Genomic DNA, 57,391 nt, shown 5'->3' on the forward strand with positions numbered 1-57,391 from the left:
CTCTGTGTGGGCCATGTCCGTTCTCCTTGCTTTTCAGCAAGATAGGGGATGTGTCGCAACCCAGTTTAGAATGTGCCCCGCGTACAGTATAAAGTCGCATAATGAAGTTTATGTTAATTTCCAGGCCTCGCCATCTTGTACCACCCGCGACTCAGACAACAGCTTCTCCAGATGCGCCGCAACGTTTCGTTCTGCGGCCATTGCGATATGTGGGTCGGTTTTCTGGTAGACGGAAGCGGCGATATTCTGGACCGAATCCGGGGTGTTTGAGAGGTGGGCGAGGATCTCCGCCTCGCGACGCATGCGGTTGGAAAGCAACCGTTTGACGTAAGGTTGCGGATCCCGGAGTATAGGTCCGTGCCCCGGAAAGTAGATCCTATCGTCGCGCTCAATCAGCCGCTGTAGCTGCGCGCAGTAGTCGTGCATGTTTCCGTCAGGGGGGCTGACGATCGAACTGTTCCAACTCATAACGTGGTCGCCCGTGAAGAGCACTCCGTCAGGTCTCGCGAAACAAAGGTGGTCGCTCGCGTGACCAGGTGTGTGCAGGACGGTAAGACCGGCAATGACCTGTCCGTCCTCCAGAAACCGGTCAGGTCGAAATGCATCGTCAGGGAATGCCCGTGAGGCATAAACAGGTGCGTCTGTCCGTGCTCGCAGGGCTGGGACGACTCCAAAATGATCAGAATGGTGGTGTGTGAGCAGAATCCCGGATGGTTTGGCCCCCAAATTTTTGATGATTGCCTCGAAATGTGTACTGTCTTCTGCTGGGCCGGGGTCGATTATGAACCGACCATCAGGCGTATCAATGATGTAGCTATTTGTCCCGTGGTAGGTCATCTTTCCGGGATTGTTCGCGACGATCCTCAGAATTCCAGGGGCCAATTCGACTCCCTTCGCGCGGCAAGGCTCCGGCTCTGAGAAAAACATGCTGCTTCTTTTCATTGTGTGCGACCAGGTATTGATTGCGAACAATTTGGTTCGCACAGTTTTGCGCATTGCTCTCGCATGGCGCCGGAAACCTCAGGCTGGCGTCCGGTGCCTGTCAAATCCGGCATCGGACCATTTCAACTTATATTGGACCAAGACCGTATGAGACTGAAACAGTCTGATACAGTCTTGGGCTGGCAGTCACACAGCGCGGCGATTATGGTAAGCAGTATACAGAACTACAGCAATTGTCGCCTTCGTCAGATCCCCGAGAAGGAACGGGTAAAGACCGGCGTTCAGCAACTTTTCGCCATAGCCGACAAAGCCACCCAACCAGAACAGCCCTGCGCAATACATGAGTATCGAGCCCAAAAAGACCGCGACAGATGCTCTGAATGAAGGCCAAAGTCCTTGCAGTGCTTGAACAACCCAACCGGCAGCCGCCGCTGCAAGTGCGAAGCCTATCAGGTATCCGCCTGTGGGACCCGCAATATACGCCAGTCCGGCCGGAGCCGGAGGCGTGCCTGCGAAGACCGGCAGGCCAAGCAGACCTTCAAAAAGGTATGTCACAACAACAAGACTACTGCGCACCGGCCCCAGGAAAAGGCCCAGACCCAAGACAACCAGGGTCTGTGTAGACATAGGTACGGGGTAGAACGGCACCACGATTTTGGCGGATAGTGCCAAAAGAATTGTGCCGACGAGTATTATCGAGATTTCTCGGGTCAGTCTTGCGACTGATTGGCTTTGAGTGGTTTCCAGATTCATCTTTTTCGTCCTTGTTTCTGAAGATTGTTATTTTTTGGATAGTAAGCTCACATGCGCTTGGCGACTTCTTCCAACATGACTTCGCTCGCCCCGCCGCCGATGGCCTGCACACGGGCATCGCGTGACATGCGTTCCACCGGTGTTTCGCGCATATAACCCATGCCGCCGTGAAACTGGACGCAGTCATAAAGCACGCTGTTCACCAGTTCGCCGCAATAGGCTTTGACCATTGAGACCTCTTTCACGCAGTCACCGCCCGCGGCATCCAGACCGGCGGCGTGATAGACCAGCTGACGTCCTGCCGCGATCCGCGTCTGACAGTCGGCCAGCCGTTGGCGCACGGCCTGCTTGTCCCACAGAACGCCGCCAAAGGCCCTGCGCTGCTTGACGTAATCCACGGTCATGTCCAGCGCGGTTTGCGCTTCGGCACAGGCCATCGCACCCAGGACGATGCGTTCGTTCTGGAAGTTCTTCATCACCGAATAGAAGCCGCGGTTGACCTCGCCCAGAACGTTTTCGGCCGGGATGCGGACATCTTCGAAGATCAGTTCGGCAGTGTCCGAGCACAGCCAGCCGGTCTTGTTCAACGCCCGTCCGACCGAAAAGCCCGGCGTGCCTTTTTCGACCGCAAACATGGTGATCCCGCGCGACCCCTTGGCATCGGGATCGGTCTTGGCGCCGACAAAGTAGAGATCGCCATGCACGCCGTTGGTGATGAACATCTTGGTGCCGTTCAGCACCCAATCCGACCCGTCCCGCACCGCGCGGGTGCGCATGCCGGCCACGTCCGAGCCCGCGCCCGGCTCGGTCACGGCGACGGCGGTGATCATTTCGCCAGAGGTGATCGACGGCATCCACCGCGCCTTCTGTTCGGGCGTGCCGGCGTTTTCCAGATGCGGCGAGGCCATGTCGGTGTGGACCAGAACCGTGGCCGAGAATCCGCCGAAGGTGGATCGCCCGACCTCTTCGGCCAAAACCACGCTGGACATCACGTCCAGCCCCGCGCCGCCATACTGTTCGTCATAGCGCATCCCCAGAACGCCGAGATCACCCATCCGGCGCAGCACGTCGCGGGGCACCATGCCCTCCTCCTCCCAGGGCTCGGCCTTGGCGGTCACCTCGGTTTCGATGAACCGGCGCAGCTGGTCGCGGATCAAGTTGAGGTCTTCGTTGAACGGGCCGGAGGCCGCGGTGATGTTGTCTTGTCTGGTCATGTGTTTTCCTCTGGATCGAGTTTGATAAGTGGGGCGTGCCCGGCAACCGTGTCGCCCGGTGCACAATAGATTTCCGTCACTACGCCCGCGACCGGCGCGGGCAGGCTTTGCAACAGCTTCATGGCCTCAAGCACCACAAGCGTGTCACCGGCTTTAACGCGGTCGCCGCGTGCGACACGCACCTCGGCAACGGCGCCGGGCATGGGTGCGGACAACAGGTCAGCGACGCCAGACCCGCCGGTGGCACGTTGCAGATGCTGGTCTTCCAGCGTGCGCAGGTCTGTCGCGGTCATTCCGGCAGGGGTTTGCAGGTGCACCCGCCAGTGACCCGGCGCGCGCGAGACATAGGCGGTGCGCGAAAACGGAACCCCGTCGATGCGTCCGCTCAGACGGCATCCTGTTAAGGCGGCACTCTCGACCGCGATGGTCTGGCCGTCCAGTTGTACGGCTGTCAACACCGACCCGGAGCCGTTTACGCGGATCGGGTCGTCTTTGGTCGTCTCCCAATAGGATGCTGCACCGGGCCACCCCGCAGGGGCCGTGAGCCGCCATGACCCCAGGCTTTCCCAGGGCGACGCGCCCGCCGGGGCGAGATGCAGATGCAGCGCCATCGCGGCAAGGGCCATGTCCCGGGGATCAGCGGACGGTTCAGTCCAGCCGCCTGGAAACATCTCGGGCAGGCCTGAGGTATGGTGCCGGAACGCCTCAAAATCCGGGTGTGTCAGCAACGCGCGCTGATAGGCCAGGTTCAGACCGACGCCACCGACTGCAAAGGCATCCATTGCGACAACCGCCCGGCGGATCGCACCGGCCCGATCCGGCGCGTGGACGATCAGCTTGGCAATCATCGAATCGTAATGGTGGCTGACGACCGAGCCTGCCTCGACCCCGGTATCGAGCCGCACGCCGGCGGGCGGAGCCCAAAGGCTGATCTCGCCCGTTTCGGGGCGGAAATTCTCGGCCGGGTTTTCGGCGGCGATGCGGATTTCAATGGCGTGCCCGTCAAACTGCACATCGCCTTGCGTCAGCGCCAGCGGCTCGCCCCGCGCGATGCGCAACTGCCATTCGACCAGATCGATGCCGGTGATCGCCTCGGTCACGGGGTGTTCCACCTGCAACCGGGTATTCATTTCCAGAAAGTAGTATTCACCGCGCCCGGGGTCATAGAGGTATTCCACCGTCCCGGCGGAGCGATAGCCGATCGCCTGCGCCAACCGCACCGCTGCCGCACGCATGCGGTCGCGCACAGCCTCGGGAAGATCGGCGGCGGGGGCTTCTTCGATCAGCTTTTGGTGGTTGCGTTGCAGCGAACAATCGCGGTCGCCCAGATGCAGCACGGTGCCGTGAGTGTCGCCCAGAACCTGCACTTCGACGTGGCGGGCACGGGGTGCATAGCGTTCGAGGAACACCGCCGGATCGTCGAAGGCGCTCTGCGCTTCGGCCCGGGCAGATGCAATCGCTTCGGGTGCGTCGCCCGGATCGGAGACCAGCCGCATCCCGCGTCCGCCGCCGCCGGCGCTGGCCTTGACCAGAAAGGGGGTGCCTAGCGCCTCGGCCTCTTGCAGCAGGCGCGCGTCGGACTGATCCTCGCCTCGATAGCCGGGCAGGACGGGCACGCCTGCGGCTTCGGCGGCAGCCTTGGCCTCGATCTTGGAGCCCATCCGCGCGATAGCGTCGGGTTCCGGCCCGATGAACACAAGGCCCGCCGCCTCGACCGCCGCCGCGAAACCGGCATTCTCAGACAGAAAACCATAGCCCGGGTGCACCGCACACGCGCCCGTCGCCCGCGCGGCCTCAAGGATGGCCTCGACGTTCAAATAACTGTCCGACGGGGCGGCCCCACCGATGCAGACGGCATGATCGGCCTCGGCCACGAAGGGCGCGTCGCGGTCCGCGTCCGAAAACACCGCTACGTTTTCCAGCCCCAGTTTGCGGCACCCGCGCTGGATGCGCCGGGCAATCTCGCCCCGGTTGGCGATCAGAACGCGGGTGAAGCTCATTTCACCCGCCATGACGGAACGCCCTTGTTGATGAAACTGTTGATGCCTTCGATACCTTCCTCAGTCTCCCACGCATCGGCCAGCCGGTCGGCGGTGTAGATCATGTTGGTCTCCAGATCGTGGGACGCGACATAGGCGATCAGCGCCTTGGTATCGGCCACGGCACCCGGCGCGGCCTGAAGGTGATCATGCACCACCCGGTTCACCGTGGCGTCCAGGTCGCCCGGCGCGACAACCTCGGTCAACAGACCGATCCGCTCGGCGCGGGCCGTGTCGAACAACGCCCCCGACAGCATGGTTTCACGCGAATGCACCTTGCCGATGCGGGCCACCACATAAGGCGATATATTCGCGGGCAGAAGGCCCAGTTTTACCTCGGTCAGACCGAAGCGCGCGCCTTCGGCGCCGATGGTGTAGTCGCAGACGGAGATCATGCCGACACCGCCACCGTAAGCCGGGCCGTTGATCCTCCCGATCAAGGGTTTGGGCAGCGTGTCAAGACGGCGCAACAGCCGCGCCAGCGTGGCGCTTTGTGCGACCCTTTCACTACGGGTTTTCTCGACATTAGAGGCGAACCAGTTGAAATCGCCGCCCGCGCAGAAGCTCTTGCCCGCGCCGGTCAGGACCACAATACGCACATCGTCATCTGCAGCCAGCTTTTCGGCGGCATCGTATAGCTCTGCGATCAATTCGCCATTCAGCGCATTGTGTTTGTCGGGGCGGTTGAGCGTCAGCGTGGCGACGCCACGCGCATCGGTTTCGATAAGGATCGTGTTGTAGGTATTGGTCAACTTGAAGCCTCACATTCTGAATACAGGCGTATGGCGACCGGCTTCGGGCACCGATGTCACGATGGCCAGACACAGGCCAAGGATATCGCGGGTTTGCGCGGGTTCGATCAGCCCGTCATCCCAAAGCCGCGAGGTGGCATAATAGGGATCGGACTGTTCACCGTACTGGGCCCGAACCTGCTCCTCGATCAGCTTCATGTCGGCCTCCATCTTGCCCGGGTCGCCCCCTTTCTGGCGGCGCAGTTCCAGCATCACATTTGTGGCGATGTCGGCAGACATGGTGGCCAGTTCCGCCGTGGGCCAGGCAAAGAGAAAATTCGGGGCGAAACCACGTCCGCACATGCCGTAGTTGCCTGCCCCGTATGAGCCGCCCAAGAGGACCGACAGGCGCGGCACCTTGGCAACCGACATGGCATAGACCAGCTTGGCGCTGTCTTTGGCAATGCCGCCGCGCTCGGCTTCGGTGCCGACCATGAAGCCCGAGATGTTGTGGAGGAACAAAAGCGGGATGTTGCGTTGATCGCACATCGACACGAATTGCGCGCCCTTGAGCGAACTGTCGGACACAAGCGCCCCATTATTTGCGAGAATGCCCACTCGATAGCCGTGAATCCGCGCGGTGCCGCAGACCAGCGTCTCACCCCATCCGGGCTTGAATTCGCGGAATTCGCCGGCGTCGATCATGCGCAGCAGAACCTCGCGCATGTCATAGGGCTGTTTGCGATCGGCGCTGATGACGCCAAGCAGTTCCTCTGGGTTGCGCGCCGGCGGCGCGCAGGTTGCATCGGGACCCATCGGGCGCGACAGGCCCAGTTCGGATACGATGTCGCGCATCAGAGCAAGCGCATGATACTCGTCCTCGGCCAGATGGTCAGACACACCGGAGACGCGCGAATGCATCTCGGCCCCCCCCAATGTTTCTCCATCAACCTCTTCGTTGATCGCCACCTTGACGATCGAGGGGCCGCCCAGATGGATGCGTGCGTTGCCGCGTACCATGATGACTTCGTCCGACAGGGCCGGGATATAGGCCCCACCGGCCGTGCAGCCTCCAAAGACCGCCGAGATCTGCGGCAGGCCGCTCGCGGACATGTTGGTTTGACGATAAAAGGAATTGCCGAAATGGCGGGCATCGGGGAAAACCCGGTCCTGCTCTGGCAGATAGGCACCGCCGCAATCCACCAGATAGAGGCAGGGCAGCCGGTTCTCGGCTGCGATTTCCTGGGCGCGGATGTGTTTCTGCACGGTTTCGTGATAGAAAGACCCACCCTTCACTGTCGCATCGTTGGCGATCACAACGCAGGGCAGCCCGTGGACGATCCCGATACCGGTCACGATCCCCGCACCGGGCACCTCGCCCCCGTATTGACCGTAGGCGGCAAGCGACGACAGCTCAAGAAACGCAGTGCCCGGATCCACCAGCAGGTCGATCCGTTCGCGGACCAACAGCTTGCCGCGCTTGCGATGCCGCGCGACCATATCGGGGCGGCCGCCAGCCGTTGCTTCGGCGATCCGCGCACGCAGCGTTTCGACGCGCTCGCTTTGTGCGGCGTGGTTGCGGGTGTAGGTCTCTGATGCGGTCAGCACCGCTGTTTCAAGACGTGCCATGAAGTCAGGTATCCTGTCTTTGGAGTATCCCGTTGAGGAACACATCGGCATAGGTGCGTGACAACGCATCGGCGCTACCGCGGTCCGGGTCGAACCAATCGAGCGTGGCGTTCAATGTACCGATCAGCATCAGGCGCAGGCGACGGATATCGACGTCTTGCTTCAGCGTGCCATCTTTCTTAAGCTGGGACAGAAGACTGTCCCACTCTGCCTCATAGGCCCTGCGCGTGGGCAAGTTGGCATCCCGGACGGATTGCGGCACCTGCCCGAAAATACGCACATTCGCCGATGTATAATCGCTCACATCAATAAGCGCGCGCAGATGCGCCCGGATCGCGGCGCGCAGTACCGTTTCGCCGTCGGCATCGGCCCGCAGGTCGGTGACGGCGTCTCTCATGCTCTCGTGAACGACTCGAATCCCTGCATCAAGAACGGCCGCGACGATCTCGTCCTTGGAACCGAAATGATAATATATGCTACCCGCCTTGATCCCGGCGGCCTCGGCAATTTTTCGGAGCGAAACGGACCCGTAGCCTTGTTCGCGGAAAAGCCGCGCGGCAATGTCCAGCACCCCATCCCGTCCAACCGCGCTGCGCGATGTCTCGTTGATTTTGATTGCCGTGTTTTGTGCCATATACTTTCGTATCGCCCCAACGCCTAACTAACGCCTGTTAGGTTAATAACGCAAATGAGTAAATCGTCGTGATCGTGCCGGACTAGAGTTTGCGGAAAATTCCGCATTGGCGACCGCCAAGAGGCCGCCCAGACATTAATGTGCTTGCCCGGACCCCGTCATCGGGTCCGGGCAAATGCCTTAGATCACGAAACCGCCACCGCAGATGACGTGCTGGCCTGAAATGAAGTTCGATTCCGGCGCACAGAACAGATAGACGGCACCGGCAGCTTCTTCCGGAGTGCCGACCCGGCCCAGCGGGATCATGCGCTCCATCTGGGACAGGAGATCGGGATTCACGCCGACCTTGATCTCTTTTTCTTCGACCTTGATCGTGCTGTCGCCATCCGCGCTGCCTTCGGTCAAGCGGGTGCGAATCGGGCCGAAGGCGACGGCGTTGACGTTGACCTTATAGCGGCCCCATTCCTTGGCCATCGTCCGGGTGACCCCTAGGATACCGGCCTTTGCGGCGGAATAGTTGATCTGGCCAGCATTGCCGCCGGTCCCTGCGATGGACGAGATGTTGACCACCTTGCGGAACACCTCTTGCCCGGCGGCGGCCTCTTCCTTGGCCTTGGCGCTGATCACCGGCTGGGCAGCGCGCAGGATCTTGAAAGGTGCCGTCAGGTGGACGTCGATGATCGCCTGCCACTGTTCGTCGGACATCTTCTGAACGACGCTATCCCAAGTGTAGCCTGCGTTGTTCACGATGATGTCTAACCCGCCAAAGCTGTCCACGCCGGTCTTGATGAACCGTTCGGCAAAACCGTCTTCGGTGACGCTGCCGGCACAGACCACGGCCTCAGCTCCCATTGCGCGCACCGCCTCGGCGGTTTCATTGGCCGGATCCGCATCCAGATCGTTGATCACCAGCCGGGCCCCTTCCGAGGCCAGTTTGAGAGCGATTTCGCGGCCAATGCCCCGGCCCGAGCCCGAGACCAGCGCCACGCGCCCGTCGAGTTTTCCAGTCATATTGATTCCTCCCGAAAGGCGCTATCAGGCTTTTTCATAAAGCGTGGTGACGCAGGCCCCGCCGAGGCCCAGATTGTGCTGAAGCGCCAGACGTGCGCCATCAACCTGGCGCGCATCTGCCTGGCCGCGAAGCTGCTGAACGAGCTCGGTACATTGCGCTAGGCCGGTCGCCCCAAGCGGATGGCCTTTGGACAAAAGACCGCCCGACGGGTTGGTCACGTATTTTCCGCCGTAGGTGTTGTCGCCATCATCAACGAATTTCGCCGCTTCGCCGCGACCGCAAAGGCCAAGCGCCTCATAGGTGATAAGCTCGTTGTGGGCGAAACAGTCGTGCAGTTCGACCACATCCACGTCCTCGGGCCCGATGCCCGCGTCCTCGTAAACCTGATCGGCGGCGCGCTTGGCCATCGAAAAGCCGACCACTTCGCGCATGTCATGGGCTTCGAAAGTTTCCGGTCCGTCTGTTGTCATGGCCTGCGCCGCGATCCGAACGGAACTGTCCAATCCGTGCTTGTCGGCGAATTCCTTGGAACAAATGATCGCCGCCGCCGCGCCACAGGTTGGCGGACAGGCCATGAGCTTGGTCATGACGCCGGGCCAGACGACCTGGGCGGCCATGACATCTTCCGCCGTCACCTCCTGCCGGAACAGGGCAACCGGATTCTTCGCAGCATGTCGGCTGGCCTTGGCGCGGATCTTGGCGAAGGTCTCGACGGGTGTGCCGAACTCGTCCATATGCGCCTTGCCCGCACCGCCAAAGTACCGCAGTGCCAGCGGGATTTCGGAACGGCCAACCAGATCGTCGGTTTCACTGTCGAATGCCGCAAACGGGCTGACCCGGTCATGGAACATCGCACCGATTGCGCCGGGCTGCATCTGTTCGAACCCAAGTGCCAGAGCACATTCGACCGCGCCGCTTTCAACTGCCTGCCTGGCCAGGAACAGGGCGGACGATCCGGTCGAGCAGTTGTTGTTCACATTCAGAACCGGGATGCCTGTCATTCCGACATGGTACAGGGCGCGCTGACCGCAGGTGCTGTCGCCATAGACATAGCCAACATAGGCCTGTTGGACTTTATCATAATCCAACCCCGCGTCTGCCAGAGCGGACCGGGTCGCAGCGGTCGCCATCACATCGTAGCTTTCGGATTTTCCCGGCTTCTGGAACGGGACCATCCCAACGCCTGCAACATAGGCTTTGTCTGTCATTTCTCTCTCTCCCAAGTTCGGTCAGGCCACCCTAATCGGTCCGCCAGCCTATTTTCTACCATTTGTTAGATTTTAAATCCCAACCTTGGGAAGTGTCAATATCGCCAAGCTGTGACGTAGGGAGCTTGCGCTATTTTCTAACTTGTGTTTGTTTTCGGGCCACACGCCCTGATCGGCGGCACAATTGAGGGATTCTGGTCCCGGCGCAACCGCTGACAAGCGTTTAGCACTCAGCTTACGAAAGGTGGTCGGAATGGCATACTGTTATGAGTTCAAGGGTTTTATACCCGTCGTGCCCGAGGATACATATGTCCACCCCCAGGCCGTTCTGATCGGAAATGTCATCTTGGGTCATGGATGCTACATCGGCCCCGGAGCAAGCTTGCGGGGCGATTTCGGCAGGATCGTGATCGGGGATGGAGCCAATGTTCAGGACAATTGCATCATCCATTCCTTTCCCGGCCGCGACGCCGTGGTGGAAAGCGACGGCCACATCGGCCATGGCGCGATCCTGCACGGTTGCACAGTGGGCCGGAACGCTCTGGTCGGAATGAATTCCGTCATTATGGATGGTGTAGAGCTTGGGGCGGAATCGATTGTCGGCGCGCAGGCGTTTGTGCGTGGCGAAACCGTGATTCCGCCGCGTTCGATGGTGGTGGGATCGCCGGCAAAGGTGATCCGCGAGGTCAGCGAGAAAGAAATCGCGTGGAAAACGCGCGGCACCGCGGAATACCAGCAACTTGCGCGCGACTGTCTGGCCGGATTGACGCCGGTCGAGCCGCTGAAGGCGGTCGAGGCAAACCGGCCCGGCATGGCGGCCTCTGACGTCGTCTCCATTCAGGAGGCGCGGCGGACATCGTCCTGACCGGTCCGGGAACCGGACCGGTCAGGACTACTTCAGATTCCGAAAGCACCAGATGGAAGCGCCTTGACGCGGAACGGCACTCCCCGACCCGGTGTGCCGTCCCTCAAGCCTTTACAGACGGAAGATCCCGTAGTGCGGATCGTCGATCGGTGCATTGAGCGAGGCAGAAATCGACATGCCAAGCGCGTTGCGTGTGTCCGCCGGATCGAGGATGCCGTCGTCCCACAATTCCGAGGTCGAGGTATAAGCCTCGACATCGCGCTTGTATTTTTCCAGCACCGGTTCGCGGATCGCGGCGATTTCTTCTTCGGTCAGCTCTTTGCCTTCGCGCTGAAGCTGCCGAATCTTGACGTCCGCCATGGTATTTGCGGCCTGATCCGCCCCCATCACGCCGATCTCGGCCTGGGGCCACATGAACAGCGTGCGCGCGTCCCAGGCCCGTCCGCACATCCCGTAGTTGCCGGCCCCGTAAGACGCATTGGCGATCACGGTAAACTTCGGCACGACCGAGCCGCCCTGCGCCATCAGCATCTTGGCGCCATCCTTGGCGATGCCTCGTTCTTCGTATTCGCGGCCCACCATATAGCCGGTGATGTTCTGGAAAAAGACCAGAGGCGTGCGGTTCTGGTTGCACAACTGCATGAAATGCGCTGCCTTGAGCGAACTGTCGTTGAACAGCACCCCGTTGTTGGCAAGGATGCCGACCTTGTAACCCCAGATATGGGCAAAGCCGCAAACCATCGTGGTGCCATAGTCGGGCTGGTATTCGTGAAAGCGCGAGCCATCGACGATCCGCGCCAGAACCTCGCGCATATCAAACTGGGTTTTCCGGTCCTTGGGGATGATCCCATAAAGCTCCTTGGGGTCGTAGTATGGCTCTTCAAAAGCGGCGGTTTCGATGATCGTTTTCGGGGTGCGCATCCATTGGCTGACAATCTCGCGCGCCAGTGAAAAGGCGTGTTGTTCGGTCGCGGCGCGATAGTCGCCGGTGCCCGATACCGAGGTGTGCATGACCGCGCCGCCAAGCTCCTGAACACCGACCTCTTCGCCGGTAGCCGCCTTGACCAGCGGGGGACCGCCAAGGAAAATCGCGCCTGTGCCTTCGATGATGATGTTGTAGTCGCTCAGCGTCGGCACATAGGCACCGCCAGCCGTGCAGTGTCCGCCGACCACGGCAATCTGCGGGATATTGGCCTGGCTCAGCTTGACCTGGTTGCGGAACACCCGCCCGCCCAGATACCGGTCGGGAAACACCCCGTGCTGCAGCGGCAGGAAACCGCCCGCGCTGTCGCAGATATGGATGACCGGCAGACGGTTTTCCAGCGCGACATCCAGAAGACGCACGACCTTTTTCACGGTATGCGGATACCAGGCACCGCCCTTGACGCTGGCATCATTGGCATGAATGGCGACCTCGCGGCCTTGCACGATGCCGATCCCCGTAACCACGCCTGCGCCGGGCACCACCCCGTCATATTCACGACAGGCCGCCAGGGTTGAAAATTCCAAAAACGGAGTGCCGGGGTCCAGCAGCAGTTTCAACCGCTCGCGCACGCCCAGTTTGTTCTGGCGGGCGAGGCGGTCGATATCGCGTTGCGGACGTTCGAAACGCGCCGCGTGCTGGCGAGCGTGGAATTCCTTCAGCCGTTCAGACATGGCGGCGAAATTTGCCTTGTAGTCGGCGGCATTGGTGTCGATCTGACTTTCAATTCTGCGCATGGTCACTCCTCCTCCGGAGCCAATTGGGCCAGGATGTCTTTCAGACCAAAACTGTCGCCTTCGGCGAATGGCATTTCGGCAACGACCCCGTCGCGCGGCGCCGTCAGTGTGGTTTCCAACTTCATGCTTTCGATCACCAGAAGTGGCTGGCCTTCTTCAACCGCATCGCCGGGTTTAACCGCAACTGACACCACGACACCCGGCATGGGCGCCACCAATCGGTCGTCGCTCGCGCCACCGTCGCTTCCGGCCAGGCGTTCGGCGGGATCAACCCGCCCGACTTCGTAGGTTCGCCCGTCCATGTGCACAAAAGTTGCTTCCGGCCCCACGGCCAGTCGCAATTCGCGCACAACACCCTTGGCCCGCAGCTTGTAACCGCCCGGCAGACCCGTCGGATCCAATTGGCAGGCAACAGCGCCAGTGGGGGTGTTGAGCACGAACCGGCTGCCATCATGACCCAGCCAGCAATCAGTCTCTTCTCCGTCGATCTGAAAAATCCGTTGCATCAGTTTCTCCACCCACCCATCTTGCGGTACATTTCCGGTATCTGCATTACGTCACTCACCAGGCGCTCGTCCGATAGGGCCGCCGCCGCTATCAGCAAGTCAGAGACATCTTCGCCCGGCGCGGTTAGCGTTTCGGATTGTTCAGCCAGGAAGCCAGTTGAAACGTCACCAGAGGCGAAATCCGGATGTGCAAGGATTGCATCCAGGTAACCGGTGTTGGTCGTTACCCCGAGAATCACATAGCTTTGCACCGCGCTCCGGGCACGGGCGATGGCCTGCGCGCGATCCGGGCCATGCACGATCAGCTTGGACAACATCGGGTCGAAGTCGGTCGTTACCTTGCCGCCATCCAGAATGCCGCTGTCTACGCGGATCCCCTCGCCCTGGGGTTCGTCCAGCAGCAGGATATTGCCGATCGCGGGGCGAAAATCGGCGGTCGCATCCTCGGCACAGATGCGCAGTTCGATCGAGTGTCCGGTTTGGGGAATATCCGCCTGCACGGCGCTCAGCCCGTCGCCCGCCGCGACACGCAGCTGCTCGGCAACCAGATCAAAGCCGGTTACCATCTCGGTCACCGGATGTTCGACCTGAAGGCGGGTGTTCATTTCCAGGAAATAAAAGGCCCCATCCTGTGCATAGATGAATTCGACAGTCCCTGCCCCGCGGTATTTGACGGCGCGGGCAATTCCGGCAGCGGTCTCGCAGATCTCATCCCGTTGCTCGGGGGTCAGCGCCGGTGACGGCGTTTCCTCGATAATCTTCTGGAACCGGCGCTGGATCGAACATTCACGTTCCCAGAAATGGACCACGTTGCCCTGTCCGTCGCCCATCACCTGCACCTCGATATGGCGCGGGCGTTCGATATAGCGTTCGACGAAAAGCCGCCCGTCGCCGAAATATCGTTCGCCTTCGCGGCGCGCGGTTTCGATTTCGGTCTCCAGCGTGCTGTCCTCGCGTACGACGCGCATGCCCTTGCCGCCACCGCCGGCCGAGGGCTTGATGAGCAGCGGATAGCCAACGGCGCGGGCGCGTTCGACAAAGCTCGCCGGATCATCATCCTCGATGGCCGAGGGGGCGACGGGAAACCCGCGTTCCTCGACGAAGGCGCGGGCGCGGACCTTGTCCCCCATCAGGTCGATGACCTCGGACGTCGGGCCGACAAAGGTCACTCCGGCTTTTTCCAGCGCCGCGACAAAACCGGCATTCTCTGACAGAAAGCCATAGCCGGGATGAACCGCGTCCGCGCCGATCCCTTTGGCGGCTTCGACGATCTGAGGAATATCGAGATAGGCGGCCACGGGCGTCGGGCCGTCGATCATCACGACCTCATCTGCGATCAGATGCGCCGGCCCCTCTTGCTCGGCGACATAACGCAACACGGCAGTCGCAAGCCCGCGGGCCTTAGCGGTGCGCAACACGCGCGCCGCGATCTCGCCCCGATTGGCGACCAGGAGTTTCGAAATGGTCATGGTGTCGTCCTCTTAGTTCCGGGCCGCGGCATTCAGTCCGTCACGTGCGGCCAGATCGGCTGGCACGGGAATTTCGATATCAAGCAGCATCTGCGCGAACCCTTTGCCCTGCGGGTCTATGCGGACCGAGGCGATGCCGCCACCGCCAAGCGATTCATGCAACAGGAAATTCAGCGAATGGCTTCCAGGCAAGTCGAACCGTTCTACCCTGCCGTCGCAGACATGGGCGAAATAGTCCTTCACCACCTCTTCGCTGAGAGCCGAGCGGATATATGGTAGGTAGTCCGGCTTGCGCGCGAGGATGCCGATATTGGCGATGTCCCCCTTGTCGCCCGAGCGGCCCCAGGCCAAATCGACGAGGCGGACCTTGACAACGTCCGGACCGGGCTCGCGGCTATCTGCGGGCGGTGCGGCAGGCGGATCAAGGTGGACTGGCGTAGTGGCCACGCTCACGGGCACATCCTTGCCGTCGACCTCGACCGCGACGGGGGTTTCGGCCTTGCTCTGAAGGAAGGAAAATAGACGGACCACCGGCTGCACCTTTGGCCGTCCGGCGAAGAACCCGGTCAGACCCTGCGCGGTCGAAATCGCCATCGGTGCGATTTCGCCGGCAAAGATGTTCAGCGCGGCGCGATCGTCATGGACCGCGCCGATCTTGAGCACCACCTCGCGGGTCCGGGCGCGCGCATTTGCGCCGTAGGCCGCCTCGGCCCCCAGCACCTCGACGCTGACCTGCCGGAAATCTCCCATGTTGCGGTCGCGGAAAATCCGGCGACAGCGGGTCAGGATCGCCTCGGCCACACGTTCGGCCTTGGCGGGTGCGTCAATCGCGGCCAGTGTCAGGGTAGAGACCGCGCGCCAGCCATCGGCATGGGTCGCCGACACCTTGTAGCTGTCGGTGCGCCCAAGCCCCCTGCCGCCCTTGACCAGCACCCGGTCGGGTCCGACCTGTTCCAGGGTGACCCCGGACCAGTCGCAGATCACGTCGGGCAACAGGTAGGCGCGCGGGTCCCCGATTTCATAGAGCATCTGCTCTCCGACTGACCCGGGCACGACCAGCCCGCCGGTGTCAGGCGTCTTGGTCATGATGAAACTGCCGTCTTCGGACACCTCGACGATGGGCATGCCCATATTGTCCCAACCCGGCACGTCCTGCCAGTCGGTGAAGTTGCCGCCGGTTCCCTGGGGGCCGCATTCGATCAGGTGGCCGGCCAGCGATCCCTGGCTGAGCTTGTCCCAGTCATCGTCGCCCCAACCGTATTCATGCATCAGGGGACCAAGCGCGACCGCGCTGTCGGCGCAGCGTCCGGTGATCACGATGTCGGCCCCGGCATCCAGCGCGGCAGCGATGGGGCGGGCACCCAGATAGGCATTCATGCTCCAGATATCATCTGGAAATGCGACACCCGAGAACATTTCCGTCTGACCGTTTTTGCGAATTTCATCGGCCCTGGGCAACAGGTCATCGCCTAGCACGACTCCGACGGACAGATCGATCCCGGCCTGGGCGGCGGCTTTGGCAAGCGCATCGCTGCAGCCACGCGGGTTCACGCCCCCTGCATTGGCAACGACCTTGATCCCTTTTGCCTTGATATCCGACAACCAGGGTGCCAGCGCCTTGACGAAGTCCGGCGCATAGCCCGACTCGGGCGCTTTGGCGCGGGCCCGCGCCATCAGCGACATTGTCACCTCTGCCAGATAGTCAAACACCAGATAGTCGATCTCGCCCTTTGAGACCAGTTGACCGATCGCTTCCGGCGTATCGCCCCAGAAACCCGACGCGCATCCGATGCGCAGCTTTCGTTCCGACATATTCCTCTCCTCCCCGTTTGATCAGCGGCCCGTCCATTCGGGTTTGCGCTTCTCAATAAAGGCATCAAAGCCTTCGCGCGCGTCTTCGGTCTGCGCCACACGCGGTAACAGTGTTTCTGCAAACCGCATCTGCTGCGGATAGGTCATGTCCTCCATCGCGTGACAGGCGTATTTTCCCAGCCGGATCGCGCTCGGCGACTGCGCGGCGATCTGGGCAACCAGTTCTGCAACCTTGTCGTCCAGCCCCGCGGCATCGGTCACATAGTTGACCAGATTGAACTGCAGGGCTTCCTCGGCCGTCAGAGGAACGCCGGTGATGAACATCTCCATCAGCCTCCGCCGGGGCAGCACGCGCATCATGGGTGGCACGATCGTCATGGGAAACAGACCCACCTTCACTTCCGGCGTTCCGATGCGAGCATGATCCGCCATCACAGCCAGATCGCAGGCACAGATGATGCCCGCTCCTGCCCCCATAGCGACGCCATTGATGCGCGCGATCGTTGGCTTTCGGCACGCCTGTATCGTCTCGAACAACCTTCCGGCAAAATGATCCGGGTCCGCCGGATCCTGAACAAACGGGCCGCCATCCGCCCCCGCCTTGATGTCGCCCCCGGCACAGAAGGCGCGCTCGCCCTCGCCGGTCAGAACGATCACGCGGCAATCGCTGTCCCTCTCGGCAGCACATATGGCGGCCATGATCCCGTCTGCGACCTCACGGTTGAGGGCATTTCGATTGTCAGGACGTCGAATCGTGATACGCACTTCTTTGCCGAGCGCCTGCGATTGAACAACGCTCTCAGTCATTTCCGAAGCTCCCCCCCCTCTGTATTGCAGGACACCGCGCTTTCTTACGTCAGGTCGTCAAAAGCTTGGCTTGATCTATTTTCTAACATATGTTTGATTTTGGTCAACACGGCGGACGACATTTTTCGGGAGGATGATATGACCACTCAAAGTGAGGCCATCTCGGCTGATCTGGAAGCCATCAGGGCGAACTATTCTTTGACTGATGAGCAACGGCAGATCGTCGATCACGTGGATCGGGTGTCGCGCGAGGTGCTACACCCACTGCAAGCGCGTATGGATGACGAGGAATGGTGGCCCGATGATCTGTTCAAGCAGATGGGCGAGCTGGGCCTGCTGGGGATTACCGCACCCGAAGAGCTTGGCGGATCGGGACAGAACGAGTTCACCCAGGCGCTGGTGTCCGAGGTGATTTCGAAGTGGAATCCGGCTGTGGGCCTCTCACACGGGGCGCATGACAACCTGTGCCTGAATAACCTGCTGCGCAATGGATCCGAAGAGCATGTGAAGAAATACGTGCCGGGCCTTTGCTCGGGCGAGCTGGTTGGTGCTTTGGGCCTGACCGAACCGGGTGCGGGATCCGATGCGCTCGGATCCATGGCCACAACTGCCCGCCGCGACGGTGATGATTATGTCATCAACGGCTCGAAGATTTACATCACCAACGGCCCCATTGCCGATGTGATCCTGCTTTATGCCAAAACCGACAAGTCGAAGGGCGCCAAGGGCATTTCTGCTTTCATCATCGAGACGGACAATCCCGGTTTCAAGGTGGCGCAAAAGCTTGACAAGATGGGCTTTCGCGGCTCGCCAACCGGAGAACTGGTGTTTGAGGATTGCCGCGTACCCGCATCCGCCATGGTTGGACCGGAAAACACCGGCGTTTCGGTGGTAATGAGCGGGTTGGATCTGGAGCGTGCTATGGTTGCCTCAGTCTGCGTTGGCATGGCCGAACGCGCCCTGGAACTAGGGCTGGAATACGCCAAGATTCGCGAACAATTCGGCAAACCGATTGCAAGTTTCCAGATGATGCAGTCGAAACTGGCCGAGATCTACACCGAGGTCGAAACCGCGCGCGCATTCGGTTATCGGGCACTGGCCGCCTGTACGGGCCTACCAAAAGGGGCCGGGGGCCGTGGCGAAATCCACAAACTGACCGCGGCGGCCTGTCTTTACGCAGGCGAGGCATTCAACAAGGCGGTGACCGAAGCCTGTCATATTCATGGTGGCTCTGGCTACATGCAGGACACCGAGATCAACCGGCTGTTCCGCGCCAACAAATTGTTGGAGATCGGCGCGGGAACAAGCGAAGTCCGCAAGATCATCATTGCCGAAGAACTTTTGCGCGCCTGAGGGGGACGAGACAATGAACAAGCAACTGCGCAACGACACCGCTCTGCCAACACATTTCATGACGGACGAACAGCAGGCCCTGGCCGATCAGGCCGGCAAGTTCTTCATGTCCGAATTCCACCATCTGAATGCGGAAATGGACGATACTGATGACCTGCCGTCTTCGGTTTTCCCCAAGCTGGGCGAAATGGGCTACCTGGGACTGAACGTGCCGACGGAATTCGGCGGTGCCGGGCTCGATTTTACCTCGGCCTGTATCATCACCGAGGAAATGTCGCGCGCCTCGGCGGCCATCGGACTGACCCATGTGGCGCACGACAACCTCTGCGTCAATAATATCTATCGCAACGCCAATGACGAGTTGCGCCGAAAATACCTGCCAGGTCTGTGCGACGGCACGCTGGTGGGTGCCCTGGGTCTGACCGAACCCGGCGCGGGGTCTGATGCGCTTGGCTCGATGCGGACCACGGCCAAAAAGGATGGCGACGACTACATCCTGAACGGCGCCAAGATCTACATCACCAATGGGCCGATTGCCGATCTGGTGCTGGTCTATGCCAAGACATCGCCCGAAAAAGGGGCCAAGGGCATTTCCGCCTTTATCGTGGAAACCGACACGCCCGGTTTCAAGGTGGCGCAGAAGCTGAACAAGATGGGATTCCGGGGCTCGCCGACGGGCGAACTGGTATTCGAAGATTGCCGTGTTCCGGCCAGAAACATGGTCGGCAAGCTGGATGGCGGGGTTGCCGTTACCATGTCCGGACTTGATCTGGAACGTGCCATCGTCTGTTTCAACGCTCTGGGCATTGCGCAGCGGGCGCTGGATATTTCCATCGATTACGCCAAGACACGCCAGCAATTCGGCAAACCGATCGCCAGTTTTCAGATGGTTCAGGCGATGCTGGCCGACATGTATACGCAGATCGAGGCCGCGCGCAGCCTGTCCTTGCGCACCGCTGCCATGTGTGAAGGCCTCGAAGAGGGCGAAGGCGGGCGCGGCGAAATCCACAAGCTCACCGCTGCGGCGATCTACAAGGCCGCTGAGGCGACATCCTTCGTGCTGGACAAAGCTGTCCAGATTCACGGCGGCTCGGGTTACATGCGTGATACAGAAGTGAACCGGCTGTACCGGACCGGTCGCGTGCTTGAGGTCGGCGCAGGCACCCAGGAGGTTCGCAAACTCATCATCTCTGGCGAATTGCTGAAGAACTAGGGGCGGAACATGAACGAAGCGAAATCAAGGCGTTACGCGTCGGATCTCATGGCGGGCCAGGTTGCCCTGGTCACGGGGTCCGGATCTGGAATGGGCCGGGCGACGGCGATCGAAATGGCCGCTTGCGGGGCCAGGCTTGCGCTGTTCGCGCGCCGCGAAGAACCGCTGGAAGAGACCGCCGAAATGATCCGGGCGGCGGGGGGCGAGGCCTTTGTCGTGCCCGGAGACACCCGCGACGAAGACAGTATCGAAGCTGCGATGGGGCGGATCAAGGAGCACTATGGGCAGTTGGATGTTTTGGTGAACAATGCCGGCGGCCAGTATATCGCGGCCGCCCGCGATATCACCAACAAGGGCTTCGAAGCCGTGATCCGCAACAACCTGATCGGGTCTTGGCAGATGACCCGGGCAGCGGCGGATCACTTCATGTACGACAATGGTGGATCGGTTGTGTTTGTCACCGCCATCTCGGCGCGCACCGCGCTTACCGGCTTTACACACACCGTCGCCGCCCGCGCCGGTGTGACGGGCATGATGAAAACGCTGGCCGCCGAATGGGGCGAATACGGCATCCGGCTGAACTGTGTCGCGCCGGGCACGATCAAGACCGATGCGCTTGGCCGCTATCCGATTCCGCCGGAACAGTGGAAAAAGCTGAACCGCTCGGTGCTAAACCGGATGGGGGCGGCCGAGGACATCTCAGGCACGATCATTTTCCTGGCCTCGAAACTTGGCGGTTTCATCACCGGAGAAGACATTTATGTAGACGGCGGTGAGACCTTGCATATGGGTCATGACGCGCGGGACATGATCAACCCCGCGATGTTCGAGAAACGCGAACGGGGAGATGGCAAGAATGAGTAAACACCCAGTCCTTCTGGAGATGTCCGACAGGATCGCCACGGTTACGCTGAACGATCCCGAGCGGCGCAACCCGGTCACCGGAAACGACATGATCGCTGCTCTTCTGGAGACCTTCGCCAAGGTGCAGGCAGACCCGCAGGTCAGCGTCATGATCCTGACCGGCGCCGACCCGGCCTTTTGTGCCGGCGGCGACATCAAGGAAATGAACGATTCCGACAGCGTGTTCCGCAAGGAGCCGCTGGCGGCGGCGCAGAGCTATGTTGATGGGGTGCAGCGGCTGCCGCTTGCGCTCTACAACATGGATATTCCGACCATCGCCGCAGTCAACGGCCCGGCGGTGGGCGCGGGGTGCGACCTGACCATGATGTGCGACATGCGCATCGCGTCCGAAAAAGCAAGGTTCGGCGAGGTGTTTCTGAATCTCGGAATCATTCCGGGCGATGCGGGCAGCTGGTTCCTGTTGCGTCGTCTGGGCCACCAGAAGGCCGCCGATCTGACCTTCTCAGGGCGCATGGTCGAGGCCAAGGAAGCGCTGGAGCTTGGCATGGTGCTTGAGCTGGTGCCTCATGAAAAATTGATGGCACGGGCCCGTGAACGGGCCGCCGTCATCGCAGCGAAACCACCGCGTGCGGTGCGCGTCGCCAAGCGTCTGATGCGCAATGCCGAACGGATGGATCTACCGGATTTCCTGAATTCTGCGGCGGCCTATCAGGCGCTCATGCATCAGACCGAAGACCATCACGAGGCGGTTGCTGCGTTCATCGAGAAACGAAAACCCAACTTCACAGGGCGCTAATGGAAGAATTGCATGTCTGATATCTCCAAAAAGAAAATGGAGCAAATCGCGCAGATGTGGAATGCGCGCGGCAAGGGTCTGATTACGCATATGGCGCTTGAGATCGAAGAGGTCTCGACCGAAGGCGTTCGCGTTCGGATGCCGTTCAATCCGGACTTTTGCGCCGATGCGGAACAAACGCTGCTCCATGGTGGTATCCTGACGGCGCTTCTGGACAGTGTCTTTGGATTGGCTAACTTTGTCGCCATCGAAGGCGTCAGTACCATGGCCACTCTTGATCTGAGAGTTGATTACCTGCGCCCTGCTCGTTCGCGCGCGGATGTCATCGTTCAAGCGCATTGTTTTCGCCAGACCCGCCACATCGCCTTCAATTCCGGCAGCGTCTGGTTCGAGGGCCATGATAATGCTGAAATCGCCCGTGGAACCGCCTCGTTTGCATTGACGCGTGGGGAAACCAGCCTGTTTGAAGCGATGACCAAAGGAAAAGCCTCGTGATGGATTTGCAAACTGTCAATGCCCACGTATCCCGGGTGCCGTTTTTCCGATTTCTCAACTTTGAGGTCCAAAGCTTGGATAGCCTCCATGCCGAAGCGGAAATGACCTTTGATGACCGCCATATCGGGAACCCGATCATGGAGTACTACCATGGCGGCATAATCGCGAGTTTTATGGAGGCCACTGCCGCCGTCGCGGTACAGCCCGATTTCGCCGACGTTCCGGCCAAGCCGATCAACCTGACCGTCGATTACCTCAGACCCGGTGTGAAGGGACCGCTTTTTGCGCGCGCAAACGTCACGCGCAAGGGCAAGCGGATGGCAAGCGTCAGCGTGCTCAGCTGGCAGACGGATCGGGAAAAGGCGGTTGCCGAAGGGCTGTATCACTTCCTTCTGGTCTGACCGGGGCAACCGCTTTCTGGGCTACCTTGTCCTGTGGACGGGGCCGCTTCCCGGTTACAAATTCCTTCCAGTAACAGATTGATGAGCATGCTGGAGAATTCAGGCAGTGATAGATATCCTTCCACTCCTGCCTTGTTCGGGTCGAACCATTCCACCGTCCAGTTCAAAGCGCCCAACATCACCTGGCGCAAGGGGACGATCTTGATATCCGACCGTATGGCACCGTCGTCCTGAGCTTCACGGAGTATCCGATCCCAGAGTTTTCCATATTCATGGCGAATACCCCTGTGCCTCTCCCTGAAATGATTGGGGAGCATTCCATAGCTTCTGATATTCGCCGAGGTGAATTCGCTTGCCTTGAAGAGGAAATCCAGGTGCGCCCAGATTGCAGTCGCTATCCTGGCGTGATGATCGTACGGGGCATCGAATTTCCGAACGGCGGCTTCGACACCTGATAGCAAGTCTCTCAGTCCGGCGTTTAGAACTTCGTCAACGATCGCTTCTTTGGAGTTGAAATGGTAATAGACGCTTCCCGCTTTCATGTCCGCTTCTTCCGCGATCTTTCTCAGCGTGGTCGCCTTGTAGCCATTGTCCCTCAGAACGCGCGCTGCGGCCTTTAGAATTTCTGCACGGGTCTTAGCCGCCTTGCCGTCGGGATCCGGGGTTTTGGCGGGAGTGGCGGGGCACAGCTTCAAGCCTTCGGTACCCGCCTTGCGATGTGGACACATTCCGTCAAGTATCAGCTTACACATTCGTTCCGCGAGGATGCGCACCGGATACTTGTCGACATCGTACCATTCTACGGTCCAGTTCATGGCACTTAGGATGAACTGGCGGATCACAGCAGTGGATATGTCGCTTCGAAGGTGGCCGGCGCGTTTGGCGTCATTCAGGAATTTGCCCCAGGCACCCGCATATGATGCACGCAATTCGCGATGCGGGGCGCGTGTTTCGTCCGACAACATCGGATAGTTCCGAATATTGGCTGACGTAAAGTCGCTGTCGGTCAATAGGTAGGCAAGGTGTGTTTCAATCAGCAGTCCGAAAGTCTTGCGAAAATCCTCCGAACTTGTCGGTGCCGACCGAACGATTTCACTGACCGCCTGATATAGTTGACGGACGCCAAGATCGAGAACTTCGCTCAGAATCTGGTCCTTGGATTGAAAATGATAATAAATGCTGCCGGCCTCAATGCCAGCTTCCTGCGCGATGTCGCGCATAGTCGTTGCGTGATAGCCTTCATACCGAAAAAGTCGCGCAGCCGCCGAAAGGATACCCTCACGTGTCCTCTCAGACTTGCTCAAGTCTTCGCTCAGTGTCCTGGGGGGGTCAGTCTTGTGTACCATTTCATTTCGATACTTGCGGGACACGAGACTGTCCATTGCATTAAATCTAACAAATGTTAGAATAATCCAAGGAACGTTCCGAATCAAGTTCTTGACAAAGGTTTATCGGAAGAGGAGGACCTCCATGCGAGGGTTGAGTGGAAAACGGGTCATTGTGACCGGCGGTGGAAGCGGCATTGGCCGCGCAGTTTGCGAACGGTTCGGCGAAGAGGGCGCCGAAGTTGCCGTTTTCGATCTGAACAAGGATGGGGCGGAGGAAACTGTCCGACTGATCACCGAGGCTGGCGGGAAGGCGCAGGCCTTCAAGGTAGATATCACCGACCGTAGTCAAGTCGACACGGCGGTGGCCGAGTTCGAATCCGGCGGCCCGATTGATGTGCTGGTGAACAACGCCGGCTGGGACGTCAGCAGAATGTTTCTCGACACCGATGCCGATCTTTGGAAAAAGGTTATCGACATCAATCTTTACGGCCCGCTCAACATGCATCACGCGGTGCTTCCGGGCATGGTCAAGAGCGGCGGCGGTCGCGTGGTTAACATCGCCTCTGACGCTGGTCGTGTCGGGTCATCCGGCGAGGCGGTTTATTCAGCCTGCAAGGGCGGCATCATTTCGTTCACGAAGACCGTGGCGCGCGAGCTGGCGCGCAAAGGTATACAATTGAATGCGGTCGCCCCGGGACCGACCGACACACCTCTGTTCGCTCAATTTGCCGAGGGCGAGGCAGGTCAAAAGATCGCCGAAGGTCTCAAGCGGGCGATTCCGATGAAGCGCCTGGCGCAGCCGACGGATTACCCTGGCATCATCTGCTTCCTGTCGTCGGACGACGCAGGGTTCATTACCGGCCAGGTGATTTCGGTTTCGGGCGGCTTGTCCATGCACGGTTGAAGCCATGACAGCAGCGCCGGACACCAGGCGTTGCTGCCAAACCGTGCCAAAAGAGTTACCTCCCCGACTGGCCGCGCCTTTTGTGCGGCCCTTTTTCATTCTAGAAAGGTTGCGAATGTTTCAGCCAGGCTCTGACATCCAGCGGACAAGCACTCTGACCGCATTTCTGACGGGCTGCGGCATTGACAGTTACGAGGAACTCGTCCGCCGTTCGAATGAAGACCCAGACTGGTTCTGGGGCCGGATCATTGACCATGCCGGGATACGGTTCGCGCGGCCCTACAGCCGGTTGCGAGATATCTCCGAAGGGCCCGAATCGATCCGGTGGGCCGTCGGGAGTACTTTGAATCTGACGGAAACCTGTCTTGACGCCCGAATTGTCGATGGCTTGGGCGACAAGGTCGCAATCGACTGGGTCGGCGAAGACGGAAGCCGCCGCCGCTGGACCTATTCCGACCTTACCGCCGAAGCCTCCCGCGTTGCCTCGGCCCTTGCCACGCGCGGTGTAAGGCCCGGTCAGGCGGTGGGCATCTATATGCCGATGATCCCCGAAATCGAGGCCGCGCTTCTGGGGATTGCCCGGCTGGGCGCGGTTGCGGTGCCGCTGTTTTCCGGTTTTGCGCCTCATGCCATCGTATCGCGCCTGAACGACGCGGATGCCGTGGCGGTGCTGACAGCGGATGCCACACCCCGGCGAGGCAAGCCGGTCTGGATGGAGGCGAGCCTCGCCCAGGCTTTGACCGACGTGCCATCGGTTCATACCGTGATCAGCCTGCGACGGTTCGGCGGTGCGGTAGCCGATCCCGCCCGCGATCTGGACTGGAGCGAAACCGTGGGCCGCGCCAGTCCGGAGCTTGCCGCCGTTCCGGTCAAGGCCGAAGCCACCTTTCTGATCGCCTATACGTCAGGCACCACCGGACGGCCCAAGGGCGTCGTGCATACCCATCTGGGCGTGCAGGCCAAGGCCACGGCCGATTTCCTGCTTTGCCTCGACATGAAACGGGATGACCGGCACCTCTGGATGACCGACATGGGGTGGGTCATGGGACCGCTTACCCTTTTGTCGGTGCTCTTGTCCGGTTCGACTCTGGTGCTGGCCGAGGGCGCACCATCAATGCCCGGCGATCCCTTCAGGCTGTTGCGTCTTGCGTCCGAGATGGAGGTCACGCATCTCGGCGTGGCCCCGACCCTGGTACGGCAGTTCATGACGCAGGATACTGAATCTTTGTCGGGCTACGACTTGTCGTCCCTGCGCATCGTCGCCTCGACCGGCGAGCCCTGGACCGAGGATGCCTGGCTCTGGCAGCTCGATCATATCTGTCGCCGCCGCGCCGTGCCGCTGAACATCTCGGGCGGGACCGAGCTTTTTGGCGCGATCCTGACCTCGACCGTGCTGCACGAGCTCAAGCCCGGCGGATTTTCGGCCCAGGCCCTGGGTGTCGGGGCCAAGGTTCTGCGCCAGGACGGCAGCGAAGCCGCACCGGGCGAGGTCGGCGAACTGGTCGTGACCCAGCCGCCTCTGGGTCTGACCCCGGCCATCTGGGGGGACCGCGATCGCTACCTTGAAACCTACTGGTCCACCTTCCCCGGCCTCTGGCGGCACGGCGACTGGGTGCGCTGCGATCCGGACGGGACATGGTATATCCTGGGCCGGTCGGACGACACGCTGAACATCGCCGGCAAACGCATCGGCCCGCCCGAGATCGAGGCGGCCCTGACCGAAACCGGAGAGGTGGTGGACGCCGCTGCCATCGCGGCACCTGATGACATCAAGGGCGTGGCCGTCGTCTGCGTCTGCGTGGCGGCCCCAAATGTGTCGCCGGACGCGGAGCTCGTGAACCGGCTCAAGGATCGTGTCGGAGAGATCGTCTCGAAGCCCTTCCGCCCGCGCGAGATCCACTTTGTCGAAGCGCTGCCCAAGACCCGCAGCATGAAAACCATGCGCCGTGTCGTGCGTGCCGCCTTTCTCGGTGAAGATCCGGGCGATCTGTCGTCGATCAGCAACCCGGAAACCATTCAGCCCATCGCAGACCTGCAAAAGGAAAAGTCATGATCACTGTTTTCGGAGCCACGGGCACGACTGGCGCGCCCCTCGTCGATACGCTTCTGGCAAAAGGCGCGTCCGTGCGCGCTGTCACCAGCGCCCCCTCCAAGTTAGATGCGCTAAGGGCCAAAGGATGCGAGGCGGTCGCAGCGGATTTCACGGACCCTGCCGCGCTGGCGCGGGCCTGTGACGGGGCAGAAAAGATATACCTGGTCACGCCTGCCCATCTGAACATGCGCCAGTGGAAGGCGAACGTGATCGAGGCGGCCAAGGCCGCGGGCGTGCGCCATATCGTTGTGGCCACGGGGCTTGGCGCGTCGCCCAAGGCGGGGCTGACCTTTGGAAAGTGGCATTCCGAAACCCAGGAGCTGCTGAAGCAAAGCGGCCTTGACTGGACCTTTGTCCAGCCGACCTATTTCATGCAGAACCTGCTGTGGCAGGCCGGCAACATTGCAAAGGACGCCGTGTACTATGACGATCTGGGCGGCCCCGTGGCCTGGATCGACGCCCGCGACATCGCGGATGTCGCCGCCGAGGCGCTGACCGCTCCGGGTTACGAAGGCAAGGCTCTTGGCCTGACCGGGCCCGAAGCTCTTGCAGGGGATGACATCGCGGCCCTTCTGTCCGGGGTGACGGGACGAACAGTGTCGTGCGTGTCCCTGTCGGCCGAAAATGCCAAGGCGGGCATGGTGGCTGGCGGAATGCAGGACGAGGTCGCCAGAGCCATGGTCGAATTGGCTTCCATCGCGCCCAAGGGCTACCTTGCCGGCATCGAGACCACGGTCAGTGATGTGATGGGACGCCCGGCGCGCCGATTTGCCGATTTCGTCGCCGAGAACCGGGATGCTTTCGTCAAGTAACCTGATGGAGCCGCCGCGTTATCTCGAACTGGCTCCGCCTGAGGAAGCGGCCAAACAGATCGACCATTTGTTCGTGTTCCGCGATACCGGTGTGCTGAGCGGTGGTGGACACGGGCGGTTCGCAACCGACCTCTTTACCCTTTCGGTAACGCGCGACGACAGCGGCGGCGGGCGCGTATCGCTGGCAGAACCGCGCCCCTATTTTTCGCCCCGCCCAAGGCCATTCCTGGGTGTCGTGGCCGGGCTGCGACTGTCGTCACGACCGCAGCGATTTCCCGACTCCAAAGGGCTGGACATGCTGGCCTCAGAACTGGCCCGGGTTCAGAACGGGGACGATGACCTGCCTGCGCTCATCGCGGTGCTTGACGGCCTTGCGAGAGACCTGCGCTTTGCCGCACCAACCGGAGCTTACAGCGACCGGACCAAACGTCGAAAGGTGCGGGCGGAAACCGGCGTGTCGCGGCGGCGGCTTGCGACCTTGCGACGCTTTCGCCGGGCTCTCGGGCAGCTTGCGTCAAAGACCCTGCTGCTGAGCGATCTGGCGCTGGACGCCGGATACTACGATCAATCTCACTTGTCCGCCGCTTGCCGGATCTTCGCCGGCAAACCGCCCGGCGCGTTGCGCGCTCTGTCTATTCCGCGTCGTTTTGACCTTTCGCTACAAGATACGCGCCTCAAAGACCGCCTAAGATTGGTCATTGACGAATGAAATCGAAGAGGAAGACCCGCCATGACACAATTCAAACCGAAAAACCCCGACTATGACGCACGCGTGCGCAACAGTTTCGATCGCCAGAAGGTGATGAACACGTTGGGGATCAGCATTGCCGAGTTGTTACCCGGCCGCATCGTTCTGGAAATGGCACATCAGGTTGCACTGACCCAGCAGCATGGGTTTTTGCATGCCGGAATCCTGTCGACAGCGCTGGACAGCGCCTGCGGATACGCGGCCTTTTCGCTGATGCCAGCGGACGCGGCAGTGTTGACGGCCGAATTCAAGATCAACCTACTCAACCCGGCGGACGGCGAACGGTTTCGCTTCGTCGCTGACGTGGTGAAACCAGGCAGGACGCTGACCATATGCGAGGCGCGTGCCTATGCCGTGAAGAGCCAGGATGAAAAGCTCGTCGCAACGATGACCGGAACGCTCATGGCGCTGATCGGGCGGGCGGGGGTCGCGGACTGAGCGCAACCCGGCCGCAGCACATCCGATCCGGGCGGCCGGGCCGATTATTCAGACAGCTGGATCAGCTGTTCCAGCGGCTCGCGACCTCGGCCAACCGTTTCCCGTAGGCGCGCGCGGTATCCAGATCGCCGCCAGCAGGTTCAGACCTGCCAAGCGGTAATGTTAGCCTTTAGCAGTGCGGTCGCCGATTGTCCCTCGTCAGGGTTTTTCGGAGAGCTGAGACTGTATCGTAACGGAGGATCTGGTTCAGTTTCTGTTCAAGTTTATGCGGCAGCGGCCTGATGCTGCAACCGTAATTGGAACGGATGGACGCCCACGGTGCCGATGGGCTGCCGTCACGCCGGAGTTTCCAGTCAGGGCGGAGCTGGCGCACCATTCCGGCCAAGCGCGAGAACTTTCGTGCTGCCTTCGCCGGGTTCGACTTTCGGGGAGTTGCGAACTTTGACGACAACGATATTAAGCGCCTACTTGCCGATGAAGGAATTGTTCGCTATCGAGGCAAGATCGAAGCCGTGATCAACAACGCTCGCCGTACTTTCGAGGTCGTCCAAGAGGAAGGCTCCTTCGCCGCATTCATCTGGCTATATGAACCTGCCAAGGACGACGCACTGCCACAAATGCGGTCCAAATCACCAGCGTCCGAGACCCTGTCCAAAGACCTACGAAAGCTTGGCTTCAAATTCGTGGGGCCGGCCACCGTATATGCATTCATGCAGGCCATGGGATTTATCAACGATCACGCAGAGGTCTGTTGGATGCGAAAGGACGTCGAAACAGCCCGAAACACCCTTCGTACACCGACATAGGCAACTGTCGGCCAATTAACGTGAAAAAAATTCAGGGCCACTTAGCGTGGAAAGTCACAGACAGGTTTCGCGTCAGTCGACCTAGACTTCAGAGCTTTGAGAGTAGCGAGGCCAATTGAGCGGCGTCTTTGGGTTTCAGCTTTGCGCCGATCCTTTCCGACAGAACCCGTTCATAGATCGGCCACATCGCCCTCCTGACAGATTTACCCTTTTCAGAGATAGAAATGTTTTGACCTCGCCCATCTTCCAAGCAGTCCTGTCGGTTCACCAGCCCTGCTTTCACCATACGGTTCAGCAGCCGCGAGGTACCGTATTGGGGTAACAAAATCCGGTCTTTGAGTTCGAATGGCCGGAGTCCGTCCGGGCCAGCCTTCTCGAGTTCGAGAAGCGCGTCATACCATGCAATTGGCGGGTATCCTGCCGATTTCAGAGACGTTTCGACAGCCTCAAGCAAAACGCGGCTTTTAGTCATGAGGGCTGTCCAGGCGGCCTCAGTAGCATGGTCAATCTCGTTCATATCCAGCACCTATCATGTACATGTAAGTGCATCAACCTTGACATCGCATGTGACGCGCTATATATAGATGCAACTGCATCGACATATGGGATCATATCATGTCACAATCGCACCTCACAGAATTTGGGATATTCCTGCTCCGTATAGCACTCGGGATCATGTTCCTGGCGCACAGCCTGTTTCTCAAGCTCTTCATTTTCACACTTCCCGGAACGGCGCAGTTCTTCATTTCGATCGGGCTGCCCGGCTGGTTTGCTTATATGGTCTTTGCAGTCGAGGCGATTGCCGGTGCCCTTTTGGTCCTCGGCGTACAGGCTCGGTGGGTCGCGTCGGCGACCGTGCCCATCCTGGCCGGTGCGACCTGGGCTCACTCCGGAAACGGCTGGATGTTCGGATACGAGAACGGCGGGTGGGAATACCCGGCCTATCTGACGCTGCTTGCCATCGTGCAAGGGCTTCTGGGCGACGGCCGTTTCGCCCTCAGCCCTTCCTTCGCGCCCGGTAACGTGCAGATGGCGGGAGAGACAACATGAGCCTCCACCTCATTAGCCATGCGCTCTGCCCATATGTGCAGCGCGCGGCGATCTCGCTCACTGAGAAAGGTGTCACGTTCGAGAGAACTGACATCGATCTTTCGAACAAGCCCGACTGGTTTCTTGCCATATCTCCGCTGGGCAAGACGCCTGTCCTGGTTGTGGACGGGACGCCGATTTTCGAATCTGCGGTTATCCTCGAATATCTTGAGGATACACAACCCCACGCGCTTCATCCGCACGACGCTCTCGATCGCGCCCGCCACCGTGCCTGGATTGAATTTGGATCTGCTGTCTTGAACGACATTGCGGGGTTCTACTCGGCGCCGAACGAGAAAGCGTTGGAAGAAAAAGTGGCGGCGCTCCGCGCAAAGTTCCTTCGGCTGGACGCGGAGCTTGGGGAGGGACCATGGTTCGATGGCCACCGGTTCAGCCTCGTCGATGTCGTATTCGGCCCGGTCTTCCGCTATTTCGACGTTTTTGACACCATCGGAGAGTTTGGCGTCTTCACAGGGCTTGCCCGTGTAAGGGCCTGGCGACATGAACTGGAGCGTCGGGTTTCTGTGAAGAATGCCGTCAGTGAAGATTACCCGACCCTTCTGCGTGACTTCATCAGACGGCGCAATTCTTACCTGTCCCAGATCATGCAGACAGGAGGGCCGAAGAAGACAGTTACACAGGTGCGATCGGCTGACCGCTGATCACTTGATATCGTTTTGTCGGGCCGCAGTACAGAACCGGACGTTTGAGGTCGCTTGGCGAATGTCCGCTTTGTCCCGCACATCGGATAGTCGCCGACTTTCCCTTGAAGGCCCGCAGCAGCCCCAACCGGCAATTGCCGGCAGTCCATGCCCGTCGGTGCGATGCGCCGGGTTACTGCTGCCCCCACAGCGCAACCGGGAACAAACCACCGATCGCACTGATGAATGGCTCAGGGATCTACGAATCCTCCTGAGCTCAAACACCCGGAAAACCCTAGCCGTGTAGTCCGACAGAGGGCTGCGCTTCAATCGCGGGTCAATCTATCCCAGATGGTGGATCACTTTCAGGGGGTTACTCCAAAGGGCGGGGATAAGAAGCTCGTGGCAACGAGGATAAGAACGCTTTTATCGCTATTGGGGCGAACTGGCGTGGCTGGCTGACGATCGGGTCAGAGCGAAAATTAATCTGCGAGCCGGGCTTCGAGGATATGCCGCTGGATCTTGCCGCTGGTCGATCTGGGAAAATCCTCGAACGCGATGAAGCGAATTTCGCGTGGTCGCTTATAGCCAGCGAGGCTTTCGCGGCACAAGTTCAGCAGCGCCTCGGCATCCGGCCCGTCATCGTCACAGGCGACAAAGGCCACCGGGCTTTCCCCCCATTTCGCGTCGAAGGCCCTTACCACGGCGGCATCGATCACATCGGGATGAGAAAGAAGCACACGTTCGATTTCCGCCGGATAGACGTTTTCACCTCCGGTCTTGATCAGGTATTTCGCCCGATCCACAAAGTCGACGGTGCCGTCCGCATTGCGCCGGAACAGATCGCCCATGTGGAAAAAGCCGTTGCGAAAGTCACGGGCATTGGTGTCGTCGGCGTTCCAGTACCCGGAAAACAGCGTCGGACCCCGAAGCGCCATTTCGCCCGGCGTTCCATCGGGGACTTCGCGGTCGTCGGGATCGACCAGCCGCACCTCGCAAAAGGCGCTGATGCGCTTGGACAGCCGGTCCGGGGTCACACCCGGCGCGATCAGATCGGCGGTTCCCGGCGGCAGGCCGGTTTCGGTCGCCCCGAAGGAATTCAGATAGGGCGTGTCCAGAAGACCGGTCAGTTCCGCGATCTGATGCGGCGGCACCAGATCAGCCATTGCGCCGCAAACCTTGATCCCCTTCAGCGGCAAAGGGTTGGCGTGCCGTTCGTTAATAAAAGCCTCCAGTGCCCCGGGCATCATCACGAACCAGCCGATCCTGTGGCGTGACAGCGCCTCGTTGATGACGGCGGGCTGCAGCCCGTCCACCATCACCACGGTCCCGCCCCGCAGGATCGTTGCCAGCGCATGATCGGTGGAGGCCATGTGGAACATCGGCGCCCAGGCGATGAACCCGTCGCCGGGATCCAGCGCCAGCTGGGCCGCAAAAACCATGGATCGGGCGATATGCGCGCGGTGGCTGATATGCGCCCCCTTGGGCAGGCCCGTGGTCCCCGAGGTATAGAGGATCGTCAGACCGGCCTCGGGGTCGTCAACCATGGTTCCGGTGCGCGGGTCCGGCTCGACCCCGGCAATGGCCGTTTCCAGGTCTGGCCCGACGGTTAGACAGGGTGTCGACGCGACGGCGCGGTAAGCTTCTGAAAGTTCCGGTTCGACAACCGCGAGAACCGGCTCGACCAGATCGATGCAGTGCCGCAGTTCATCGGGGGCAAGCCGCCAGTTCAGACAGGCGACGATCGCGCCGATTCCCGCTGCTGCAAGTTCGACCTCCAGGTATTCTGAGCGGTTATGCGACAGGATCGCGATCCTGTCTCCGGGCGCCACGCCTCGTGCCAGAAATACAGCCGCCAGACGATCGACCCGCTCCAGCAGTTCTGCATAGGTCAGTTTTCTGCTGCCGTCCTCGATGGCGAGGGCGCGGGCGCAGTCATGTGCGCGGGTTCGAAAGATCGAATACAGATCAGCGCGCCCCGCGCGGATGACGTCGGTCAGCATAGTTTCCCCCTTGCCCGAGCCTCGGTTCAGAGATCCTGCGCCAGGCGCACGCCCTCATCAATGGCGCGCAGCGCATCCAGTTCGGCGGCCTCCTTTGCCCCGCCGATCATCGTAACCGGGACGCCGCGCGCTACAACCTCTTTGGCCAGGGCCCGTTCCGGTTCCTGACCGGTGCACAGCACAATTGTATCGGCTGCGATGACCGTCGGGTTTCCGTCCGCGACGATGTGCAGCCCCGCATCGTCGATATGTTCATAGGTCACCCCGCCCATTGCCTCGACCCCATGTTTGCGCAGCGCGTTGCGCAGGATCCACCCTGTCGAAACACCAAGCCCCGCGCCCGGTTTAGCGGTCTTGCGCTGCAGCATGACGACCTTGCGGCGCGACGGCTTCGGTGCCAGAGGGTCGCCCGCCAGGGCACCCGAGGAGACAAACTCGGGGTCCACTCCCCAGGTTTCGCAAAAGACGTCGGAATTCGCGGTCTCGGCGGGTTTGGTCACTAGGAACTCGGCCACATCATGACCGATGCCCCCCGCCCCCATCACCACGACACGGTCGCCCGCCTCGCGGTCACCGGACAGAATTTCGGCGTAGGTCGCGACGCTGGGATGGTCGATACCCGGCAGGTCGGGAATGCGCGGCGTGACCCCGGTGGCGATGACCACATGGTCAAATCCCTCAAGATCGCTCGCCTCTGCCCGCTGTCCCAGACGCTGCGTGACCCCGTGTTTCTGCATCTGACCGGCATAATACCGCAGGGTTTCGTCGAATTCGTCCTTGCCTGGTGCGGCGCGGGCCAGATTCAGCTGACCGCCCAATTTGTCCTGCGCTTCGAACAGGGTGACATCGTGGCCCAGCCGTGCCGCCTCGGCGGCTGTGGCCATGCCCGCGGCACCACCGCCAACGACGGCCACTTTCTTTGGCGTGTCGGTTGGCGTATCCCGGAATTCCGTTTCACGCCCGGCCCTTGGATTGACCAGACATCCGACCGGCCGGTCCGAAAAAATGAAATCCAGGCAGGCCTGGTTGCAGGCAATGCAGGTGTTGATCTCGTCTGCGCGGCCCTCGCGCGTCTTTTTCACGAAATGCGGATCGGCCAGAAACGGGCGCGCCATCGAGATCATGTCCGCATCGCCAGAGGCAAGTATGTCTTCTGCAAGCTGGGGTGTGTTGATCCGGTTCGAGGCGACTACCGGGATCGACACCGCCGCTTTGACGTTGGCTGCCGCCTTGCGCCAGGCACCGCGCGGCACCGGGTAGGCGATCGTCGGCACGCGGGCCTCATGCCAGCCGATGCCGGTGTTCAGGATATCCGCACCCGCAGCCTCGATCTTGCGGGCCAGTGCGGCAATTTCTTCGGCGGGCGCGCCGCCCTCGACCAGATCGGCCGCCGAAATCCGGTAGATGACCAGAAAGTCGGGGCCGCAACGTTCGCGCACCGCGCGCACGATCTCGACCGGGAATCGGTGGCGGTTCGCGGCGCTGCCGCCCCAGTCGTCTTGGCGCTTGTTGGTGTGGGTGACGGTGAATTCGTTGATCAGGTATCCCTCGGACCCCATGATCTCGACGCCATCAAAGCCTGCGGCCAGCGCATTGGCGGCCGCTACGGCAAAATCCTCGATGGTACGGAGAATGTCGGCTTCGGTCATTTCACGCGGGATGAAACGGTTGATCGGGGCGCGGATCGGCGACGGGGCCACACACCCTTCGATCTTGGCATAGCGCCCGGCGTGGAGGAGTTGCGCGCAGACCAGGCTGCCTTCGGCCTGCACCGCCTCGCAGATCGGGCGCAGGTCAAGCGCTTCTTCCGGGTCATCGATTCTCGGACCTTCTGGATCGAATATGCCCTCGGCATTGGGCGAAAACCCGCCGGTGACCAGAATCGCCGCCTCCCCCCGCGCACGCTCGGCGTAAAACGCGATCTGTTTGGCTATGCCGTCAGGCTCGGTTTCCAACCGCGTGTGCATCGACCCCATGATGACACGATTTCGCAATGTATGCTGGCCTGCGCGGATGGGCGAGAGCATGGTTTCAAAGCTTCCATCTGGTCTATTTTTCACTTTGGTTCTCCTCCTCAAAACTGCACTTGATCTACATTCTAACATTTGTTAGATTTTTGGAAAGAAGATTTTCGCTCATGGGGAGGAGCACCGATGCAATTCCAGCCTACAGACGATCAGAAGGCGTTTCGCGAGACCGCAAAGCGCTTCGCAACTGAAAGGCTTGCGCCCACATATCAAGAACGCGCCAGCGGCCATACATTCGACCGTGCGCTGATCAAGGAGATGGGCGCACTGGGGCTGATCGGGGCCGATCTGCCCGAGGAATTCGGGGGTCTCGGCGAAAGCTCTGTCACGTCAGGGCTGATCGTCGAAGAGATCGCCTATGCCGATTTCAACGCAAGTTACGTGCAGCTTCTGGGCTCTCTCATGGGCGGAATGGTTGCCAAACATGCCTCCAAGGACATCGCGTCGGAATGGGTGCCCAAGGTTGTTTCGGGTGATGCGGTCATTGGCCTGGGCCTGACAGAGCCGCGCGGCGGTTCGGATGCGGCGAACCTGATTCTGAGGGCCGAGAAATCCGGCAACGGCTGGCGGCTGAACGGTGAAAAGACATCCATGAGTTTTGCCAGTCAGGCGGATGCGGCGGTCGTCTTTGCCCGTACCGGCGATCCTGATGGCGGCTCACGCGGGGTCAGCGCCTTTTTCGTCGATCTGAACCAGGAAGGCATCAAGCGCACCCATTTTGACGACATCGGCACCAAGCCTGTCGGGCGCGGCTCGGTTTTCTTTGACGATGTTTTCGTGCCGGCTGAAAACATGATGGCGGAACAGGACCATGCCTTTGGCACGATCATGGCGGGCTTCGACTACTCCCGCGCACTGATCGGGCTGGAGTGCCTGGGGGCCGCGCAAGCGTCGGTGGATGAAACCTGGGCCTACGTTCAGGAGCGCGAGGCATTCGGAGCCCCGATCGTGCAGTATCAGGGTGTCAGCTTTCCCTTGGCCGAGGCCGAGACCCAACTGACCATGATGCGCCAGCTTTGCTATTACACGTTGGACCTGCGCGACCGTGGCCTGCCCCACACCTCTCAGGCCGCCATGTGCAAATGGTACCTGCCCAAAACCGCCTGCGAGATCCTGCACCAGTGCCTGATCCTGCACGGACATTACGGCTACACCACCGACCTGCCCCACCACCAGCGCTACAACGATGTGCTCGGCTTGCAGATCGGTGACGGCACCGCGCAGATCCAGAAGCTGGTGATCGCCCGCGAGAAGGTCGGTCGCATGGCGCTGCAGTATGACAAGAAGGCGAAGGGAGCCTCGAAATGAGCGACCCCATCCTCGTCACTTCCGAGGGCAACACCGGCATCATCGAACTGGCCCGCCCCGAGAAATTCAATTGCCTGTCACTTGAGGTGCATGAGCGTATTTCTGTCGCGCGTGCGGAATTCGAGGCGAACCCCGCTATTCGGGCGATCCTCATCCGGGCGCAGGGCAAGCACTTTTGCACCGGTGCCGATCTGGTGGAAGTGAAAGGTAAATTGAACGATCCCGCCGCGCTGGACCATTTCATCGCCTTTGGCATGAACAACCTGCGTGCGCTCGAAACCTCCTCCCTCCCTGTCGTGGTGGCAGTGCAGGGGTTGTGTCTGGCCGGCGGGATCGAACTGATGCTGGCATGCGATGTGTGTTTCGCGGCCGAAAGCGCCCAGTTTGGCGATCAGCACGCGCAATTCGGGCTGATTCCCGGTTGGGGTGGCTCGCAGCGGTTGACACGGTTGATGGGGCAGCGCAGGGCGCTCGACCTGATGTTCTCGGCCCGCTGGCTCAAGTCGGACGAGGCCAAAGAGGCCGGATTGGTCAACTACATCGTGCCGGATGCGGACCTGCACAAGTCTGCGCTGGAATACTGCGAGAAAATCGCCACCCGTTCACGTCCCGGCATCGCCGAGATGAAGCGGTTGGCGCGCGAAGGCGCGGACCTTGGTATCGACCAGCAGATGCGGCTTGAGCGCGATGCCGCCGTGCGCGCACTGCCCAGCGATGACGTGGCCGAGGGCCTCGATGCATTCGAGAACCGGCGCGCCCCCGAATTCAAGGCTTGAGGACGAAGCATGGATTTCATTTTGAACGACGAACAACGCCAGATTTACGACTATGGCGGCCAGCTGGCGCAGAAGTTCGACAACGATTACTGGCTGAGACACGCACGCAAGCACGAGTTTCCGCACGAAATGTTCCGCCAGATCGCCGATGACGGCTTCCTCGGCATCATGGTGCCCGAGGAATATGGCGGCGCGGGCCTTGGTATGACCGAAATGGCCCTGTTCATGGAGGGCACCGCCAATCACGGCATTCCTCTTTTGATGATGGTGGTCGGGCCGACCATGTCGCTGGCCCATATCGCCAGCCACGGGAGCGAGTTCCACAAGAAAGAACTGCTGCCGGCTGCCTGCCGCGGTGATATCCAGTTCTGTTTCGCGATCACCGAACCGGGGGCCGGGTCTAACACGATGAAGGCCACTACGCTGGCCAAGCGTCGAGGCAACCGGTTCAGCCTGTCGGGCGAAAAGACCTTCATCACCGGGGCCGAAGTGGCCGACTACTGCCTCGTGGTGGCGCGGACCAAACCGCATACCGAGGTCAGCCGCAAGACCGACGGCTTTACCCTGTTCGCCGTGGATCTGAAGAAAAAAGGCGTCGACAAGCAGCGGGTGAAGATCTCGATCCCCCTGCCCGAGGAGCAGTGGACACTGTTCTTCGACGATGTGGATCTCGGCCCCGAGGATGTGGTCGGCGAGGTGGACGAAGGGTTCTCGATCCTGTTCGACAGCCTCAACCCCGAGCGTATCATCCTGGCCGCCTTGTGCTGCGGCATCGGCCGGTTCGCCCTGAACAAGGGCGTGGCCTATGCCTCCGAGCGCAATGTGTTCGGCCAACCCATCGGTGCGCACCAGGGCGTGCAGCATCCGATGGCCAAGGCGCACACAGCGGTCGAGATGGCCAGTCTGATGACCCGGCGCGCGGCATGGGAGTTCGACAACAAGCTGCCTGCCGGTGCGTCGTCGAACATGGCGAAATATGCCGCCGCCGAAGCCGGGATCGAAGCGGTCGACGCGGCGCTTCAGGCGCATGGTGGATCGGGCTTTACCGAAGATACGGGACTTTACGAAATGTACCCGCTGGTCCGCCTGCTGCGCACAGCGCCGGTGAACCGCGAACTGTGCCTGAGCTTTATCGGCGAAAAGGTCATGGGCCTGCCACGATCCTATTGATCGCCACGGCTTGGAACGGAGAACGACATGCAATTTGGAATGCGCTTCCGGCGGGAGGATGCCGCCGACAAGGTAAATGATCGCTTCTGGCACGCGATCGAGGGCACGCCGCTCGACGAGGTGCGCCGTATTCAGGAAGAGCGGCTGCGTGACCAGATGGCCTATCTCAAGTCGAATTCGACCTTCTATCAGGAAAAGTTCGCCGACGCCGGTGTCGATTTCGACGAGATTCGCAGCATCGAAGACCTGCAGAAGCTGCCTTACACCTACAAGACCGAGATCCGCGAAAGCCTTGCTGCGGAACCGCCCTTCGGCAAGCACCGCGCGGCACCAATGTCGGACATCATCCAGATGCAGGCCTCGTCGGGCACCACCGGCAGCCCCTCGTATGTGGCCCTGACCGAATCCGACGCCGAAATGTGGCACGAGATGACGGCGCGCTGCTTCTTCGCCAACGGGGTGCGACCGGGCGATATGGTGTTGCACGCGTTTTCGCTGGCCAAGGGCTTTGTCGGCGGCATCCCGGTGATGCAGGGATTGCAGTACATGGGCACGATCGATGTGCCGGTGGGGGCGGATGGCGGTGCAGAACGTCTGCTGCGCGCCTGCGCAGACACGCGGCCGCGTTGCGTGGTCGGCGCTCCGAACTTTGTTCTGCACCTGGCCGAAAAGGCTCCCGAGGTGCTGGGATGCAAGGCCAGCGAACTGGGTATCGAGCGCGTGATCGTCGGCGGCGAACCCGGCGGCGGCATTCCCGCAATTCGGGCAAAGATCGAAAAGGCCTGGGGTGCGAAATGCACCGAGATGCTGGGCGGCACCGATCTGGGCGTGACATACTGGGCCGAGTGCGACGCCCAGTCGGGTATGCACATGGTCAACATGGACTATATCATCACCGAATTGCTCGACCCCGAAAGCGGCGAAATCATCCCCTGGGAAAAAGGTGCCGAGGGCGAGATGGTCTATACCGCGCTCGGCCGCCAGGCGAGCCCGCTCGTGCGGTTCCGGTCAGGCGATTATATCGAAGTGATCGATACCGAATGCTCCTGCGGCCGCACCGGGCCGAAGATCCGCTGTACCGGCCGGACCGACGACATGCTGATCGTCCGGGGGGCCAATGTCTTCCCGTCGGCGATCAACAGCGTCATTACCGAAATGGTGCCGGACACCAATGGCGTCATGCGCATCGTGGCCGATTTCGAGGGCCACACCACGCAGGGCGCGCTGACGGTGATTGTCGAACGCGGCCCCAATCGCGATCCGGCCGATGACGTCACCCTCAAAAAGAAAATCGAGCAGCGCCTGCGCGAATCCTTGGTCTTCAAGGCCGACGTTCACCTGGTTGCGGCCGACACTTTCGAAAAACCTGGCGCCGCCAAGGTCGCCTTCGTTCTCAGGAAATATCCAGACCTGCCATGACTAGAATGAAATCCCTTCTCGACACCGCGTCGGACGACTTCCGCGCCAACGACGTGTCTTACCGCGAAAAGGTCGATGAACTACATGCCCTCCGGCTCTTACAGCGCGTCGGCGGCCCCGAAATGGCGCGCAAACGTCATGTGGACAAAGGCAAAATCCTGCCGCGCGAACGGATCGAACGACTGATCGACCCGGGCACACCATTTCTGGAACTCGGCGAGTTGGCCGGACTGAATATGCACAAGGGAGTTCCACCCGGCGCCGGCATCATCACCGGTATTGGCGTGATCGAAGGCCGTCAGTGCATGATCATCGCCAATGATGCCACCGTAAAGGGCGGCACCTATTTCGGGATCACCTGCCGCAAACACGTCCGGGCACAGAAAATTGCCTGGAAAAACCGCCTGCCCGTCATCACCCTCGTGGACTCCGGCGGTGCCTTCCTGCCCGACCAGGCCAACCTTTTCCCCGACGAAGGCCAGTTCGGCTCCATCTTTCACCAACAGATCGGCATGTCTGGCGATGGTGTGCCGCAAATCGCCGTGGTCATGGGGCCCTGCACCGCGGGTGGTGCCTATATCCCCGCGCTCTGTGACGAAGTGGTGATCGTGCGCGGTCAGGGCTTTATGTATCTAGGCGGACCGGAATTGACCTTTGCCGCAACCGGCGAAAAGGTCGAAGCCGAAGAACTGGGTGGCGGCAAGATGCATTCGTCCGTCTCCGGTGTGACAGACCATTTGGCCGAAGATGACGCCCACGCTCTGGCCATCACGCGCGAAATTGTCAGCCATCTTGGCGAAAAACCCCAACCCCGCAAGACGCCCGAAACGCCCCGTGCGCCCGCCTACCCGGTCGAAGAGATTTATGGACTCATCAGCCGCGACCCCAAGGTGCCGACCGACAACCGCGAAATCGTGGCTCGGTTGGTCGATGAGAGCGATTTTCACGAATTCAAACCGCTTTATGGCGACACGATCATGACCGGCTGGGGCCGCATCCACGGCCACGAGGTCGGTATTCTCGCAAATACAGGCGTGCTTTTCGTCGAAGCCGCACTGAAGGCCACGCATTTCATCAATCTCTGCGTCCAGCGTGATATTCCGCTGCTGTTCCTGGCCGATGTGAACGGCTTCATGGTGGGCCGCGAGGTCGAGCAGATGGGCATTGCCAAGGCTGGCGCCAAGATGATCACGGCCATGTCTTCGGCCCGGGTGCCGAAATTCACCATTATCACCGGCGGCTCCTATGGGGCGGGATACCTGGCCATGCTGGGCCGCCCGTTCCAGCCGGACGCAATGTTTGCCTGGCCGACGGGACGGTCGGCGATCATGGGGCCGGAACAGGCCGCCAGCGTGCTGGCTCAGGTCCGCGCGCAGATCAACGAACGCGAAGGCAAAAGCTGGACCCCCGAGGAGGAGGAAGCCTTCAAGGCACCGATCCGCAAGGAATACGAAGATTTTCAGGGAGCCTATAATTTTGCTTCCAACCTTTGGATCGACAGCGTGATCGAGCCCTGTGAGACCCGTGATGTCATGGCGCTGATGCTGGATGTGACATCGCGCAGACCCAAGGTCGATACCAAATTCGGCGTGTTCAGGATGTGAGGAGCGAACCGTGAAAATCAAGACGCTTCTGATCGCCAACCGCGGCGAAATTGCCTGCCGGATCGCGCGCACTGCGCGGGCCAGCGGTATCATTCCCGTCGGCGTGCATTCGCAGGCCGACGCCAATGCCCTGCATGTCCGCGAGATTGGCAAATCTGTCTGTATCGGCGCCGGACCTGCATCCGAGAGCTATCTGAAAATCGACGCGGTGATTGCCGCTGCGCAATCAGTGGGCGCGGATGCGATCCATCCCGGTTATGGCTTTCTGGCCGAAAACCCCGATTTTGCTCGTTCGGTCGAAGCCGCCGGCATGATCTTCATGGGGCCGACGCCTGAAACGCTTGAACGTTTCGGCGACAAGGCCAGCGCCAAAGAGGCCGCCGTGGCGGCCAGCGTCCCGGTGATTTCGGGCGCCGAAGGTGCGCGGTCCGATCCCGAGCAGATTGCCGAGGAGGTGCGCCAAATGGGCCTGCCGGTGCTGCTCAAGGCGGTCGGCGGCGGTGGTGGGCGCGGACAACGGCTCGTCACTGACGAAACCACGCTGGTCGAGGACATCGAAGGCGCGCTGCGCGAAGCAAAATCCACCTTCGGCTCCGAAGGGCTGCTGTTGGAGCGTTTCCTGCCCGAGGCGCGCCATGTTGAAGTGCAGATCGCAGGTGACGGCAAAGGCCATGTGGTGCATCTGTTCGAACGCGATTGCACGCTTCAGCGCCGCCACCAGAAGGTCATCGAGGAAGCCCCGGCCTGGGGTCTGCCCCGAACGCTTCTGGACGACATCGCACGCGACGCGGTGCGCTTGGGCGAAACGCTGGACTATCGCGGGCTGGGCACGGTCGAATTTCTGGTCGCGGGTGGCGAGTATTTCTTCCTTGAGGTGAACCCGCGCATTCAGGTGGAACATCCCGTCACCGAAGCGATCACCGGGCTGGACCTTGTCGCGCTTCACCTGCGGATTGCCGAAGGCGCGGGCCTTGGACTGGTGCAGGACGATCTGACGATCAACGGCCACGCGGTCGAGGCGCGGCTTTACGCCGAAGATCCGGCGATGCAATTCGCCCCGTCGACGGGCACGCTCTCCACGCTCAGCCTGCCATCGGGCCTGCGCATCGACAGCGGCGTCGAAGAAGGCGATGCCGTCACGCCCTACTACGACCCGATGATCGCCAAGCTGATCGTGCACGCGCCCGACCGGGAAACCGCATTGGCACGTCTGGCCACGGCGCTTGATCATGTCGCGGTCGAAGGTGTCGAGACCAATCGCGCCTTTCTAACGGCGCTGGCGCGAAACCATGAATTCGAACGGATGCAGGTGCATACCCGCTGGATCGACGGCAGGCTGGATGAGCTGACACAGGCACCCGGCCTGACCCGCCCCGATCTGTGGAAGGCGACCGCTGCCATTCTCTTCGTGACCCAGTCGCGCAGCGACACAAACGCCAATCCCTGGACCAACCGTGATGCCTTTACCGGCTGGCGGCTTGGACTGGGCGGCGATGCGATTGAAGCGGGGCAGCGCGTGACGCTTACCGATTCTGACGAGGTATCCGAAGAACTGCGCGTCAGTCCTGTCAAACCGGGTGCCAAGTACACCATCCATTCGGAGAAAGGCGAGGCGCTGATACTGTCGGCACGTGAACTGACCCCGGGCCGTTGGCGTGTCGGCGAAGGCGACACCGTCCATCTGATCGACGCGCGCCTGCACGCGGGCGTGATCGAACTGGATACGCCCGAAGGCCGCCTGGTATTTCGGCCCGCCGCGCCCCTTGCCTTTGCCGGCGACAATGCCGCGGCGGATCGCGCCGTGACCTCTCCGCTGACCGGCATGATTGTCGAAATCAAGGTCTCCGATGGTCAGAGCGTGGCCGAAGGCGACGTGGTCGCGGTCATGGAATCCATGAAACTCGAAATCTCGATCCGGGCGGCCGCGGCCGGGATCGCCAGCAATATATCCGTCTCGAATGGGGACATGGTCGATCGCGGCCAGGTCATCGCCGAGATCCTGCCATCCGAGGAGTGATGAAATGAGCGACTTTCCCAAATTCGTAGAATTTCGTGAAGAAGGCCCGCGTGAGGGTTTTCAGATCGAAAAGAAGATTTACCCGATCGAAGAGCGGATCGAACTGATCGACATGCTCAGCGAAACCGGCTTGAAACGCATTCAGGTCGGCAGCTTTGTCAGCCCGAAATACGTTCCTCAGATGGCGGACACCGGCGAGTTGTTCCAGCGTATCAAGCGCAAACCGGGCGTGAACTACACATCGCTGTGGCTGAACGACAAAGGGTTTCGCAAGGCCCTGACCGCGCATGAGGTCGATATCGACCCGCGTCTGCTGTTCTATCCTTCCGAAGCATTCGCCCAATCGAACAACAATTGTTCCTCGGCCGAGATGCGGGAAAAACAACGTGACTGGGTCCGTCTTTACAAGGAAGAGGGATATACCGTCGACGCGGCCTATGTGATGACCGCCTTCGGCTGCAACCTCGAGGGCCCCATCCCCCAAGAACGCATCTTGGACGATTTCCGCTTTATCCTTCAGCTATGCGAAGAAGAGAACATCCCCGTGCCGATCCTCGTGGTCGCCGACACCATGGGTTGGGGAAACCCCGAGGCGGTCAAACGGATGATCGGCGCCCTGCGCGAATTGGCGCCCGAGGCGCGCATCGGTATGCACATCCATGACACACGTGGGCTGGGGATCGCCAACGTTTATGCGGCCCTGTCGATGGGCGTGGACATGTTCGAAAGCTCCGTCGCCGGTCTTGGCGGCTGTCCTTTCGCGGGCCACGGCCACGCGCGCGCCGCAGGAAATGTCTGCACCGAGGATTCAGTGTTCCTGTGTCACGAGCTCGGCATCGAAACCGGCATTGATCTGGACAAGCTGATCGCAGCGGCGGTCAAAGCAGAAGAGATCATCGGTGTGCCGCTCATGGGCCGGGTCATGCACACCGGCGGGTTGGACAAATACCGCAAGTCACGCTGAGGGAGCAAGAAGATGACAAAAGCACTTGACGGAAAGGTCGTTCTGGTCACCGGGGCCGGCGGTGGGATCGGGCGTGATATCGCCTTGATGGCAGCCGCAGAAGGCGCCGCCGTGGTGGTCAATGATCTGGGCGCATCCCTGAAAGGCACCGGTCAGACAGAAACTGCGGCGCAGAAAGTCGTCGAAGAGATCAAGGCGGCGGGCGGCGATGCGATCGCCGATGGCGGCAACGTCACCGATCCGGACGCCGCGCGCGCGATGATCGAGGCGGGTGTCAAGGAATTCGGCCGCATCGACGCGGTGGTGAACAACGCCGGCATCCTGCGCGACGGGTTCTTCCACAAAATGACCTACGAGGATTTCGACGCGGTGGTGAAGGTCCATCTCTATGGCGCCTTCAACACCAGCCGCGCGGCGGCCGATTATTTCCGCGAGCAAGAGGGCGGTGCTCTGGTGCACATGACCTCGACCTCGGGGCTGATCGGCAATCTGGCGCAGGCGAATTATTCGGCGGCAAAGCTGGGCATCGCGGCCTTCTCGAAATCGGTAGCGCTCGACCTGAAACGCTGGAACGTGCGGTCAAACTGCATCGCGCCCTTCGCCTGGAGCCGGATGATCTCGTCTATCAAGACAGACACCCCGGAACAGGTGGCACGGGTCGAAAAGATCAAGGAGATGACACCGGCCAAGGTTGCACCGATGGCCTGTTTCCTGATGAGCGACCGCGCGGCTGACGTGTCAGGACAAATCTTTGCGGTTCGCAAGAACGAGATCTTCCTGTTCAACCAGCCCCGCCCGGTGCGGTCGGTTCATTCCGATGATGGCTGGACCGCCGATGAAATCGCCGAGCGCGCCATTCCCGCGCTCAAATCACAGTTCACGCCGCTCGAAGTTTCGGCGGATGTCTTTTCGTGGGATCCGGTTTGATGGGAAAACGCAAAGAAAAAATCAGCTCCGACATTGCCTGGAGCACCTCTGACAAGATCAGCGTGCGTGGGCTCGATCTGCCCAACGAGATCCTGGGCCACATGAACCTCGGCGATCTGGCGTTTCTGCAGTTGACGGGTCGCAAGGCCACGCCCGAGGAAAGCCGCGTCTTTAACGCTATCGTCATTACCTTGGTCGAACATGGTATCACGCCCTCGGCCCTGGCGGCGCGGATGACCTATATGGGGGCGCCGGAATCGCTTCAGGCGGCTGTGGCGGCTGGCTTGTGCGGGCTGGGCACCGTCTTTGTCGGTTCTATGGAGGGTGCCTCGAAGATGCTTTACGAGGCACTGCCACAGGACAAGTTGGGCACCGGTGTCGATCTGGATGCGCTGGCCGTCGAGACGGTGGAAAAATTCCGCGCCCGCAAGATGATCGTGCCGGGGCTGGGCCATCCGGTGCACAAGCCGGTCGATCCGCGCACACCTCGCCTGTTCCAGATCGCTGCCGAGAACGGCAAGTCCGGTGAATACATCGAGTTGATCCAGAAAATTCAGGCCGTTGCCGAAGAAAAATCGGGTAAGATGCTGCCGATCAACGCCACCGGGGCGATCGGAGCGATCTGCTGTGAATTTGGCTTCCCCTGGAAGATCGTGCGGGGCTTTGGCGTCATGGCACGCGCCATCGGTCTGGTCGGTCATATCCTCGAAGAGAGCGAAAACCCGATTTCCTATGAGCTTTGGCAGCGTGCCGAGCAGGAAATTCTTGAAACGTCGGGTCCGGGAGCGAAGTAACCGATGCAGACGTCAGCCCCAGACACTCACACCGATCTGCGCGACGCCTTGCGCGCACTTTGCGCGCAGTTTCCGCCAGAGTATCATCGCAAGTTCGGCGAAGACGAAACCTACCCCGAGGAATTCGTCGATGCGCTGACCCGCGAGGGCTGGCTTGCCGCGATGATCCCAGAGGAATACGGTGGCTCGGGTCTGGGGTTGACCGAAGCCTCGATCATCATGGAGGAGGTGAACCGCTGCGGCGGAAACGCGGGCCATTGCCACGGGCAGATGTATAACATGGGCACGCTGCTGCGGCATGGTTCGGATGAGCAAAAGCAGAAATACCTGCCCGGCATCGCCAGCGGCGCGTTGCGCCTGCAATCCATGGCCGTGACCGAACCGACAACCGGGACCGACACCACCAAACTGAAGACCACCGCGGTCAAGAAAGGTGACCGGTATGAGATCAATGGCCAGAAGGTCTGGATCAGCCGTATCCAGCATTCCGACCTGATGATCCTGCTGGCACGCACCACGCCGCTGAGCGAGGTCAAGAAAAAGTCGCAGGGCCTGTCGATCTTTATGGTCGATCTGAAAGAGGCTATCGGCAACGGGATGGAGGTCCGCCCCATCGCCAATATGCCCGGCCACGAAACCAATGAAGTGTTTTTCGACAACCTGGAAATCCCCGCCGAGAACCTGATCGGCACCGAGGGGCGCGGGTTTTACCATATTCTTGACGGGTTGAACGCCGAACGGACCCTGATTGCGGCGGAATGTATCGGTGATGGATACTGGTTCGTCGACAAAGCCCGCGCCTATGCCGGTGACCGCGTGGTCTTTGACCGTCCCATCGGCCAGAACCAAGGCGTGCAATTCCCTATCGCCAGGTCTTATGTGAACATCGAGGCCGCCAATCTGATGCGCTTTGAAGCCTGCAGGCGGTTCGATGCTGGGCTGGATTGCGGAGCACAGGCGAATATGGCTAAGCTGCTGGCTTCGGAGGCCAGCTGGGAAGCGGCCAATGCCTGCATTCAGACCCATGGCGGCTTCGGTTTCGCACGGGAATACGATGTCGAGCGCAAGTTCCGCGAGGCGCGCCTCTATCAGGTCGCCCCGATCTCGACCAACCTGATCCTGTCATATGTCGGAGAACATATCCTCGGCATGCCAAGATCGTTCTGAAGGCTAGGATTATGGGTGAGATCGACCTTGACGCGCTGGCGCCCTGGCTGGGACGCACCGAGACTAAGGAAGATGTTCTGACGCACGGGCTGATCGACAAATTCCGCGCCACGCTCGGTCCGCATCTTTGGGATGGAGCGGGCGATGTCCCGCTGGGAATTCATTGGTGCCTTGCCCTTGATACCGTGCCAGCGACCGCCCTGTCAGAAGACGGCCATGCCGCGAGGGGTGGATTTCTGCCCCCTGTTCCGCTGCCCGCCCGCATGTGGGCTGGCGGCGATGTTACGCATATCGCGCCGCTGAAAATCGGCGAAACCATCACCCGACGCTCTTCGATCAGGGATATTGTGGCCAAGCAGGGCCGTAGTGGACCATTGGTCTTTGTGACCGTCGAACATGAGTATCTGAGTGGCAACCGGCTTTGTATCCGGGAGCAGCAAACGATCGTTTATCGTGAGATTTCCGCCCCCCGCACGGGCGAGAGCGCACCTGACGCGGGTGACCCCACCACGCTCAGATCGACCCTGACACCGGATCCTGTTCTGCTGTTTAGCTATTCGGCGCTGACGTTCAATGCCCATCGCATTCACTATGACCACATCTACGCCACCGAAACCGAAGCCTATTCCGGGCTTGTTGTCCATGGCCCCTTGCAAGCCACGCTACTTCTGAATCTGGCGGCGGATGCGTTGAAAACATCGCCTCACCGGTTTTCTTTTCGCGGACTCGCGCCACTCACCCTGCCCTGCGAATTGCAACTGCACAATGAAGAGACCGGCACCTCCGGGACAGTCTGGTGTCAGGATCAAAACGGTCTTCGAAGCTTTTCCGCAGAGTACGCGGCTGTCTGATCGTTTTTCTTCGGTAGCGAATTCAATTGTTGACCAAATTTTCTAACATCTGTTAGGAATGGCGGAGAAACTTGGTAAATAAACCAGGCAAACCTCTGAATTTAGAGGTGGGAGGAGGAACAATGCGAGGAAAACTCGTAACCAACGAAAAACCGTGCGGTCAGGCTATGCGCGCCTCCATGAGGTGTGGGGCAAAAGCACGGGCCGCAACATGACCACGAATAACGGGCACGTATCCTCACCGCTTGCGGTGCGTGGTGCAACTTTGAAATTTGGCGGTGTGACCGCGCTCGACGATGTGAGCATTTCTGTGGCCGACGATGAATTGCTTGCAATTATCGGACCGAACGGAGCCGGAAAAACATCACTTCTGAACGTGACTGCGGGCTTCTACCGTCCGCAGAAGGGCCGTGTCGAATTGTCCGGGCAGGACGTGACCGGCCTGCGTGTTGACCAGATCGCCCGGCGCGGTCTGGCGCGGACGTTTCAGGGCACCCATCTTTTTGCCGGGCAGACGGTGGTGGAAAACATTATGATCGGCCGCCACATGCTGATGAAATCGAATGTAGTCCAGGCCTTTTTCCAGTTCGGTCCCGTGATGCGCGAGGAATCGGAACATCGTGAAGCCGCAGAGGAGATCATCGATTTTCTCGAGATCGAGGCAATCCGCAACCGGCCCGTGGGCACGTTGGGGTATGGGTTGCGCAAGCGTGTCGATCTGGGCCGTGCATTGGCGCAGGAACCGTCGATCCTGCTGATGGATGAACCGATGGCCGGCATGAACTCGGAGGAAAAAGAAGACCTGGCGCGCTTCATTCTCGATGTGCGCGAGGCGCGCAAGATTCCGGTAGTTCTGGTGGAGCACGACATGGGCGTCGTGATGGACCTTGCCGACCGGATCGTGGTGCTGGATTTCGGGCGGGTCATCGCCGAAGGCACCCCGGAAGAAATCCAGAAGGACCCGGCTGTCATAAAGGCATATCTGGGGTAGCGGCATGGTCAAACAACGGACAGCAATGGTCTTTTCGGACCCAGCAGTGACACATAGCGAAACCCTGCCGCAGGTTTTGCTCGCGCGAGCGACATCCACACCGACCAACCTCGCCGAACGGCACAAGCGCCTGGGCATCTGGCGTGAATTCACCTGGGCCGATGTTCTTGACAGGGTTCGCGCCCTGGCTCTCGGGTTGGAGAACCTGGGCTTGTCGGCTGGCGAATCCGTCATGATGATTGGCGAAAACGAACCCGAACATTTCTGGGCTGAATACGCCGTCCAGTCGTTAGGCGGCAAAGTCCTGTCTGTCTATCCGGATCAAAACGCTGAAGAGATTCTGTATCTGGCCGAAGACTCGCAAACGCGGATTTTTCTGGCGCAGGATCAGGAGCAGGTCGATAAATGCATCGAGATTGCGGGCAAGTACTCGGGCGCCCTGGCGGTCGTTTACTGGGACGATTCCGGTCTGTGGGGCTATGATCATCCCCTGTTGCATTCGTTTGAAAGTGTGAGCGCGGCAGGGCGTCAGATCCACGCCAAGGAACCCGCCAGATTTGAAGAACACGTAAAACGTGGACGGGCGGACGATACCGCCTTGCTGTCCTATACCTCGGGTACCACGGGAAAACCCAAGGGCGTTGTCATCAGCCATCGCTACCTGTTCGACAATTGCTCGCGGGTGATGGGGGCAATCGAAATCGCGCCGGGCACCGAATACCTGACCTACATTTCGCCGGCCTGGGTCACGGAACAGATTTTCGGCCTGTCGATCGGTTTGATCGCGCCCATGGTCGTCAATTTCCCCGAAGGCCCTGAAGACGTACTGACCAACATTCGCGAACTGGCGGTCGACGCACTGGTGTTCAGCCCGCGCCAGTGGGAAAATCTCGCCTCCATCGTTCAGGCCCGGATGCTGGGGGCGGGCAAAATCCGCAATGCGATGTACAACTGGGGCATGAAGGTCGGCCACGACGTTTATGTGGAACGGCTGGAGGGGCGTAGCCCCAGCCTTGCCGCACGCCTGCAGCTTCCCTTTGCCGAAGCTCTGGTGCTGCATCACCTGCGCGACAATCTTGGCCTTGGTAAGGCCAAAAACGCAATGAGCGGCGGCGCCCTGATGGCACCTGACGTCTTTCGTATGTTCCACGCGATGGGGGTTAAGCTGCGCAACGTGTATGGCGCGACCGAAATCGGCCTTCTGACCGCGCATGTCGGCGAAAGCTATCAGCTGGAAACCAGCGGCAGCTGGATGCAAAGCAACACGAACTACGGCGAACCGCTGGAATACAGGGTCTCGGACGAAGGGGAGCTTCAGGTGCGTGGCGGATCGGGCTTCGGTGGCTATCACGGCAAGCCCGAAAAGACCGCAGAGGAATTGACCGAAGACGGTTGGTACAAGACCGGTGACGCGGTGTCGATGACCGACGACGGCGAGCTTTTGTTCTTTGACCGTGTCAAGGATATGCGCCGCCTGGCAAATGGGCACAGCTATCCGCCGCAATTCATCGAAACGCGGTTGCGGTATAGCCCCTTCATCAAGGATCTCATGACCTTGGGCGACGAAACCCGGAGCTTCGTCAGCGCGCTTATCAATATCGATATGGAAGTTCTCGGGCGTTGGGCGGAAGAGAACAAGATCAGCTTTTCGACCTACACCGATCTCTCGCAGAAACCCGAAGTTCTGGACCTTATCAAAGGCGAAGTGGCGCGCATCAATGCGCTCCTGCCCGAAGGCTCGCGCGTGGCACGTTTTGCGAATTTTCCCAAGGAACTCGACCCGGATGAAGGCGAGTTGACCCGCAGCCGAAAGCTTCGCCGGGCCTTTCTGGAGGAACGGTATGCCAAGCTCGTCGAGGCGATCTATGCTGGCGATGACGAGACAGATCTCGAAATCGCTGTGACCTATCAGGACGGCCGTCAAGGCGTTCTCAAGACCACGGTTCGCGTGTCGGATGTTGAAAACGCATCGAAGGCTGCCAAGCGGCAGTCCAAATCTTAAAGGAGGTCGGCGACAATGGTCTATTTCATCAATGACATCATTACCGGGGCTTTGATCGGCCTTCTGTATTCGCTGGTGGCCATGGGCTTTGTTGTGATTTACCGCGCCAGCAAGGTGTTCAACTTCGCGCAGGGCGAGCTTGTGATCATCGGCGGGTTCATCGTCTGGTTCACAACGATGCAAGCGGGGCTTAGCCTTTGGTTGTCGATACCCCTTTCGCTGGTTCTGGCCGGGCTGGTCGGGTACGCAATCGAACGGATTTTCCTGACAAAGCTGATCGGTGAATCGGTTTTCTCGATGGTCATGGTCACCGTCGGCCTTTTGATCCTGCTGCGCGGTTTGGTGCTGCTTGTGTTCGGTCCCGCGGTAAGACCCTTCCCGATCATTTTTCCGCTGAAACCCTTGTTCCTCGGCGATATGTTGATCCCGATGAACCTCCTGATAGGTGGGATCATCACCATTGTCGCGGCCGTCGGCCTGTCGTGGTTCTTCAACCGGACCCGGTCCGGCCTCCGTATGACCGCTGTGGCGGAGGACCACGTCGTAGCTTCCTCGATGGGCATTTCGGTGAAAGGCTCGATTGCCGTTGCCTGGGTTCTCGGGGCAATCCTGTCCACAATTGGTGCGATGATCTTTCTCAGCGGCAAATCGCTGACCTTCCTGGCCTCGGATATCGGGTTCGCGGCCCTGCCGGTGGCGCTCTTTGCCGGGCTGGAATCCATCGGCGGGCTTATCTTGGCAGGAATAATCATCGGCATCGCGCAGAGCTTGACCACCAACTACCTTGATCCGTTGATCGGTGGCTCGCTCGGCAGTGTCGTTCCATATATCATAATGCTTGCCATTCTGCTGATCCGGCCGACCGGCCTGTTCGGCTGGCGCACAATCGAACGGGTGTAATCCATGGATCCTTCTGGCGTATTCCCGACAAGCTATCGCAGTGACAGACGTTTGATCCGAACGCGCTGGCAGTTTCTGGCCCTCGTCGTATTCATGGCTCTACTGCTGTTGGCGCCTTACCTGGTGAGCAGCCGTATCATCGCTATCCTGAATATGATGATGATCAGCGCCGTCATCGCCGTCGGGCTTCAGATCTGCACCGGCTATGCGGGCCAGATCAACCTGGGTCAGGCGGCGTTCATGGGGGTCGGCGCCTATACGGCCTCGATACTGGCCTCGAAGACCGGCCTTACGTTTCTGCTGACCATTCCTCTGGCCGGGCTCTCGGCTGCGCTGTTCGGCTTTCTCTTTGGCTTGACCGCGGCGCGGATCAAGGGGTTCTATCTGGCACTGACCACGATTGCAGCTCAGTTCCTGTTCCACTTTGCCGTATTGAACCTGCCGTCAACCTGGCTGGGTGGGTCGAACGGTATCACCGTGCCCCCGGCCGAGCTTTTCGGGCTGCGATTTGTCAGCGAATCTTCGCAGTTCTATCTGAATTTCGCCGTGACCGCGATCATGGTGGCGGGCGCGTTCGGGATCGTTCGGTCACGCTTCGGCCGTGCCTTCGTGGCGGTCAGGGATGATGACGTGGCCGCGGGTATAATGGGGATCAATGTCGCGGCCACAAAGGCAAATGCCTTCCTGATCGGCGCTTTCTATGCGGGCGTCGGCGGGGCGCTTTGGGCCTATCTGATCCGCTTCGTGGGGGTAGACCAGTTCACCCTGTTTCACTCGATCTTCTTCGTCGCGATGATCATCGTCGGCGGGATGGGTTCAATCGTGGGGGCCCTGATCGGCGTCTTCATTATCCGCATCATCCAGGAAATTATCGCGACGGTCGGCCCCAATATCGCCGACTCGGTATCATTCCTTGGCGGTGACATCGTGTTCGCTGGCATGAATGTCGTTCTTGGCGGCGTGATCGCATTGTTTATGATCCTCGAACCCAAGGGGCTGATGCACCGCTGGAACATCCTGAAGTCGTCATACCGTATCTGGCCGTTTCCTTACTGAGAAATAGAGCGGCTCTAAACCTGGGAGGAAGAATATGACTTACCAATCGAATCGAGGTCTTCGCGGCTTACTGGCAGCGGCTGCCTTGGCGGCCGCGGCGACCATGCCTTTGAAGGCGCAGGCCGAAGAGACCTATAATCTCGCCCTGCTGTCGGACTTTTCCGGCCCTTATGCTGACATCATGCCCATCCTGGCAGGCGGACGCGAAGCTGTGTTCACCTGGTGGAATGAAACCCGCGGCAAGGAACTTGGCGTCACGCTGAACTACAAAAACTACGAAACCCGCTATGACGCGGCACAGGTGGCAAGTCTCTGGCCCGGGATCAAATCGGAACTGGACCCGATTGCGGTTGTCGGCCTCGGCGGGCCTGACGTCGCGGCCCTTTCCGAACGCCTGCCGGAAGACAAAATCCCGATGTTCATGGCCACAGCGGCCTACGGTTTTGCCTGGCAACCGGATGCCTGGATTTTCAACCCACGCCCGACCTATTCGCACGAAAGTGTCGGCTTTCTGAACTGGATGCGTGAACAGCGCGGAGGAGACGAACCGCTCAAGGTTGCGATCCTCGCCTCCGAAGCATCGCCTGCCTATGTCGACATGGCAAAGGGCCTTGAACTCTATGCCGAAGAGCACCCCGAGGAGATCGACCTCGTCGAGGTCATCTATACCGAAGTTCAACCCACCGATCTGACGGGGCAAATGCGCCGCGTTGTACGAGCCGGGGCCGAGGCGCTGGTAATCCAAACTAACACCTCTATCGTGGTTGCCGCGAAACGTGGGCTGCAGGCCAACGGGGCGAACATCCCGATCATGATGAGTTCGCATAACGGGCTTCCAGCCTCGGGTGGCGCGCTTGGCGGGCTTGAGCAAATGGAGGGGGACTTTGAAGCCTACGGCATGGCGATTGCGGCCGATGAGGACACTCCCGCGCGACAATTCTACGAGACATTGGTTGCCGATTACGGACTCGAAGCACCTTGGAACGTCGTGACCGCAATGGGCGTATCTCAGGGTCTCTATACCGTGACCGTGATCGATCACGCGATCGAGGCGAACGGCGCCGAGGGCCTGACCGGAGAGATGGTACGTGAGGCGCTTTTTGCCAAACCGATCACCACCGAAGAAACCCATGGGTTCCTGCCGACCTTGTCCTTTACGCCAGAAGCACCGTTCCCATTGGAAGGCCTCAAAGTGAATGTGGGCACCGTCAAAGATGGGAAAATCACCATCGCGGCAACGGGTGTCGACGTTCCGCAAGTTGAGAAATGGTGAATTAATCCGGGCGCCGCAGTCGCGGCGCCCGTTCTGATCCTTAGCCCCGGGCAATATGACCATGCTGGAACTCAACAACGTAGAGGTGACATATTCCGACGTCATCCTGGCGCTCAAAGGCGTGTCCATGACAGTCCGTGCGGGACAATGTGTTGCTCTGCTCGGTGGCAATGGCGCAGGAAAAAGCACGACGCTTAAAGCCATCTCGGGAACGCTCAAATCCGAGGATGGAACCGTTTCGGCGGGGTCCATCGTTCTGGACGGAACTCCCATTCAGAACATGGAAGCCTCGGAAGTCGTGAAGAACGGTCTCATCCATGTGATGGAAGGGCGGCGCGTTTTGCGGCATCTGACGTCAGAGCAAAACCTGATCGTCGGCGGGCACATGGTGCCCAACTCCGCCGAGCTGAAAAAGCGCCTGGACCATGTTTACACCTTGATGCCCCGGCTTGCGGACCTGCGCAACCGCACCTCTGGCTTCATGTCTGGTGGCGAACAACAACTGCTGCTGATCGGCCGGGCCATGATGGCCAGCCCCAAGATCATCGCGATCGACGAACCGTCGTTGGGATTGGCCCCGATGATGATCCGGGATGTTTATGAAGTGCTCAAGCAGCTCAAGTCAGAAGGCACGACCTTCTTCCTGGTCGAACAAAACAGCGCCGCGGCGCTATCGATCGCCGACTATGCCTATGTGATGGAGAACGGCCGGATCGTGATGGACGGCCCTGCCGACAAGCTTGCTGACAACGAGGACATCAAGGAATTCTATCTCGGCGTCACCGCATCGGGCGAGCGCAAAAGCTATCGAGATATCAAACACTATCGCCGCCGGAAGAGATGGCTGGGATAGAAAGGAACGAAGATGAGTAACCTGCTTTCCATCAAAGGTCGTACCGCATTTGTAACCGGAGCGGGGCAAGGCGTTGGTCGGCAAGCCGCGCTTTATCTGGCGGAACACGGAGCCGGTGCCATCGTTGTCAACGATTTTCACGCCGAACGGGCCGAAAGCGTTGCCGCGGAAGTGGAGGCAGCGGGTGCAAAGGCTCTGCCACTCGCCTTCGACGTCTCGGATTTCGACGCGGTTGGCGCGGCGTTTGCCGAAACGCAGACCACATTTGGCGGCGTGGATATTCTGGTCAACAATGCGGGCAACGCCGGGCCGACATCGCGGCTCGACGATCTGGTCCCTTTTTGGGAATCCGATCCCGACGAATGGCGCCGCTGGATGGCCACCAATTTCGATGGGGTGCTGAACTGCACCCGTCACGCCATGCCGTTGATGGTTAACAGTGGCTATGGGCGCATTGTGACCGTCATTTCCGACGCCGGCCGTGTCGGTGAACCGCATCTGGCGGTTTATTCCGGGGCCAAGGCCGGTGCGGCCGGCTTCATGCGGGCAATTGCAAAGGCCGGCGGCCGGTTCGGGATCACCGCGAATTGCGTCGCCTTGGGGGGCACAAGAACTCCGGCTGTCGCCGACCTGATCCCGGATGCAGAGACCGAGAAGCGGGCATTGTCGCAGTACGTGATCCGCCGTCTGGGCGAGCCGGAAGACCCCGCCGGAATGATCCTGTTCCTCTGCTCGGATGCTGCCAGCTGGATCACCGGTCAAACCTATCCGGTGAATGGCGGGTATTCTTTTGCCTGCTAGAGCCGCCATCGGACGGCTGCCGCCTCTAGTTGGAGCTGTCCGAAAAAACGCTGTCATTATCTGCCCCGAGCTCGGGGGGCAGATCCGGTATCGCGGTTTCGAAACCATCGAATTTCAACGGCTGGACAATAAAAGTCTCGGCCTTGCCGCCGTCATGCGTAATCTTGCGCAGCAGCTGGCGCGCACGCACATGGGGGTCGTCCAACGTTTCGACCAGGGAATTGACCGGACCCCATGGCACCCCCGCCTTATCCAGAAGGTCGCCCCATTCGGCGCGCGTCTTGTTGACCAAAATCGCCGCGATTTCTTCGCGCAGCGCGGCCTTGCGGGCGACACGGTCGCGGCCTGTCAACGGCGCAAGATCCGCCCTGTTGATCACATCGCAGAACGGTTTCCAGAACCAGTCCTCATGCGCGATGGACAAGGTCAAGAGCTTGCCGTCTTTGCAGGTGAACACGCCATAGCCCGGCTCGGCGATAAATTCGCCCAGCGGTGTTCCATTGGCGGCGGGAACGAGGAATGCGGTCAACATCGAAACCACCGCATCCGACATGGACACGTCCACGTAACGCCCCTGCCCTGTGCGCTGGCTCGACACCACCGCCGACAGGATTGCGATCGCCGCGAACAACGCCGCGCCAACATCCGCAAGGGGGATCGGCGGCACAGGGCCGGGCTGCTTTGCATCGGCCTGATCGGCCAGCAAACCGCCAACCCCTTCATAGCTCAGGTCATGGCCAGCCCTGTCACGATAGGGGCCGTCCTGCCCGTAACCCGAAATCGATACATAAACCAGCCGCGAGTTGACACGACGCATGTCCTCGAAACCGGCACCCAAGGCCGCAAGCTTGCCAGGGCGGAACCCTTCGACGATGACATCCGATTCCTTGGCCAGTTCGCGAAACCGTGCCAGCCCCTCGGCCGATTTCAGATCCAACGCAACGCTGCGCTTGCCTCGGTTCAGTGCCCGGAACAAGGGCGGAAATTGCCGGGCCGGATCGCCGACACCCGGTCGTTCGATCATGATCACCTCGGCTCCCATGTCGGACAACAGCATTGTGGCATAGGGACCGGGAAACTGTTCGGCAAGGCTGAGAATTTTCAGGCCGGCCAGGGGTGTAGTGCTCATATCAATCTCCAGCTCTTTTGTTTTCCACGTGCGGGTCCG

Annotated in this window: 52 protein-coding genes; 33 read left to right on the forward strand and 19 right to left on the reverse strand. The window is 60.3% G+C overall.

Translation table 11 applies throughout. The features are described 5' to 3' along the window. Positions 1-108: 108 nt before the first annotated feature. The 9 genes from SM765_RS17525 to SM765_RS17565 all read right to left on the reverse strand — a co-directional run bounded on the left by SM765_RS17525 (position 109) and on the right by SM765_RS17565 (position 10,162). On the reverse strand, positions 109-927 hold the full coding sequence (locus SM765_RS17525) for an MBL fold metallo-hydrolase (protein ID WP_136340210.1): 819 nt from the start codon (positions 925-927) through the stop codon (positions 109-111). Between the two features lie 201 nt (positions 928-1,128). Beyond that, the gene (locus SM765_RS17530; protein WP_136340106.1) at positions 1,129-1,695 is read right to left on the reverse strand and encodes a biotin transporter BioY; all 567 of its coding nucleotides are present in this window, start codon (positions 1,693-1,695) and stop codon (positions 1,129-1,131) included. 47 nt (positions 1,696-1,742) lie between these two features. Continuing rightward, the gene (locus SM765_RS17535) at positions 1,743-2,909 is read right to left on the reverse strand and encodes an acyl-CoA dehydrogenase family protein (protein WP_152467144.1); all 1,167 of its coding nucleotides are present in this window, start codon (positions 2,907-2,909) and stop codon (positions 1,743-1,745) included. Further along, positions 2,906-4,921 (reverse strand): ATP-binding protein, encoded by a 2,016-nt coding sequence (locus SM765_RS17540; protein WP_276155040.1) that lies wholly within the window; start codon positions 4,919-4,921, stop codon positions 2,906-2,908. The genes SM765_RS17535 and SM765_RS17540 overlap by 4 nt, the downstream gene beginning before the upstream one ends. After that, positions 4,906-5,700, reverse strand: a complete 795-nt coding sequence (locus tag SM765_RS17545; protein ID WP_028288551.1) for a crotonase/enoyl-CoA hydratase family protein — start codon at positions 5,698-5,700, stop codon at positions 4,906-4,908. The genes SM765_RS17540 and SM765_RS17545 overlap by 16 nt, the downstream gene beginning before the upstream one ends. A gap of 9 nt (positions 5,701-5,709) precedes the next feature. Beyond that, positions 5,710-7,308, reverse strand: a complete 1,599-nt coding sequence (locus SM765_RS17550; protein ID WP_043753606.1) for an acyl-CoA carboxylase subunit beta — start codon at positions 7,306-7,308, stop codon at positions 5,710-5,712. Positions 7,309-7,312: 4 nt separating this feature from the next. Then, positions 7,313-7,942: a TetR/AcrR family transcriptional regulator gene (locus tag SM765_RS17555; RefSeq protein WP_197918523.1), complete on the reverse strand. Its 630-nt coding sequence runs from the start codon at positions 7,940-7,942 to the stop codon at positions 7,313-7,315. 180 nt (positions 7,943-8,122) lie between these two features. Further along, a complete protein-coding gene (locus SM765_RS17560; protein WP_027264429.1) occupies positions 8,123-8,953 on the reverse strand; it encodes an SDR family NAD(P)-dependent oxidoreductase in 831 nt (276 codons plus the stop codon). Positions 8,954-8,977: 24 nt separating this feature from the next. After that, positions 8,978-10,162 (reverse strand): lipid-transfer protein, encoded by a 1,185-nt coding sequence (locus tag SM765_RS17565; protein ID WP_152467141.1) that lies wholly within the window; start codon positions 10,160-10,162, stop codon positions 8,978-8,980. Positions 10,163-10,415: 253 nt separating this feature from the next. Here SM765_RS17565 and SM765_RS17570 point away from each other — a divergent pair, with 253 nt between their 5' ends. Continuing rightward, a complete protein-coding gene (locus SM765_RS17570; RefSeq protein WP_043753615.1) occupies positions 10,416-11,027 on the forward strand; it encodes an acyltransferase in 612 nt (203 codons plus the stop codon). A 111-nt stretch (positions 11,028-11,138) separates the two neighbouring features. On the opposite strand, the gene SM765_RS17575 is transcribed toward SM765_RS17570, so the two are convergent. From SM765_RS17575 to SM765_RS17595, 5 genes are read right to left on the reverse strand one after another with little or no spacing between them, the layout of a single operon-like run. Then, positions 11,139-12,746, reverse strand: coding sequence for an acyl-CoA carboxylase subunit beta (locus tag SM765_RS17575; protein WP_043753618.1), 1,608 nt, complete (start codon positions 12,744-12,746; stop codon positions 11,139-11,141). A gap of 2 nt (positions 12,747-12,748) precedes the next feature. Continuing rightward, on the reverse strand, positions 12,749-13,252 hold the full coding sequence (locus SM765_RS17580; RefSeq protein ID WP_232237131.1) for an acyl-CoA carboxylase biotin carboxyl carrier protein subunit: 504 nt from the start codon (positions 13,250-13,252) through the stop codon (positions 12,749-12,751). Further along, positions 13,252-14,721 (reverse strand): acetyl-CoA carboxylase biotin carboxylase subunit, encoded by a 1,470-nt coding sequence (locus SM765_RS17585; RefSeq protein ID WP_368981644.1) that lies wholly within the window; start codon positions 14,719-14,721, stop codon positions 13,252-13,254. Before SM765_RS17585 ends, SM765_RS17580 begins: the two co-directional genes overlap by 1 nt. A gap of 12 nt (positions 14,722-14,733) precedes the next feature. Next, positions 14,734-16,533, reverse strand: coding sequence for an acyclic terpene utilization AtuA family protein (locus SM765_RS17590; RefSeq protein ID WP_152467139.1), 1,800 nt, complete (start codon positions 16,531-16,533; stop codon positions 14,734-14,736). A 21-nt stretch (positions 16,534-16,554) separates the two neighbouring features. Next, positions 16,555-17,340 carry an enoyl-CoA hydratase-related protein gene (locus SM765_RS17595; RefSeq protein ID WP_043753629.1) on the reverse strand — a complete coding sequence of 262 codons (786 nt, stop codon included), beginning with the start codon at positions 17,338-17,340 and terminating at the stop codon, positions 16,555-16,557. Positions 17,341-17,478: 138 nt separating this feature from the next. Between SM765_RS17595 and SM765_RS17600 the strand changes: the two genes are divergently transcribed. The 6 genes from SM765_RS17600 to SM765_RS17625 are packed head-to-tail and all read left to right on the forward strand — an operon-like array spanning position 17,479 to position 22,462. Further along, positions 17,479-18,693, forward strand: coding sequence for an acyl-CoA dehydrogenase family protein (locus SM765_RS17600; RefSeq protein WP_152467198.1), 1,215 nt, complete (start codon positions 17,479-17,481; stop codon positions 18,691-18,693). 13 nt (positions 18,694-18,706) lie between these two features. Next, complete coding sequence (locus SM765_RS17605) at positions 18,707-19,906, forward strand: acyl-CoA dehydrogenase family protein (RefSeq protein WP_152467138.1); 1,200 nt, start codon at positions 18,707-18,709, stop codon at positions 19,904-19,906. A 9-nt stretch (positions 19,907-19,915) separates the two neighbouring features. After that, the gene (locus SM765_RS17610) at positions 19,916-20,770 is read left to right on the forward strand and encodes an SDR family NAD(P)-dependent oxidoreductase (protein ID WP_050685919.1); all 855 of its coding nucleotides are present in this window, start codon (positions 19,916-19,918) and stop codon (positions 20,768-20,770) included. Beyond that, complete coding sequence (locus tag SM765_RS17615; RefSeq protein ID WP_050685917.1) at positions 20,763-21,566, forward strand: enoyl-CoA hydratase-related protein; 804 nt, start codon at positions 20,763-20,765, stop codon at positions 21,564-21,566. The genes SM765_RS17610 and SM765_RS17615 overlap by 8 nt, the downstream gene beginning before the upstream one ends. A 12-nt stretch (positions 21,567-21,578) precedes the next feature. Next, positions 21,579-22,061 (forward strand): PaaI family thioesterase, encoded by a 483-nt coding sequence (locus SM765_RS17620; protein ID WP_050685915.1) that lies wholly within the window; start codon positions 21,579-21,581, stop codon positions 22,059-22,061. After that, on the forward strand, positions 22,061-22,462 hold the full coding sequence (locus tag SM765_RS17625; RefSeq protein WP_050685913.1) for a PaaI family thioesterase: 402 nt from the start codon (positions 22,061-22,063) through the stop codon (positions 22,460-22,462). The genes SM765_RS17620 and SM765_RS17625 overlap by 1 nt, the downstream gene beginning before the upstream one ends. Here the strand turns inward: SM765_RS17625 and SM765_RS17630 are convergent. Further along, positions 22,444-23,844, reverse strand: coding sequence for a TetR/AcrR family transcriptional regulator (locus SM765_RS17630; protein ID WP_368981645.1), 1,401 nt, complete (start codon positions 23,842-23,844; stop codon positions 22,444-22,446). The genes SM765_RS17625 and SM765_RS17630 overlap by 19 nt on opposite strands. Positions 23,845-23,932: 88 nt before the next feature. On the opposite strand from SM765_RS17630, the gene SM765_RS17635 reads away from it, so the two are divergent. The 6 genes from SM765_RS17635 (at position 23,933) to SM765_RS17660 (ending at position 29,590) form a co-directional block, all read left to right on the forward strand. Continuing rightward, positions 23,933-24,694 carry a glucose 1-dehydrogenase gene (locus tag SM765_RS17635; protein ID WP_152467136.1) on the forward strand — a complete coding sequence of 254 codons (762 nt, stop codon included), beginning with the start codon at positions 23,933-23,935 and terminating at the stop codon, positions 24,692-24,694. 115 nt (positions 24,695-24,809) lie between these two features. Beyond that, positions 24,810-26,747: an AMP-binding protein gene (locus tag SM765_RS17640; RefSeq protein ID WP_197918524.1), complete on the forward strand. Its 1,938-nt coding sequence runs from the start codon at positions 24,810-24,812 to the stop codon at positions 26,745-26,747. Further along, complete coding sequence (locus tag SM765_RS17645) at positions 26,744-27,598, forward strand: SDR family oxidoreductase (RefSeq protein WP_152467134.1); 855 nt, start codon at positions 26,744-26,746, stop codon at positions 27,596-27,598. Before SM765_RS17640 ends, SM765_RS17645 begins: the two co-directional genes overlap by 4 nt. Then, the gene (locus tag SM765_RS17650; protein WP_152467133.1) at positions 27,582-28,307 is read left to right on the forward strand and encodes a helix-turn-helix domain-containing protein; all 726 of its coding nucleotides are present in this window, start codon (positions 27,582-27,584) and stop codon (positions 28,305-28,307) included. Before SM765_RS17645 ends, SM765_RS17650 begins: the two co-directional genes overlap by 17 nt. Before the next feature lie 21 nt (positions 28,308-28,328). Next, positions 28,329-28,784, forward strand: coding sequence for a PaaI family thioesterase (locus tag SM765_RS17655; protein ID WP_152467132.1), 456 nt, complete (start codon positions 28,329-28,331; stop codon positions 28,782-28,784). A gap of 305 nt (positions 28,785-29,089) precedes the next feature. After that, the gene (locus SM765_RS17660) at positions 29,090-29,590 is read left to right on the forward strand and encodes a DNA-3-methyladenine glycosylase I (protein ID WP_136340201.1); all 501 of its coding nucleotides are present in this window, start codon (positions 29,090-29,092) and stop codon (positions 29,588-29,590) included. Between the two features lie 88 nt (positions 29,591-29,678). Here the strand turns inward: SM765_RS17660 and SM765_RS17665 are convergent, their stop codons facing one another. Continuing rightward, positions 29,679-30,107, reverse strand: coding sequence for a MarR family winged helix-turn-helix transcriptional regulator (locus SM765_RS17665; RefSeq protein WP_232237122.1), 429 nt, complete (start codon positions 30,105-30,107; stop codon positions 29,679-29,681). 98 nt (positions 30,108-30,205) lie between these two features. Between SM765_RS17665 and SM765_RS17670 the strand changes: the two genes are divergently transcribed. Together SM765_RS17670 and SM765_RS17675 are read left to right on the forward strand one after the other, a co-directional pair. Beyond that, positions 30,206-30,640 carry a DoxX family protein gene (locus SM765_RS17670; RefSeq protein WP_036051600.1) on the forward strand — a complete coding sequence of 145 codons (435 nt, stop codon included), beginning with the start codon at positions 30,206-30,208 and terminating at the stop codon, positions 30,638-30,640. Beyond that, positions 30,637-31,341 carry a glutathione S-transferase family protein gene (locus SM765_RS17675; protein WP_043753650.1) on the forward strand — a complete coding sequence of 235 codons (705 nt, stop codon included), beginning with the start codon at positions 30,637-30,639 and terminating at the stop codon, positions 31,339-31,341. Before SM765_RS17670 ends, SM765_RS17675 begins: the two co-directional genes overlap by 4 nt. Positions 31,342-31,802: 461 nt before the next feature. On the opposite strand, the gene SM765_RS17680 is transcribed toward SM765_RS17675, so the two are convergent. Both SM765_RS17680 and SM765_RS17685 read right to left on the reverse strand, forming a co-directional pair. Next, positions 31,803-33,323, reverse strand: coding sequence for a class I adenylate-forming enzyme family protein (locus SM765_RS17680; RefSeq protein ID WP_152467131.1), 1,521 nt, complete (start codon positions 33,321-33,323; stop codon positions 31,803-31,805). 26 nt (positions 33,324-33,349) lie between these two features. Beyond that, positions 33,350-35,350, reverse strand: a complete 2,001-nt coding sequence (locus SM765_RS17685) for an NADPH-dependent 2,4-dienoyl-CoA reductase (RefSeq protein WP_152467196.1) — start codon at positions 35,348-35,350, stop codon at positions 33,350-33,352. 126 nt (positions 35,351-35,476) lie between these two features. Between SM765_RS17685 and SM765_RS17690 the strand changes: the two genes are divergently transcribed. From SM765_RS17690 to SM765_RS17775, 18 genes are all read left to right on the forward strand, one after another. Next, positions 35,477-36,658, forward strand: coding sequence for an acyl-CoA dehydrogenase family protein (locus SM765_RS17690; RefSeq protein WP_043753664.1), 1,182 nt, complete (start codon positions 35,477-35,479; stop codon positions 36,656-36,658). Then, positions 36,655-37,434: an enoyl-CoA hydratase/isomerase family protein gene (locus tag SM765_RS17695; protein WP_027264403.1), complete on the forward strand. Its 780-nt coding sequence runs from the start codon at positions 36,655-36,657 to the stop codon at positions 37,432-37,434. Before SM765_RS17690 ends, SM765_RS17695 begins: the two co-directional genes overlap by 4 nt. A gap of 9 nt (positions 37,435-37,443) precedes the next feature. After that, complete coding sequence (locus SM765_RS17700) at positions 37,444-38,604, forward strand: acyl-CoA dehydrogenase family protein (protein WP_027264402.1); 1,161 nt, start codon at positions 37,444-37,446, stop codon at positions 38,602-38,604. 27 nt (positions 38,605-38,631) lie between these two features. Then, positions 38,632-40,023: a phenylacetate--CoA ligase family protein gene (locus tag SM765_RS17705; RefSeq protein ID WP_136340197.1), complete on the forward strand. Its 1,392-nt coding sequence runs from the start codon at positions 38,632-38,634 to the stop codon at positions 40,021-40,023. Next, positions 40,020-41,627, forward strand: a complete 1,608-nt coding sequence (locus SM765_RS17710; RefSeq protein ID WP_152467130.1) for an acyl-CoA carboxylase subunit beta — start codon at positions 40,020-40,022, stop codon at positions 41,625-41,627. The genes SM765_RS17705 and SM765_RS17710 overlap by 4 nt, the downstream gene beginning before the upstream one ends. A 10-nt stretch (positions 41,628-41,637) precedes the next feature. Further along, the gene (locus SM765_RS17715) at positions 41,638-43,644 is read left to right on the forward strand and encodes an acetyl/propionyl/methylcrotonyl-CoA carboxylase subunit alpha (RefSeq protein WP_152467129.1); all 2,007 of its coding nucleotides are present in this window, start codon (positions 41,638-41,640) and stop codon (positions 43,642-43,644) included. Between the two features lie 4 nt (positions 43,645-43,648). Then, entirely contained in the window at positions 43,649-44,608 is a 960-nt protein-coding gene (locus SM765_RS17720) for a hydroxymethylglutaryl-CoA lyase (RefSeq protein WP_152467128.1), read from the forward strand. 12 nt (positions 44,609-44,620) lie between these two features. Continuing rightward, positions 44,621-45,535, forward strand: coding sequence for an SDR family NAD(P)-dependent oxidoreductase (locus SM765_RS17725; RefSeq protein WP_152467127.1), 915 nt, complete (start codon positions 44,621-44,623; stop codon positions 45,533-45,535). After that, positions 45,535-46,329 carry a citryl-CoA lyase gene (locus tag SM765_RS17730; protein WP_152467126.1) on the forward strand — a complete coding sequence of 265 codons (795 nt, stop codon included), beginning with the start codon at positions 45,535-45,537 and terminating at the stop codon, positions 46,327-46,329. The genes SM765_RS17725 and SM765_RS17730 overlap by 1 nt, the downstream gene beginning before the upstream one ends. Before the next feature lie 3 nt (positions 46,330-46,332). After that, positions 46,333-47,496 (forward strand): acyl-CoA dehydrogenase family protein, encoded by a 1,164-nt coding sequence (locus SM765_RS17735; RefSeq protein ID WP_152467125.1) that lies wholly within the window; start codon positions 46,333-46,335, stop codon positions 47,494-47,496. A gap of 11 nt (positions 47,497-47,507) precedes the next feature. After that, the gene (locus SM765_RS17740; protein ID WP_152467124.1) at positions 47,508-48,347 is read left to right on the forward strand and encodes an HTD2 family dehydratase; all 840 of its coding nucleotides are present in this window, start codon (positions 47,508-47,510) and stop codon (positions 48,345-48,347) included. Positions 48,348-48,558: 211 nt separating this feature from the next. Then, complete coding sequence (locus SM765_RS17745; RefSeq protein ID WP_028288584.1) at positions 48,559-49,338, forward strand: ABC transporter ATP-binding protein; 780 nt, start codon at positions 48,559-48,561, stop codon at positions 49,336-49,338. A gap of 46 nt (positions 49,339-49,384) precedes the next feature. Beyond that, positions 49,385-51,340: an AMP-binding protein gene (locus tag SM765_RS17750; RefSeq protein ID WP_233145719.1), complete on the forward strand. Its 1,956-nt coding sequence runs from the start codon at positions 49,385-49,387 to the stop codon at positions 51,338-51,340. 15 nt (positions 51,341-51,355) lie between these two features. Then, on the forward strand, positions 51,356-52,240 hold the full coding sequence (locus SM765_RS17755; RefSeq protein ID WP_028288586.1) for a branched-chain amino acid ABC transporter permease: 885 nt from the start codon (positions 51,356-51,358) through the stop codon (positions 52,238-52,240). Positions 52,241-52,243: 3 nt separating this feature from the next. After that, positions 52,244-53,296 (forward strand): branched-chain amino acid ABC transporter permease, encoded by a 1,053-nt coding sequence (locus SM765_RS17760; RefSeq protein WP_027264390.1) that lies wholly within the window; start codon positions 52,244-52,246, stop codon positions 53,294-53,296. A gap of 34 nt (positions 53,297-53,330) precedes the next feature. After that, positions 53,331-54,569 (forward strand): ABC transporter substrate-binding protein, encoded by a 1,239-nt coding sequence (locus SM765_RS17765; RefSeq protein ID WP_051630972.1) that lies wholly within the window; start codon positions 53,331-53,333, stop codon positions 54,567-54,569. A 61-nt stretch (positions 54,570-54,630) separates the two neighbouring features. Continuing rightward, entirely contained in the window at positions 54,631-55,422 is a 792-nt protein-coding gene (locus tag SM765_RS17770) for an ABC transporter ATP-binding protein (protein ID WP_028288589.1), read from the forward strand. 12 nt (positions 55,423-55,434) lie between these two features. Next, positions 55,435-56,223: an SDR family NAD(P)-dependent oxidoreductase gene (locus tag SM765_RS17775; RefSeq protein ID WP_043753691.1), complete on the forward strand. Its 789-nt coding sequence runs from the start codon at positions 55,435-55,437 to the stop codon at positions 56,221-56,223. Positions 56,224-56,248: 25 nt separating this feature from the next. Here SM765_RS17775 and SM765_RS17780 read toward each other — a convergent pair whose 3' ends face one another. Next, on the reverse strand, positions 56,249-57,352 hold the full coding sequence (locus tag SM765_RS17780; protein ID WP_232237125.1) for a CaiB/BaiF CoA transferase family protein: 1,104 nt from the start codon (positions 57,350-57,352) through the stop codon (positions 56,249-56,251). Positions 57,353-57,391: the final 39 nt, after the last annotated feature.

This window comes from Pseudophaeobacter sp. 1A09344, assembly GCF_041008745.1.
Lineage (GTDB): Bacteria > Pseudomonadota > Alphaproteobacteria > Rhodobacterales > Rhodobacteraceae > Phycobacter > Phycobacter gallaeciensis_A.

Excerpts from the sequence above, each read along its gene's own strand:
- SM765_RS17525 (WP_136340210.1), bottom strand. The coding sequence starts at position 927 with ATGTTTTTCTCAGAGCCGGAGCCTTGCCGCGCGAAGGGAGTCGAATTG.
- SM765_RS17530 (WP_136340106.1), bottom strand. The coding sequence starts at position 1,695 with ATGAATCTGGAAACCACTCAAAGCCAATCAGTCGCAAGACTGACCCGA.
- SM765_RS17535 (WP_152467144.1), bottom strand. The coding sequence starts at position 2,909 with ATGACCAGACAAGACAACATCACCGCGGCCTCCGGCCCGTTCAACGAA.
- SM765_RS17540 (WP_276155040.1), bottom strand. The coding sequence starts at position 4,921 with ATGGCGGGTGAAATGAGCTTCACCCGCGTTCTGATCGCCAACCGGGGC.
- SM765_RS17550 (WP_043753606.1), bottom strand. The coding sequence starts at position 7,308 with ATGGCACGTCTTGAAACAGCGGTGCTGACCGCATCAGAGACCTACACC.
- SM765_RS17555 (WP_197918523.1), bottom strand. The coding sequence starts at position 7,942 with ATGGCACAAAACACGGCAATCAAAATCAACGAGACATCGCGCAGCGCG.
- SM765_RS17560 (WP_027264429.1), bottom strand. The coding sequence starts at position 8,953 with ATGACTGGAAAACTCGACGGGCGCGTGGCGCTGGTCTCGGGCTCGGGC.
- SM765_RS17565 (WP_152467141.1), bottom strand. The coding sequence starts at position 10,162 with ATGACAGACAAAGCCTATGTTGCAGGCGTTGGGATGGTCCCGTTCCAG.
- SM765_RS17570 (WP_043753615.1), top strand. The coding sequence starts at position 10,416 with ATGGCATACTGTTATGAGTTCAAGGGTTTTATACCCGTCGTGCCCGAG.
- SM765_RS17575 (WP_043753618.1), bottom strand. The coding sequence starts at position 12,746 with ATGCGCAGAATTGAAAGTCAGATCGACACCAATGCCGCCGACTACAAG.
- SM765_RS17580 (WP_232237131.1), bottom strand. The coding sequence starts at position 13,252 with ATGCAACGGATTTTTCAGATCGACGGAGAAGAGACTGATTGCTGGCTG.
- SM765_RS17585 (WP_368981644.1), bottom strand. The coding sequence starts at position 14,721 with ATGACCATTTCGAAACTCCTGGTCGCCAATCGGGGCGAGATCGCGGCG.
- SM765_RS17590 (WP_152467139.1), bottom strand. The coding sequence starts at position 16,533 with ATGTCGGAACGAAAGCTGCGCATCGGATGCGCGTCGGGTTTCTGGGGC.
- SM765_RS17595 (WP_043753629.1), bottom strand. The coding sequence starts at position 17,340 with ATGACTGAGAGCGTTGTTCAATCGCAGGCGCTCGGCAAAGAAGTGCGT.
- SM765_RS17600 (WP_152467198.1), top strand. The coding sequence starts at position 17,479 with ATGACCACTCAAAGTGAGGCCATCTCGGCTGATCTGGAAGCCATCAGG.
- SM765_RS17605 (WP_152467138.1), top strand. The coding sequence starts at position 18,707 with ATGAACAAGCAACTGCGCAACGACACCGCTCTGCCAACACATTTCATG.
- SM765_RS17610 (WP_050685919.1), top strand. The coding sequence starts at position 19,916 with ATGAACGAAGCGAAATCAAGGCGTTACGCGTCGGATCTCATGGCGGGC.
- SM765_RS17615 (WP_050685917.1), top strand. The coding sequence starts at position 20,763 with ATGAGTAAACACCCAGTCCTTCTGGAGATGTCCGACAGGATCGCCACG.
- SM765_RS17620 (WP_050685915.1), top strand. The coding sequence starts at position 21,579 with ATGTCTGATATCTCCAAAAAGAAAATGGAGCAAATCGCGCAGATGTGG.
- SM765_RS17625 (WP_050685913.1), top strand. The coding sequence starts at position 22,061 with ATGGATTTGCAAACTGTCAATGCCCACGTATCCCGGGTGCCGTTTTTC.
- SM765_RS17630 (WP_368981645.1), bottom strand. The coding sequence starts at position 23,844 with ATGGACAGTCTCGTGTCCCGCAAGTATCGAAATGAAATGGTACACAAG.
- SM765_RS17635 (WP_152467136.1), top strand. The coding sequence starts at position 23,933 with ATGCGAGGGTTGAGTGGAAAACGGGTCATTGTGACCGGCGGTGGAAGC.
- SM765_RS17640 (WP_197918524.1), top strand. The coding sequence starts at position 24,810 with ATGTTTCAGCCAGGCTCTGACATCCAGCGGACAAGCACTCTGACCGCA.
- SM765_RS17645 (WP_152467134.1), top strand. The coding sequence starts at position 26,744 with ATGATCACTGTTTTCGGAGCCACGGGCACGACTGGCGCGCCCCTCGTC.
- SM765_RS17650 (WP_152467133.1), top strand. The coding sequence starts at position 27,582 with ATGCTTTCGTCAAGTAACCTGATGGAGCCGCCGCGTTATCTCGAACTG.
- SM765_RS17655 (WP_152467132.1), top strand. The coding sequence starts at position 28,329 with ATGACACAATTCAAACCGAAAAACCCCGACTATGACGCACGCGTGCGC.
- SM765_RS17660 (WP_136340201.1), top strand. The coding sequence starts at position 29,090 with ATGGACGCCCACGGTGCCGATGGGCTGCCGTCACGCCGGAGTTTCCAG.
- SM765_RS17665 (WP_232237122.1), bottom strand. The coding sequence starts at position 30,107 with ATGAACGAGATTGACCATGCTACTGAGGCCGCCTGGACAGCCCTCATG.
- SM765_RS17670 (WP_036051600.1), top strand. The coding sequence starts at position 30,206 with ATGTCACAATCGCACCTCACAGAATTTGGGATATTCCTGCTCCGTATA.
- SM765_RS17675 (WP_043753650.1), top strand. The coding sequence starts at position 30,637 with ATGAGCCTCCACCTCATTAGCCATGCGCTCTGCCCATATGTGCAGCGC.
- SM765_RS17680 (WP_152467131.1), bottom strand. The coding sequence starts at position 33,323 with ATGCTGACCGACGTCATCCGCGCGGGGCGCGCTGATCTGTATTCGATC.
- SM765_RS17685 (WP_152467196.1), bottom strand. The coding sequence starts at position 35,350 with ATGCTCTCGCCCATCCGCGCAGGCCAGCATACATTGCGAAATCGTGTC.
- SM765_RS17690 (WP_043753664.1), top strand. The coding sequence starts at position 35,477 with ATGCAATTCCAGCCTACAGACGATCAGAAGGCGTTTCGCGAGACCGCA.
- SM765_RS17695 (WP_027264403.1), top strand. The coding sequence starts at position 36,655 with ATGAGCGACCCCATCCTCGTCACTTCCGAGGGCAACACCGGCATCATC.
- SM765_RS17700 (WP_027264402.1), top strand. The coding sequence starts at position 37,444 with ATGGATTTCATTTTGAACGACGAACAACGCCAGATTTACGACTATGGC.
- SM765_RS17705 (WP_136340197.1), top strand. The coding sequence starts at position 38,632 with ATGCAATTTGGAATGCGCTTCCGGCGGGAGGATGCCGCCGACAAGGTA.
- SM765_RS17710 (WP_152467130.1), top strand. The coding sequence starts at position 40,020 with ATGACTAGAATGAAATCCCTTCTCGACACCGCGTCGGACGACTTCCGC.
- SM765_RS17720 (WP_152467128.1), top strand. The coding sequence starts at position 43,649 with ATGAGCGACTTTCCCAAATTCGTAGAATTTCGTGAAGAAGGCCCGCGT.
- SM765_RS17725 (WP_152467127.1), top strand. The coding sequence starts at position 44,621 with ATGACAAAAGCACTTGACGGAAAGGTCGTTCTGGTCACCGGGGCCGGC.
- SM765_RS17730 (WP_152467126.1), top strand. The coding sequence starts at position 45,535 with ATGGGAAAACGCAAAGAAAAAATCAGCTCCGACATTGCCTGGAGCACC.
- SM765_RS17735 (WP_152467125.1), top strand. The coding sequence starts at position 46,333 with ATGCAGACGTCAGCCCCAGACACTCACACCGATCTGCGCGACGCCTTG.
- SM765_RS17740 (WP_152467124.1), top strand. The coding sequence starts at position 47,508 with ATGGGTGAGATCGACCTTGACGCGCTGGCGCCCTGGCTGGGACGCACC.
- SM765_RS17745 (WP_028288584.1), top strand. The coding sequence starts at position 48,559 with ATGACCACGAATAACGGGCACGTATCCTCACCGCTTGCGGTGCGTGGT.
- SM765_RS17755 (WP_028288586.1), top strand. The coding sequence starts at position 51,356 with ATGGTCTATTTCATCAATGACATCATTACCGGGGCTTTGATCGGCCTT.
- SM765_RS17760 (WP_027264390.1), top strand. The coding sequence starts at position 52,244 with ATGGATCCTTCTGGCGTATTCCCGACAAGCTATCGCAGTGACAGACGT.
- SM765_RS17765 (WP_051630972.1), top strand. The coding sequence starts at position 53,331 with ATGACTTACCAATCGAATCGAGGTCTTCGCGGCTTACTGGCAGCGGCT.
- SM765_RS17770 (WP_028288589.1), top strand. The coding sequence starts at position 54,631 with ATGCTGGAACTCAACAACGTAGAGGTGACATATTCCGACGTCATCCTG.
- SM765_RS17775 (WP_043753691.1), top strand. The coding sequence starts at position 55,435 with ATGAGTAACCTGCTTTCCATCAAAGGTCGTACCGCATTTGTAACCGGA.
- SM765_RS17780 (WP_232237125.1), bottom strand. The coding sequence starts at position 57,352 with ATGAGCACTACACCCCTGGCCGGCCTGAAAATTCTCAGCCTTGCCGAA.